At 71.2% G+C, this 48,407-nt stretch carries 45 protein-coding genes (1 of these 45 running past the window's edge); 36 read left to right on the top strand and 9 right to left on the bottom strand.

All coding sequences use genetic code 11. The features are described from left to right. Positions 1-335: 335 nt before the first annotated feature. The 3 genes from ACPA54_RS11400 to ACPA54_RS11390 all read right to left on the bottom strand — a co-directional run bounded on the left by ACPA54_RS11400 (position 336) and on the right by ACPA54_RS11390 (position 4,704). Entirely contained in the window at positions 336-701 is a 366-nt protein-coding gene (locus tag ACPA54_RS11400; protein WP_423528604.1) for a PLD nuclease N-terminal domain-containing protein, read from the bottom strand. Between the two features lie 81 nt (positions 702-782). Further along, entirely contained in the window at positions 783-2,393 is a 1,611-nt protein-coding gene (locus ACPA54_RS11395) for a mucoidy inhibitor MuiA family protein (RefSeq protein WP_423528602.1), read from the bottom strand. Positions 2,394-2,574: 181 nt separating this feature from the next. Next, positions 2,575-4,704: a DUF4139 domain-containing protein gene (locus ACPA54_RS11390; RefSeq protein WP_423528600.1), complete on the bottom strand. Its 2,130-nt coding sequence runs from the start codon at positions 4,702-4,704 to the stop codon at positions 2,575-2,577. Positions 4,705-5,031: 327 nt separating this feature from the next. On the opposite strand from ACPA54_RS11390, the gene ACPA54_RS11385 reads away from it, so the two are divergent. Together ACPA54_RS11385 and mqnP are read left to right on the top strand one after the other, a co-directional pair. Further along, the gene (locus ACPA54_RS11385) at positions 5,032-6,483 is read left to right on the top strand and encodes a menaquinone biosynthesis decarboxylase (protein WP_423528599.1); all 1,452 of its coding nucleotides are present in this window, start codon (positions 5,032-5,034) and stop codon (positions 6,481-6,483) included. Between the two features lie 169 nt (positions 6,484-6,652). After that, positions 6,653-7,558 carry a menaquinone biosynthesis prenyltransferase MqnP gene (gene mqnP / locus ACPA54_RS11380; protein WP_423528597.1) on the top strand — a complete coding sequence of 302 codons (906 nt, stop codon included), beginning with the start codon at positions 6,653-6,655 and terminating at the stop codon, positions 7,556-7,558. Positions 7,559-7,616: 58 nt separating this feature from the next. Here mqnP and ACPA54_RS11375 read toward each other — a convergent pair whose 3' ends face one another. Continuing rightward, on the bottom strand, positions 7,617-8,591 hold the full coding sequence (locus tag ACPA54_RS11375) for a hypothetical protein (protein ID WP_423528595.1): 975 nt from the start codon (positions 8,589-8,591) through the stop codon (positions 7,617-7,619). Between the two features lie 115 nt (positions 8,592-8,706). Then, positions 8,707-9,387, bottom strand: coding sequence for a rhomboid family intramembrane serine protease (locus ACPA54_RS11370; protein ID WP_423528593.1), 681 nt, complete (start codon positions 9,385-9,387; stop codon positions 8,707-8,709). A 174-nt stretch (positions 9,388-9,561) separates the two neighbouring features. On the opposite strand from ACPA54_RS11370, the gene ACPA54_RS11365 reads away from it, so the two are divergent. Continuing rightward, positions 9,562-10,215 (top strand): UbiX family flavin prenyltransferase, encoded by a 654-nt coding sequence (locus ACPA54_RS11365; protein ID WP_423528591.1) that lies wholly within the window; start codon positions 9,562-9,564, stop codon positions 10,213-10,215. Positions 10,216-10,319: 104 nt separating this feature from the next. On the opposite strand, the gene ACPA54_RS11360 is transcribed toward ACPA54_RS11365, so the two are convergent. Next, complete coding sequence (locus ACPA54_RS11360) at positions 10,320-10,454, bottom strand: hypothetical protein (RefSeq protein WP_345681204.1); 135 nt, start codon at positions 10,452-10,454, stop codon at positions 10,320-10,322. A 328-nt stretch (positions 10,455-10,782) separates the two neighbouring features. On the opposite strand from ACPA54_RS11360, the gene ACPA54_RS11355 reads away from it, so the two are divergent. From ACPA54_RS11355 to ACPA54_RS11320, 8 genes are all read left to right on the top strand, one after another. Then, the gene (locus ACPA54_RS11355) at positions 10,783-11,244 is read left to right on the top strand and encodes an Lrp/AsnC family transcriptional regulator (protein WP_345681205.1); all 462 of its coding nucleotides are present in this window, start codon (positions 10,783-10,785) and stop codon (positions 11,242-11,244) included. A 91-nt stretch (positions 11,245-11,335) separates the two neighbouring features. Then, a complete protein-coding gene (gene mqnE / locus ACPA54_RS11350) occupies positions 11,336-12,499 on the top strand; it encodes an aminofutalosine synthase MqnE (RefSeq protein WP_423528589.1) in 1,164 nt (387 codons plus the stop codon). Between the two features lie 176 nt (positions 12,500-12,675). After that, positions 12,676-13,095 (top strand): DUF4229 domain-containing protein, encoded by a 420-nt coding sequence (locus tag ACPA54_RS11345; RefSeq protein ID WP_423528587.1) that lies wholly within the window; start codon positions 12,676-12,678, stop codon positions 13,093-13,095. A gap of 403 nt (positions 13,096-13,498) precedes the next feature. Then, entirely contained in the window at positions 13,499-14,854 is a 1,356-nt protein-coding gene (locus ACPA54_RS11340; RefSeq protein ID WP_423528585.1) for a dicarboxylate/amino acid:cation symporter, read from the top strand. A gap of 555 nt (positions 14,855-15,409) precedes the next feature. Beyond that, complete coding sequence (locus ACPA54_RS11335; protein ID WP_423528583.1) at positions 15,410-15,691, top strand: hypothetical protein; 282 nt, start codon at positions 15,410-15,412, stop codon at positions 15,689-15,691. A 182-nt stretch (positions 15,692-15,873) separates the two neighbouring features. Then, complete coding sequence (locus ACPA54_RS11330; protein WP_423528581.1) at positions 15,874-17,019, top strand: hypothetical protein; 1,146 nt, start codon at positions 15,874-15,876, stop codon at positions 17,017-17,019. A gap of 250 nt (positions 17,020-17,269) precedes the next feature. Continuing rightward, positions 17,270-20,062, top strand: coding sequence for a hypothetical protein (locus ACPA54_RS11325; protein ID WP_423528579.1), 2,793 nt, complete (start codon positions 17,270-17,272; stop codon positions 20,060-20,062). 400 nt (positions 20,063-20,462) lie between these two features. Continuing rightward, positions 20,463-20,996, top strand: coding sequence for a GNAT family N-acetyltransferase (locus tag ACPA54_RS11320; RefSeq protein ID WP_423528577.1), 534 nt, complete (start codon positions 20,463-20,465; stop codon positions 20,994-20,996). Between the two features lie 117 nt (positions 20,997-21,113). On the opposite strand, the gene ACPA54_RS11315 is transcribed toward ACPA54_RS11320, so the two are convergent. Further along, positions 21,114-22,037 carry a hypothetical protein gene (locus ACPA54_RS11315; protein ID WP_423528575.1) on the bottom strand — a complete coding sequence of 308 codons (924 nt, stop codon included), beginning with the start codon at positions 22,035-22,037 and terminating at the stop codon, positions 21,114-21,116. Between the two features lie 693 nt (positions 22,038-22,730). Here ACPA54_RS11315 and ACPA54_RS11310 point away from each other — a divergent pair. From ACPA54_RS11310 to ACPA54_RS11290, 5 genes are all read left to right on the top strand, one after another. Next, on the top strand, positions 22,731-23,543 hold the full coding sequence (locus tag ACPA54_RS11310; protein WP_423528996.1) for a menaquinone biosynthetic enzyme MqnA/MqnD family protein: 813 nt from the start codon (positions 22,731-22,733) through the stop codon (positions 23,541-23,543). A gap of 69 nt (positions 23,544-23,612) precedes the next feature. Further along, complete coding sequence (locus tag ACPA54_RS11305; RefSeq protein WP_423528573.1) at positions 23,613-24,278, top strand: pyridoxamine 5'-phosphate oxidase family protein; 666 nt, start codon at positions 23,613-23,615, stop codon at positions 24,276-24,278. Positions 24,279-24,315: 37 nt separating this feature from the next. Further along, positions 24,316-25,530 (top strand): cyclic dehypoxanthinyl futalosine synthase, encoded by a 1,215-nt coding sequence (gene mqnC, locus ACPA54_RS11300; protein WP_423528571.1) that lies wholly within the window; start codon positions 24,316-24,318, stop codon positions 25,528-25,530. 52 nt (positions 25,531-25,582) lie between these two features. Further along, positions 25,583-26,674, top strand: a complete 1,092-nt coding sequence (locus ACPA54_RS11295; RefSeq protein ID WP_423528569.1) for an amidohydrolase family protein — start codon at positions 25,583-25,585, stop codon at positions 26,672-26,674. Between the two features lie 104 nt (positions 26,675-26,778). Continuing rightward, entirely contained in the window at positions 26,779-27,387 is a 609-nt protein-coding gene (locus ACPA54_RS11290) for a Uma2 family endonuclease (RefSeq protein ID WP_423528567.1), read from the top strand. Here ACPA54_RS11290 and ACPA54_RS11285 read toward each other — a convergent pair whose 3' ends face one another. Further along, positions 27,388-27,615: a hypothetical protein gene (locus tag ACPA54_RS11285; RefSeq protein WP_423528565.1), complete on the bottom strand. Its 228-nt coding sequence runs from the start codon at positions 27,613-27,615 to the stop codon at positions 27,388-27,390. Positions 27,616-27,759: 144 nt separating this feature from the next. Between ACPA54_RS11285 and ACPA54_RS11280 the strand changes: the two genes are divergently transcribed. Continuing rightward, positions 27,760-28,365, top strand: a complete 606-nt coding sequence (locus ACPA54_RS11280; protein ID WP_423528563.1) for a Uma2 family endonuclease — start codon at positions 27,760-27,762, stop codon at positions 28,363-28,365. Here ACPA54_RS11280 and ACPA54_RS11275 read toward each other — a convergent pair whose 3' ends face one another. Beyond that, positions 28,366-29,319 (bottom strand): oxidoreductase, encoded by a 954-nt coding sequence (locus ACPA54_RS11275; RefSeq protein WP_423528561.1) that lies wholly within the window; start codon positions 29,317-29,319, stop codon positions 28,366-28,368. Between the two features lie 159 nt (positions 29,320-29,478). On the opposite strand from ACPA54_RS11275, the gene ACPA54_RS11270 reads away from it, so the two are divergent. The 19 genes from ACPA54_RS11270 to nuoL all read left to right on the top strand — a co-directional run. Then, positions 29,479-30,180, top strand: a complete 702-nt coding sequence (locus ACPA54_RS11270) for a demethylmenaquinone methyltransferase (protein WP_423528559.1) — start codon at positions 29,479-29,481, stop codon at positions 30,178-30,180. Between the two features lie 20 nt (positions 30,181-30,200). Next, positions 30,201-31,766 carry a N,N-dimethylformamidase beta subunit family domain-containing protein gene (locus tag ACPA54_RS11265; RefSeq protein WP_423528558.1) on the top strand — a complete coding sequence of 522 codons (1,566 nt, stop codon included), beginning with the start codon at positions 30,201-30,203 and terminating at the stop codon, positions 31,764-31,766. Positions 31,767-31,834: 68 nt separating this feature from the next. Continuing rightward, on the top strand, positions 31,835-32,488 hold the full coding sequence (locus ACPA54_RS11260) for an MOSC domain-containing protein (protein ID WP_423528556.1): 654 nt from the start codon (positions 31,835-31,837) through the stop codon (positions 32,486-32,488). A 129-nt stretch (positions 32,489-32,617) separates the two neighbouring features. Further along, positions 32,618-33,934: a geranylgeranyl reductase family protein gene (locus ACPA54_RS11255; RefSeq protein WP_423528554.1), complete on the top strand. Its 1,317-nt coding sequence runs from the start codon at positions 32,618-32,620 to the stop codon at positions 33,932-33,934. A gap of 164 nt (positions 33,935-34,098) precedes the next feature. Then, the gene (locus ACPA54_RS11250; RefSeq protein WP_423528552.1) at positions 34,099-34,614 is read left to right on the top strand and encodes a hypothetical protein; all 516 of its coding nucleotides are present in this window, start codon (positions 34,099-34,101) and stop codon (positions 34,612-34,614) included. Then, a complete protein-coding gene (locus tag ACPA54_RS11245) occupies positions 34,611-35,129 on the top strand; it encodes an O-acetyl-ADP-ribose deacetylase (RefSeq protein WP_423528550.1) in 519 nt (172 codons plus the stop codon). Before ACPA54_RS11250 ends, ACPA54_RS11245 begins: the two co-directional genes overlap by 4 nt. A 154-nt stretch (positions 35,130-35,283) precedes the next feature. Further along, complete coding sequence (locus ACPA54_RS11240) at positions 35,284-35,976, top strand: alpha/beta fold hydrolase (RefSeq protein WP_423528548.1); 693 nt, start codon at positions 35,284-35,286, stop codon at positions 35,974-35,976. Positions 35,977-36,469: 493 nt separating this feature from the next. Further along, the gene (locus tag ACPA54_RS11235; RefSeq protein ID WP_345678944.1) at positions 36,470-36,829 is read left to right on the top strand and encodes an NADH-quinone oxidoreductase subunit A; all 360 of its coding nucleotides are present in this window, start codon (positions 36,470-36,472) and stop codon (positions 36,827-36,829) included. A 100-nt stretch (positions 36,830-36,929) separates the two neighbouring features. Continuing rightward, the gene (locus tag ACPA54_RS11230) at positions 36,930-37,484 is read left to right on the top strand and encodes a NuoB/complex I 20 kDa subunit family protein (RefSeq protein ID WP_345678945.1); all 555 of its coding nucleotides are present in this window, start codon (positions 36,930-36,932) and stop codon (positions 37,482-37,484) included. Next, positions 37,481-38,260, top strand: a complete 780-nt coding sequence (locus tag ACPA54_RS11225) for an NADH-quinone oxidoreductase subunit C (protein WP_423528546.1) — start codon at positions 37,481-37,483, stop codon at positions 38,258-38,260. Before ACPA54_RS11230 ends, ACPA54_RS11225 begins: the two co-directional genes overlap by 4 nt. Further along, a complete protein-coding gene (gene nuoD, locus ACPA54_RS11220) occupies positions 38,260-39,636 on the top strand; it encodes an NADH dehydrogenase (quinone) subunit D (RefSeq protein WP_423528544.1) in 1,377 nt (458 codons plus the stop codon). Before ACPA54_RS11225 ends, nuoD begins: the two co-directional genes overlap by 1 nt. An 11-nt stretch (positions 39,637-39,647) precedes the next feature. Then, positions 39,648-40,337 carry an NADH-quinone oxidoreductase subunit NuoE gene (gene nuoE, locus ACPA54_RS11215; RefSeq protein ID WP_423528994.1) on the top strand — a complete coding sequence of 230 codons (690 nt, stop codon included), beginning with the start codon at positions 39,648-39,650 and terminating at the stop codon, positions 40,335-40,337. 5 nt (positions 40,338-40,342) lie between these two features. Further along, positions 40,343-41,692: an NADH-quinone oxidoreductase subunit NuoF gene (gene nuoF, locus ACPA54_RS11210; protein ID WP_423528542.1), complete on the top strand. Its 1,350-nt coding sequence runs from the start codon at positions 40,343-40,345 to the stop codon at positions 41,690-41,692. After that, positions 41,692-44,340: an NADH-quinone oxidoreductase subunit G gene (locus ACPA54_RS11205; RefSeq protein ID WP_423528540.1), complete on the top strand. Its 2,649-nt coding sequence runs from the start codon at positions 41,692-41,694 to the stop codon at positions 44,338-44,340. The genes nuoF and ACPA54_RS11205 overlap by 1 nt, the downstream gene beginning before the upstream one ends. Further along, complete coding sequence (gene nuoH, locus ACPA54_RS11200; RefSeq protein WP_423528539.1) at positions 44,340-45,725, top strand: NADH-quinone oxidoreductase subunit NuoH; 1,386 nt, start codon at positions 44,340-44,342, stop codon at positions 45,723-45,725. Before ACPA54_RS11205 ends, nuoH begins: the two co-directional genes overlap by 1 nt. Then, positions 45,722-46,336 (top strand): NADH-quinone oxidoreductase subunit NuoI, encoded by a 615-nt coding sequence (gene nuoI, locus ACPA54_RS11195; protein WP_345678952.1) that lies wholly within the window; start codon positions 45,722-45,724, stop codon positions 46,334-46,336. The genes nuoH and nuoI overlap by 4 nt, the downstream gene beginning before the upstream one ends. A 2-nt stretch (positions 46,337-46,338) precedes the next feature. Further along, positions 46,339-47,400, top strand: a complete 1,062-nt coding sequence (locus tag ACPA54_RS11190) for an NADH-quinone oxidoreductase subunit J (RefSeq protein WP_423528992.1) — start codon at positions 46,339-46,341, stop codon at positions 47,398-47,400. Further along, positions 47,397-47,696: an NADH-quinone oxidoreductase subunit NuoK gene (gene nuoK, locus ACPA54_RS11185; RefSeq protein ID WP_345678954.1), complete on the top strand. Its 300-nt coding sequence runs from the start codon at positions 47,397-47,399 to the stop codon at positions 47,694-47,696. The genes ACPA54_RS11190 and nuoK overlap by 4 nt, the downstream gene beginning before the upstream one ends. Before the next feature lie 100 nt (positions 47,697-47,796). Further along, a protein-coding gene (nuoL, locus tag ACPA54_RS11180; protein ID WP_423528990.1) for an NADH-quinone oxidoreductase subunit L crosses the window boundary here: on the top strand, positions 47,797-48,407 show its beginning. 1,300 nt of this gene lie beyond the right edge of the window; only the first 611 of its 1,911 coding nucleotides appear in the window; it begins with the start codon at positions 47,797-47,799; the stop codon falls past the right edge of the window.

Here is a 48,407-nt window from a genome sequence, read left to right as displayed (position 1 = left end):
CGCGCTCTCCGCGCTCTCCGCGCTCTCCGCGCTCTCCGCGCTCTCCGCGCTCTCCGCGCTCTCCGCGCTCTCCGCGCTCTCCGCGCTCTCCGCGCTCTCCGCGCGCCTAGAGCCTCTACCCCCCGTGAGTCCCTGCCCCGCGAGCCCCAGATCCCGTGAGCTTCACAAGCCCCCGCGAGCCGCGCCCCCACGCGCGCGCCATTCCCGCCGAGCCCGAGCCGCGACACACGTCGGGGCGGATCCCGCACGGATGCCAGGTCGGCCATCCGTGCCGGGGACCCGCCCCGTCGTCGTCACTGCCGCGGCGCGGCTGCGGTGCTCAGCCCTTCGGGTACTCAGTCCTTCGGGCGCGAGTCCGGTTCCGGATCGTCGCCGCCGCGGAGGTCCTGTTCGGGGTGCTTCAGGTCCTCCTCCCAGCGCTTGAGCATGTCCTCGTGCTCCTGGTTGCTCTTGGACAGCGACGCCAGGAACTCGGGGTCGTCGTCCGGCGCCACGAAGCGCGTCCGGGGCCGCCCCGCCGCGTCCTCCCGCGGGCGGCCGACCGTGAACCAGCCGAGCGCGCCGAGGACCGGGATGAGCAGGGCGACCATCCACGCAGGCTTCGACAGCGTGCGGACCTTGTGCTCATCGGCCGACAGGCAATCGATGAACCCGTACAGGTGGACGGCGAACAGCAGAACCAACGGTGCGAGCCGCAGCATCGGAGACGACTCCCTGAGGTGGGCGGTGGTGCATGTCCAGACTACGGGCCCGCACCCGGCTGAGAAGGGCCACGGCCGCCGTCACAGCCCCTGGACCCTGCCCGACGCCGACAATCCGTAGACCAGCACGATCTCGCGCCGCTCGCCCGGGGTCAGCTCCAGGTCGTACCGGACGATGCCCTCCGCATCGGCCTTCCCCGGCGCCGGAGCGCACGCCGCCGCGTCGATCTCCACCTCGACCGCGGACACCTCGGACACCGGGATGCGTTCCCGCAGCACCACCGGCACCGGCGCGCCCGTCCCGGCCAGGTGCGATATGAACACCCGCACCGTGCGGGTCGTGGTGGTCCGTCCGGTCAGCGCCTTGGTGTCGCGCCGCTCGGAGACGTGCCGGACCACCCGGAAGGTGTCCTCGCTCCCGAACGGCAGCCGCACCTCCTCGCCCTGGCCGCTGAACTTCAGCCTCCCGCGCCCCACGAACCCGCTCTCCCGCACCAGGTCCACCGGCCCGGCAAGCAACACGTGCCCCGCGTCGTTCGGGAAGTACGCGACCCGGGACACCAGCGGCGACAGTTCCGGCGCCGCGGCGTACTCGGTCCGCGCGGCCGCGGTGAAACCGGTGAGGTGCACCCGGTGCGGCCGGCCATCCGACGGCACCGTCACCGGCGTCGGCGCGGCCAGCACCCGGACCTCCCCGCCGTCGTCTACACCCGGCAGCTCGGCCGCGTTCGACGCGACCGCGCCGACCGTGCTGACGTCCTCCTCGCGCAGGTCGACCTCGACCGTGCGCTTCTCCTCGTCGCTCTTGTCCCGCAGCCGGATGTCGTCGTCGACCAGCGCGGGCGGCTTCGCGGCCAGTGTCGGCCGGGCCGTGGACAGCGACAGCCGCACCCCGTTCCAGTCCTCGCCGGTCCGCTGCCACACCACGGCGTCCGCAGCGAGGTGCACCGACGTGCCGTCGGCGGCCAGCGTCGCCCGGTAGGCGGGCCGCCACAGCGCACACGGCACCAGATGCACCACCCGCAATGCGACCCGGCCCGCCTGCTCGGCCTCCACGACGACCTCGACCACCGCGCCGACCTCGGACGGCGCTTCCTCGGTCGCCGCCAACGCGCGGCGTGCCTCGGTCAGCCGCGCGGACACCCGCTCGCGTTCGTAGCGCAGCGTCTGGAGGTCCTCGTGGCGCTGCTCCTCCGCGGCGTCCACCGCCTCCAGCCGGCCCGCCCAGTCGATCGTGTCGAAGTGCACGCCCGACGAGCCGCTGTCCGCTCCGGCGAACTCGGCCAGCGCCCGGTGCAGTTCGGCGCGAGCCTGGCCGGCCACCGCGAGCGCGGACTCGGCCCGCACTTTGCGCCGGTCCAGCTCGTCGACCTCCTGCTCGAGGTCGAACACCCGGGTCCGCAGCCGGGACGCGTCCGCACCCGGCACCGGTGGCGGCACGGTCGCCGCTCGGACCACCCGCGCATCGACCACCGTCACCCCGGCACCGTCCACGACCTCGGCCCGCAGCGACCGGTCCACCGCGAGCGCGGTCACCGGGCCGATCCGCAACCGCTGCGTCCCGGCGGCGAGTTCCACCGTGCCGGAGCGTTCGACCTGGGCGCGGTCCTCCAGACAGGTCACCGCCGTGATGGGCAGCGCGAGCGGCTCCGCGACCGCGTCGTCGTTCCGGTGGTACGTCAGCTCAGCCACGCGGGCACCTCCCCCGATCGGCGCTCCGCCGGACGCGGGGCGCGGTCCACTGCTTGCCGAAATCCTGCCGCTGCTTGCCGAAACCCTGCCGCCCGGCCGCCTCGGCGGCCGAGCGGTGCTGCCTGCCGCGCGTCCGGTGCGCCACCGGACGCGGCGTCCCCTCCCTGTGCGAGCCGCATCGTCACGCCCTCCGGTTTCCGCCGACGACCGCCTTGCCGGTCGGGATCCGGAGCGTGTAGCCGCCGACCAGCGTGCGGGTGGTCGCGGCGGGTATCCGCAGCCGCCACACCCGGGCGCCGCGCACCAGCCGCCCGTCCCGGAGTTCGGTGTCCGGCTCCCACGCGGGCTCGGCGGCGCGCTCGTCGATCCGCACGTCCTTGTCGTCGCTGACCGGGACGCGTTCGAGGACTTCGAGCACGATCTCGCGGCCGAGATGGTTCGCGACGTCGACCTCCACGGTGTGCTCGAGCAGCGTCGTCCCGCCGCGCAACCCCGCCGTGGACTCGCGCATATGGCTGCGGCGGGCGACCTGGATGCTCTCCACGACGCCCACCCCCACCCGCTGCCGCTCGCCCGGCGCCAGCGTCGGCAGCGGCACCGTCATGAGGAACTCGCCCCCCACGCTCACGTCCGCGGGGCCCGCGAGCAGCGCGTGCGCCGACGCGTTGGTGACGTGCACCGTCCCGAACACTGCCTCGTCGACCGACGGGACGCACACGAACTCGGGCTCCAGCGCCACCTCGACGGTGCACACCGGGACGGTGTGCCAGGTGCCGTCCGACGCGACGTCGGCCGGTGCGGCGACGTCGAAGCGGTAGTCGTACGACCCCGCGGACTCACGCACCCGCGCCGCGTGCGCGGGCAGCACCAGCCCGGACACGGCCTCGGCCCGGCGCCGGTACTCGTCCGCCACCAGGTTCGCCCGCACGCCCGGCGCCAACCGGCCGCGCGCCGGATCGTCCGGCCCGGCGAGCGTCAGGCCCGCATAGTCGAGCAGGTCGGCATCCGGGACCGGCGGCCCGGCCGGGACGGGCGCGCTCGGCTCGGGCATCGCGTCGAACATCGGCGCGGCCGCCGCGGGGGCACCGGCGAAGCTGCGGGCCTCCGCGGCCGGCATGGCGCGCCGCCGGGCCCGCGGCGGGGGCGCGCCGCCCGGCGCCTGCGGCACCGGCATCGGGGCGGCCGGGGCAGGCGGCGGAGTCATCGCCGGGAGCGCCATCGTCGGCATCGGCGGGGCGGACCGGTACCAGACTTGGTCCTCGTCGGCTTCCTCGGCGGCGCCGTAGCCGCCCATGCCGCCCGGCCCGGCGACGGCCACCGCGCCCGCGTACCCCTCCTCGCTCGCCAGGCGGGCCTGCCGCCGGGTGTCGTAGCCCGTGAACAGCTCGTCCAGCCCGGACGGCGGCTCGCGCCAGCCGGACGCCGGCGGGACGGCCTGACGGCGGCCGATCCGCAGGGAACGCAGCTCCGGCAGGTCCGTGCGCCGGTCCAGGTCGGCGGTGGAGAGCCCGAGGCGGACCCCGGACCAGTCCTCGCCGGTGCGCTGTGCGACGGCCGCACGCATGACGAGCGAACCGCCGGTCATCGCCGGGTCGAGCCGCAGCTGGTACTGCGGCACCCAGCGGGCGCCCGGCACCTGGTACTCGACGTCGAGCAGCACCTCCCCGGCGACGGACTCGGCGATGTCGAGCGTCAGCACCGCCGCACCGGTGGTCTGCGTATCGGTGGTGCGCAGGGCCCCCGAGGCCTCGTCGAGCCGGTGCTTGGCGACGGTGACGTCGTGGTCGGCCTGACGGCACTCCGCATCGACCGCCCGGTAGGACTCGTGCAGGCTCGTCAGCCGGGTGTCCACGAAGTCCGCGAGCGCCAGCACCGGCTCCACCGACGCCGGTCGCGGATACGGATCCTCCCGGCGCGGCTTGGCCGGCACCGCGCGCAGCGCCGCCGTGGCGTCGATCTCGGTGCGCAGCCGCACCCGGCGCCCGGCCAGCCGCCGGGCCCGCTCGCGGGCTTCGTCCAGGACCCGGCGCAGCCGCGGCAGGTCCTCGGCGGTCACGACCTGGGTCTCGAGGTGCGGCCGGACGTCGGCGACGCGGACCGCGCCGCCCGCGTCGACGACGCTGCCGCGCAGCGACTCGGCGTAGGCGGCCAACGGGATCCCGCCGACCTGGACGCGCAGCTCACCGGTATGCCCGTCGGGCACGGCGACCCGTGCCCGACGGGTGCAGATGGCCCCTTGCGCATAGACAACGACCGATTCGAGCCGGGAATCGACCGCCGACCCGGTGGCGGGTTCGACCGCGACATCCATTGCATCCTCCCCAAGTCCCCGACGGCGTGCGGTGTTCAAAGTATTTGAGGAAGCGGGGGGCGGATGGGTTCCCTTTTTCACTCGCGGGTGTGGTGGCTGGGGGTTATCCACAGGGTTGGGGTGAGGAGGTGGGACACGCCGTGCCGGTTGAAGGAAACTGACGGTGTCGGGGCGACCGCCAGGGGTGATCGCCGGCGGGCCGATGGCGGAGGGGGCGGGGGAGGGGCGTCCGACGCGAGACCGAGTCCCGAAGTGGTGGGAGGAGGGAGGGCCCGACAGGGAGCCCGGTCGGTGGAGCTCGTCCTCCCGTATCCGATACTGGTGCCCATGGCATACGGCACCCTCCGCGCCTTCCTCAAAGCCCTGGAGAAGGACGGCGACCTCCGGCGCATTCGCGTCGAGGTGGATCCGCACCTCGAGGTCGGCGAGATCACCGACCGCGTCAACAAAGCCGGCGGCCCCGCGCTGCTCTTCGAGAACGTGCGCGGCAGCTCGATGCCGCTGGCGATGAACGTGTTCGGCACCGACCGCCGCATGCTCAAGGCGCTCGGCCTTTCTTCGTACGCCGAGATCAGCGACAAGATCGGCGGCCTGCTCAAGCCCGAGTTGCCGCAAGGTTTCTCCGGGCTGCGCGAAGCGTTCGGGAAGCTCGGGTCGGTTGCGCACATCCCGCCGAAGAAGGTGTCGAGCGCGCCCTGCCAGGAGATCGTGCTCAAGGGCGACGAAGTCGACCTGACCGCCATCCCCGCGCTGCACACGTGGCCGGAGGACGGCGGCTCCTTCTACAACTTGGGCCTGACGCACACGAAGGATCCCGACACCGGCGTCCGCAACCTCGGCCTCTACCGGCTCCAGCGGCACGACGAGCGCACCATCGGCATGCACTGGCAGATCCACAAGGACTCGCGCAACCACTACCAGGTCGCGGCGAAGCGCGGGGAGCGGCTGCCGGTGGCGATCGCGTTCGGCTGCCCGCCCGCGGTGACCTATGCCGCGACCGCTCCGCTGCCCGGCGACATCGACGAGTACCTCTTCGCGGGTTTCGTGCAGGGCAAGCGGGTGGAGATGGTCGACTGCCAGACCGTGCCGCTCCAGGTCCCCGCCGAGGCGGAGGTCGTCCTGGAGGGCTGGCTGGAGCCCGGCGTGATGCGCGACGAGGGCCCGTTCGGCGACCACACCGGCTTCTACACGCCGATGGAGCCGTTCCCGGCGCTCACCATCGACTGCGTGACGATGCGCAAGGAGCCGATCCTGCAGTCGATCGTCGTCGGCCGCCCGCCGACCGAGGACGGGCCGCTGGGCAAGGCGACCGAGCGGTTCTTCCTGCCGCTGCTCAAGATCATCGTCCCGGACATCGTGGACTACGACCTGCCCGAGGCCGGCGGCTTCCACAACTGCGCCATCGTCTCGATCGACAAGAAATACCCCAAGCACGCGCAGAAGGTCATGCACGCGATCTGGGGCGCGCACATGATGTCGCTGACCAAGCTGATCGTCGTCGTCGACGCGGATTGCGACGTGCACGACTACGGGGAAGTCGCGTGGCGGGCGTTCGGCAACGTCGACTACGCGCGCGACCTCTGCGTCGTCGAAGGCCCCGTCGACCACCTCGACCACGCCTCCTACCAGCAGTTCTGGGGCGGCAAGGCGGGCATCGACGCGACGCGCAAGCTGCCCGAGGAGGGCTACACGCGCGACGGCGGCTGGCCGGAAATGGTCGCTTCGGACCCCGCCACGGCCGAGTTGGTCACGCGGCGATGGAAGCAGTACGGATTGTGATCGGACCTTTGATCGGACCTGCGAGCGGACCTGTAGGCAGACCAGTGGGCAGACCAATGGGCATCGGGATCGGAGACGCCATGGCTTCAGGCAGAGCGGCGGCCGGGGCGGAGCGGTCCCGGCCGCGCACCCGGCGCGCGGACCGCGCGGACACCCCGGAGCGAACCCGGTGACTTCCGCAGCTTTCCCCGCACCGTCCGAAGAAGGCCGCACCCGGGCGTTCCTGCGTCTGGTGATGATCGAGCACTCGGTCTTCGCGCTGCCTTTCGCCTACATCGCGGCGCTCACCGCGATGTTCGAGGTCAACGGCCACGTCCACTACTGGGAGCTGTTCCTGGTCACGGTGGCGATGGTCGGCCTGCGCACGTTCGCGATGGCGTGCAACCGCATCATCGACCGCGAGATCGACGCGCGGAACCCGCGCACGGCGACCCGCGAGCTGGTCACCGGCAAGGTCTCGGTGCGCACCGCGTGGGCGGGTGCGCTGGTCGCGCTGTTCTTCTACCTGGTCGCGGCCGCGCTGCTGAACCCGCTGTGCTTCGCGCTGGCGCCGCTCGCCGTCGTGCCGATGGTGGTCTATCCGTACGGCAAGCGCTTCACCGACATCCCGCACGCCATCCTCGGGCTCGCGCAGGCGATCGGCCCGATCGGCGCGTGGCTCGCGGTCACCGGCTCGTGGTCGTGGGACGCGGTGGTCCTCGGCCTCGCGGTCGGCTCGTGGATCGGCGGCTTCGACCTGATCTTCGGCTGCCAGGACGTGGCCGCCGACCGCGCGCACGGCGTCAAGAGCGTCCCGGCCCGCTGGGGTATCGCGAACGCGCTGTACGCGTCGCGGATCACGCACGTCTTCACCACGCTGCTGTTCATCTGGTTCGGCGTGCTGACCGGCGCCGGGTTCTTCTGGTGGCTGGGCCTGCTGCTCGTCATGGCCGCGTTCGTCTACGAGCACTCGCTGGTCAAGCCGGACGACCTGTCCAAGCTGAACCGCGCGTTCTTCACCACCAACGGCTTCATCGGCATTGCGCTGTTCGTGTGCGCGCTGCTCGACCTGGTGGTCCGCGGCCTCCGGCTCTGACCGGGCGTCGTCCCGTGGGCCCGTGCGGGCCCACGGGCAGCCCCGCCGCACGGAGCGGTCAGGCGGCGGTGCCGCCGCCCGGGCCCCGGCCCCCGCCGTCGTAGTCGTCGTCCGACCCGCCGGATCCGAAGATCCCGCTCATCACCTTGTCCATGTCGACGGTGTCGTCGTCCTTCGGCGCGGTGACCGTCCCGCCGGAGTCGTGCGTGTACCGGGTGTCCATGGACGCCTCGTTCTTGCCGTCGCCGTCCTCGTCGACGGTGATGCGGACCGGCAGCGGAGTGCCGTGCGTGGGGATGTACAGGGTCTCCGTGATCTTCCCGCCCTCGCCGTCGTCGGAGACGGCCTTCACCGGGATCGTCTCGATGCCGCCGACCGTGGTCGGCGTCCCCAGGCTGTACGCGGGCTCGCCGGGGTAAGCGTCGTCGTAGTACCCCTCGTCGTCCTCGTCGGATCCCGCGTCGGATTCGGTGTCGTCCCCGCCGAACGGGCCGCTGCCCCACAACCCCTCGACGGTGCCGAAGCCCCCGCCGAAGCCCTTGGACGCCTTCTGCTTGAGGTACTTGCCTTCCATGAGCTTCGCGAACTCGCGGAAGTCGCCGTCCGGCTCGTTCCGCTCGGAGTAGCCCGGCGAGGACTTCATGGCGTCGAACAGCACCTCGAAGCTGCCGCGCTCCATCAGCATGTACTGCGAGGACCCCACCCGCAGTTCGTGCATGCGCTTGCCCTTGAGCAGGACTTCCGACTCCTTGTCGCCGGACGCGTTGATCCGCGAGAAGCCGGACAGCGGAATGCCGTACAGGGTGCCGTGGAACTCGGCGCGGACGCTGCGCACATCGCGGTCGGCCTGCGCCACGCGCTTCATCAGGTCTTCGGCGCTGATGCCGGTGTTCGGCGCGCCGGTGTTGCCGACCGGCGCGTCGGCCACGTCGCGGGCCTGGCGGGCCCAGTCGGTCCCGAGTCCGCCGCACGCGGTGGCCAGGAACACCAGCGGTATGAGTGCGGCGGCGCGGCCGATACGGCGGTGGCGCAACGTTTCCCCCCGGGTGGAATGGTGCTCGGACTGGTGTCCGAATCCGCAGTTGTATCGCCGAACCATGACGCCGTCCACCGGGATGTCCGCGGCGGTCCGCGGCCCGCCGCGGCGCCTACAGCAGACCCATGTCCTTCAGCTCGTCGGACAGCGGCCGCGGACCGGAAGCCGCCGCCTGCCCGCGCGGGTTGCGCGCCTCCCGGGCACGCTCGCCGCGCCCCTCCCGTTCGCGCCGCAGCGCGAAGGCCGCGGCCACGCCGCCCGCGAAGCCGAACACGTGGCCCTGCCAGGAGATCGACGGCGACGACGGGAAGACGCCCCACAGCATCGTCCAGCCGTAGACCGAGGTGATCGCGAAGGCGAGCAGGATGTCGAAGATCCGCCGGTCGACGAAGCCGCGGACCAGCAGATAGCCGAAGTAGCCGAAGACCAGGATGCTCGCGCCGACCGTCGAGGTGCCCGACGGCGAGATCAGCCACACGCCGAGGCCGCCCACCGCGCTCACGGTCAGCGTCACCGCCGCGAAGCGCACGAAGCCGCGGGTGGCGCACAGGAATGCGAGCACCGCCAGGGGCACGGTGTTCCCGATGATGTGGCCGAGACTCGCGTGCACGTACGGCGCGGTCAGCACGTCCGGCAGTTCGTCCAGGCGGCGCGGCGTGATGCCGTAGCCGGTCAGCGAGTAGTCGGTCGCGAGGTTGACGATCTCGACGGCCCAGATGACGGCCAGCAGGAGGCCGGTGGTGAGAAGTGCGGTACGCAGGCCCCGGAGCGGGCCGGGCAGGAGCGGGGACACCGAAGCCTCCCTGGACGGCGGGCCGCCCCCCGGCGGCCCCTTCGTCCCCCAGTCCAGCGCCCGGGCAGGCCGCGGTCAACAGATTCGGCGGGTCGGGCGCGGATTCCGGGGACTTCCCGCAACCGTACGGAGGGCCGGGCGAGGGCCGGTCGGGGCGCTGGGACAATGGGCGGTATGCAGGGGAACCAGCGCAGGCCGTGGATCGTCGGGGTGTCCGGAGCGTCCGGGACGCCGTACGCGGCCGCGGTGATGCGCGGCCTGTTGGATGCGGGGGAGGCTGTCGACCTGGTGGTCAGCCGCGCGGCGCGGCTGACGATCCTGGACGAGACGGGCATCGCGTTCCGTGACGCGCACTGGCACGACGACTTGGCGGACTGGCTGAAGTCGGACGCCGGGCTCGACCGGGTGGCGTACTGGCCGGCCGGGGACATGGCGGCGGGCCCGTCGAGCGGCTCGTACCCGGCGAAGGGCATGGCGGTGGTGCCGGCCAGCACGGCCTCGGTGGCGGGGATCGCGCTGGGGCTGTCGAAGGACCTGGTGCAGCGGAGCGCGGACGTGACGCTCAAGGAGCGGCGGCCCCTCGTCGTGGTGCCGCGCGAGACGCCGCTGACCGGGACGACCCTGCGGCACCTGGTGCGTCTCGACGACGCGGGTGCCGTGGTTCTCCCGGCCAGTCCGGCGTTCTACGCGGGAGCGTCGGAGGTCCAGCGGCTGGTCGACTTCGTGGCCGGCAAGGTGCTGGACGTCCTGGGTGTGCCGCACACCCTGTTCCGGCGGTGGGACGGCACGTTGGGCGGCGCCCGGCGGGCGGAGGCCGCCGCGCCGTGAGGACCGGATCGGGAACCTGGGTGCGGTCCGGTGCGGTCCTCGGCCGGAGCTGCGGCCCGCTGTGCCGCGGGCTGTCCGGTGGCGAGCTCGCCGCGCCGCGCCGGTCAGCGGGCGCTGCGGGCGCGGGCGACGAACTTCTTGACGGCTTTCAGGGTCGGGCGCGGGCCGATCGGGCGCGTGCGCTCCGCCTGCTCGTGCAGCTCTTGGATGTGCGCACGGGCCATTTCGAGGGTGTACATGATGGGTCCCTCCCGGTCCGCCAACCGATCGGGTCGGCGGTGTTGTTGAATCGGAGGTTGATGGCCTCCGGTTGCCTTCGATTCTAAGGGATGCGATCGTTAACGTCGAGTGAAACGCAGGCCAACACGGCCTCATTCCTGGTGATAACCGTGTGATGTGCATCCCATGACGCTGTGTTTTAAGCCGCAGTTCATGGCAGGGATGGGCAAAGAAGGCAAGATCGACGGAAGCGCCGAAAGTGTGGGAAATCCCCACGCGCGGCACGAGCACGGCACCAGCCGGGCACGAGCAGAACGCGGAAACGCGGACTGGCAGAGGAGAACGAGCATGGATGCGGTGGACCGCAAGCTCATCCAGGCGCTGCGGATCAACGGCCGCGCGTCGTACGCCGAGCTGGGCCGGCTTGTCGGCCTGTCCGGCCCCAGCGTGACCGACCGCATCAACCGCCTCGAGCAGGCCGGGGTCATCACCGGCTACCGCGCCACCGTCGACCCGGTGACCCTCGGCCTCGGCGTGACCGCGCTCATCGGCCTCCAGCTGTCCGACGCCGCGGACCACGAGGACGTCAGCCGACGGCTGCGCGACGTGGAGGAGATCGAGGACTGCTGGTTCATCTCCGGCGACGACTCCTTCATGCTCAAGGTCCGGGTTCCCGACGTCGCGGGCCTGGAGCAGGTCATCCGGCGGCTGTCCGGCACCCGCGGCGTGGCGCGCACCCGCACCACGGTCGTGCTGTCCACCAAGTGGGAGTACCGCGCCGCCGATCTGCCGGGCGAACCGGAGGCGTAGGCTCGTTCCCCCGGCGCCGCTGTGCACCGGTGGACCCCGGATGGGCACAGTTCGGCAAGGTTCGGCACGGATCGGCAGGGAGAAGCGAACGATGGACTCGGGTCTGCGCAAGGAGATCGAGGACAAGGTCCTCTCCGGCGAGCGGCTCAGCCGCGAGGACGGCATCGCGCTCTACGCGTGCGACGACCTGGCGTGGCTCGGCGGCCTCGCGCACCACGTGCGGACGCGGAAAAACGGCGACGTCGTGCACTTCAACGTCAACCGGCACCTCAACATGACGAACGTGTGCCAGGCGTCCTGCGCCTACTGCTCGTTCCAGCGCAAGCCGGGCGAGAAGGACGCGTACACGATGCGCATCGAGGACGCCGTGCGGCTGGCCAAGGAGATGGAGCCGGACGGCATCACCGAGCTGCACATCGTCAACGGCCTGCACCCCACGCTGCCGTGGCGGTACTACCCCCGGTCGCTGCGCGAGCTGAAGAAGGTGCTGCCGGACGTCTCGCTGAAGGCGTTCACGGCGACCGAGATCCAGCACTTCGAGACGATCTCCGGCCTCACCGCGTCCGAGATCCTCGACGAGCTCATCGACGCGGGCCTGGAGTCGCTCACCGGCGGCGGCGCGGAGATCTTCGACTGGGAGGTCCGCCAGCACATCGTCGACCACGCCACCCACTGGGAGGACTGGTCGCGCATCCACCGGCTGGCGCACGAGAAGGGCCTCAAGACGCCCGCCACCATGCTGTACGGCCACATCGAGGAGCCCCGGCACCGCGTCGACCACGTGCTGCGGCTGCGCGAACTGCAGGACGAGACCGGCGGCTTCCAGGTCTTCATCCCGCTGCGCTACCAGCACGACTTCCACGACAGCCGGGACGGCATCGTCCGCAACCGGCTCCAGGCCCGCACCACGATGGCCACCGGCGCCGAGGCGCTCAAGGTGTTCGCGGTGTCCCGGCTGCTGTTCGACAACGTGCCGCACGTCAAGTGCTTCTGGGTCATGCACGGCCTGGCCACCGCGCAGCTCGCGCTCAACCACGGCGCGGACGACCTGGACGGCTCGGTCGTCGAGTACAAGATCACGCACGACGCGGACGGGTTCGGCACGCCGAACAAGATGACCCGCGACGACCTGCTCGAACTCATCCGCGACGCGGGCTTCCGCCCGGTCGAACGGAACACCCGCTACCAGATCGTGCGGGAGTACGAAGGACCGCAGCCCGGCCGCCGGGACGTCCCCCAGCCGATGAAGTTCTGACCCCCGCCGCAGCCCCGGAGCGACCGCTCCGGGGCTGCGGTGTTCCCGCTCCCGGGCGGCCCCCTCCGAGCCGCTTTTGCGGGGGTGCTGTACTGGATGTCCGGACGGCCCGGCGCCCTGCGCCCCGCCGCCGGGCCCCGCCATCGATGGCAGACGGAACGGCAGAAGGAACCGACGTGTCCGAATCGCACTCCGCGTCCGACAACCCGACCGAGAACCCGGTGCCGGCCGCGGCCGACCAGCCGGGGGCGCTGGAGGCACGCGACCCGGCCGCCCCGCGCGGCGGCCACCCGGCGCTGCGCTACACGCTGCTGCGCATCGGCCTGTTCGCGGTGGTCTCGGGCCTGGTGTGGGTGCTGGCGCGGTACGGGCTGAAGCTCACCGGCGACGGTGCGGGCATCTTCGTCGTGGGCGTGTCGCTGGCGGTGTCCGGCCTGCTCAGCTACTTCCTGCTGAACAGTCAGCGGGACGCGATGTCGGCGGCCCTGGTGGAACGCGTCGAGCGCGCGAAGGCCCGTCTGGACGAAGGCGCGTCGGCCGAGGACGAGCTGATTTCGGACATCACCCACGCAACCCGCCCGAAGAACGCAATGTGAGCATCCGGCTGCCATCGGTAATCATTTTGTCGTTTTACTGATGGACTGTTTACACTCCACCTCATGTTCGGCACAGGCGACTTGTATGCGACGCGCACGGCGGTGGGTTTCCCGCTCGTGGCACGTCTGCATGTCGACCTGGGCCGTTGCGCCACCGCACTGTGTAGCGGCGCCGGCGTCAGCTGAACCGGTACGCGCACCACGCAATTACGCGTACCGCTTCCGCACGCCGCCCCGACCGCTTCGCGGGTCAGCCCCGACGACCGGGCCCCGCACCTGACCGGTGGGCGCACACCTCCTCCGCGGTGCCTCCACATGCCACATCAGGGCCTTGAAGCGGTCGCTCCCCCGTCCCGTTCGCCACGGTGCCCGGCACTCGGCCGGCCGCTTCAGGAGCCCTTCTGTGTCTGCAACTGCCGCAGTCCCCAAGAGAACCCTGCCCAAGATCCCCTTCTGGGCGCAGACCTTCATCGGCCTCGCGGTCGGTGTCGCCCTCGGCTTCATCGCCAAGAACACGAACGCCGACTGGCTGACCACGACCCTCGAGCAGGTCGGCGACATCTTCGTCCGCCTGCTCAAGCTGGCCGTCCCGCCGCTGGTGTTCACCGCGGTGCTGATCTCCGTGGTCAACCTGCGCAAGGTCAACAACGCCGCGAAGCTCGCGCTGCGCACGCTGATGTGGTTCCTGATCACGTCGCTGATCGCGGTCACCATCGGCATCGTCCTCGGCCTGCTGACCGACCCGGGCCAGGGCGTGCACCTCCCCGCCGGCCTGGAGAAGAAGCCCGCCACCAACGGCGACTGGCTCGACTTCCTGACCAGCATCGTCCCGACGAACATCGTCGACGCGTTCGGCCCCAAGCCACAGGTCCTGCAGATCGTCTTCCTCGGCGCGGTCCTCGGCGCGGCGATCCTCTCGGTCGGCAAGAAGGCCGAGCCGCTGATCAACGGCGCGGAGATCGTCCTCGAGGTCGTGCAGAAGGCCCTGTGGTGGGTCATCAAGCTGTCCCCGATCGGCACCGCCGGCCTCATCGGCACCGCCGTCGCCACCTACGGCTGGGACTCGCTGAAGCCGCTCGGCACCTTCACCGCCGACGTCTACATCGGCTGCGCGCTGGTGCTGTTCGTCGTGTACCCGCTGCTGCTCGCGTTCGTGGGGCGCGTCAACCCGGTGAACTTCTTCAAGGGCGCCTGGCCCGCGATCCAGCTCGCGTTCGTCTCCCGCTCCTCGGTCGGCACCATGCCGGTGACCCAGCGCTCCGTCGAGCGCCTCGGCGTCCCCAAGGAGTACGCGTCCTTCGCCGTCCCGTTCGGCGCCACCACCAAGATGGACGGCTGCGCCGCGATCTACCCGTCGCTCGCCGCGATCTTCGTCGCCCAGTACTTCCACATCAGCCTGGACCTGAAGGACTACTTCCTCATCGTCCTGGTCTCGGTCATCGGCTCGGCCGCCACCGCGGGCCTCACCGGCGCGATCGTCATGCTCACGCTGACCCTCGACACCGTCGGCCTCCCGCTCGCCGGCGTCGGCCTGCTCCTCGCCATCGACCCGATCCTCGACATGATGCGCACCGCGACCAACGTAGCGGGCCAAGCTGCAACACCTGTCATCGTTGCCGCACGTCAGGGCATCCTCGACATGGACAAGTACAACAACCCGCGTGACATCGACGCCGCCGACGACACCTCGTCGGACGCCGATGACGCGACCAAGAACGTGCCTTCTCAGCCGGACCGTCGGGAGCCGGTCTCCGTCTGACGGGCACATCGCAAGCGGCCCCGTTTCCCTTCGTGTCGTGGGGGAGTGGGGCCGCTTCGCGAATGGACAACTTCGCTTCGTTGCGCGGCCGGGGCCGCCGACTCCGGCAGCAAGGTGACGGTGTCCGTGTCGCTCTACGGCCACGACCCCATCAACTCCTCCGGCCCGACCGACCGATACCAGGTCACGGCGGGGGCGCTGCCTGAAAGCTAGGCTGCGCGTCAAGAAGTGCCGGCCCCGCAGGCGCGGGGATCGCTCGCCCTCGACATCGCGATCTCGGTACGCGACAGAGCGTGGCCCCGCAGAAGCGGGGACGCCCGTGCACTAGTGCTCGTTGTCGCGGCGGGTAACTCCGTTTGGGTTGGGCGAGCAAAGGGTGCGCCGCATCTCTCCACCCGCGCATCCCGCGGTACTCGTCTGCGGTGGCCCACGCAGCCGAGCCGCTGCGTGCACTGGGGCCGTTGCTTCCGGTTCGTCGTGGACGCTGAGACGTCGTTCTCCGGATAGACCTTGAGCACCGGCCACCCATGACGCCCGCTGGAGTCCGGTGGCGACATGCGCAAGGCGATCATCGGCGTCGGCGGCGTGATGGTCGACCGCCGTGCGGGTGTGGTCACCGTGATCGGCTCCGCGATGACCCAAGCCGGCGACGTGGCCTACCACCGCAAGTACGACCAAGAGACCGGCGAGAGCCCGTGGATGAACCGCACCTGCGGTTGCCGACTCTGCTGTGCGGGGCCGGCCGGCGCGGTGGCGGTGCTCGACGTGCACAGGCTTCGTGTGAGGATCCGACGGCTGCTCGGCGGAACCCGCGCTCGTTGGACGACGGGGCGGTGACCAATCGGGACGCCGAGCCGCCGTCTCCGGCGGAAGTCCAGGTGCAGGTCCAGGAGCAGGCCGAGGCGAAGTAGCCCCCGGCACCCGGCCCTCGACATGGTGGGAAGTCGGCCTTACCATCGGGCGGTTCGGTGGGGTGGGTGGACCGGGTCGGGGGACAAGTGCGCGGCAGAGTTGCGGCGTTGGTGATCGCGTTGGTCACGGTGGGGATGGCGGCGCTGCCGGTCGGCGCGGCGGCGCCGGCCGAGGTGCGGTTGCCGGGGAAGGCCGGGGGCGCCGTGGAACTGGCTTTTGAGGGCGCGCCCGCGCTGATCCTGCCGAAGGGCGGTGTCCAGGAATTCACCGTCAAAGCGCACAACGCCAGTGGCAAGCCGGCTCGACTCGAGGAGTCGCGCCTGTATGAGACCTTCAACGGCAGCATCGCCGACCCGGGTATCGACGTGGAGATTCTGCGCGACGGCGACTGGCAGACCGCGAAGTTCGCCTACGCGTTCGGTGAGGACCACGGGGCTTCGACCCCTCTCGCGGAGCCGCTGGAGCTGGCACCCGGCGAGTCCGCGACGGTTGCCCGACTGCGCCTCAACGCCGGCAGCGTCGACGACGGCTATTTGCGCCACGGCAGCATGACGCTCAACGCCGCGGTGCGCGTCGCCGACACCGGTCCGGATGGCGATCCGGCCGCCGGAACGCAGGGGTTGAACGCCTTCGCTTCCATCGATCTGGTCGCCGCGGTCTACTTCGACGGATTCTCCGAGAACTGGGTCCCCGGTGCGCCCGCGCGAGAGCTGACGGTGCGCGTCGCCGAGAACCTGCCCGAGTCCGCGTCCTTCCGCTGGAACTTCGCCATGCTGCGGAGCCCTGTGGAGAACGAGGAGTGCCTTGTCTCGCTGGAGGCCTTCGACCCCCGCACGTCCCAATGGCGGCGTGAAACCACCCACGAGTTTCCGTTGGCCGCGTACGCCACCGGGCCTCCGGGTGACCAGACGCTGCGTCTGCGGTTGGCGCTGTCCGACCACTTCCCGAGCTACGTCGTCCTGAACTATGGCATTTCGGACCTCGACGAAGCACCGATCAGACTGGCCAATCCCCAGCAGCAGCAGTGGCCTCCGGTGGCCGACTCGCCGGAGAACGGAGGGTGCGCCAGCCCTGCCGGGCACCTCGCGGCATCGCCCCCCGCGACCGCCTCCGGCTCGGACGCGAACGGCCCGGAGGCCCAAGCCGGGTCTGCCGGCCACCCCCGGAGGCCGCTCCGGTACGCCGCCGCCGGTGCCTTGATCCTGGCGCTCGGTGCGGTGGCGTTCGCGCAGCGGCGCAAGAAGCGGGCGTGAGCGCGGTCACGATCATCGGGTGGCCGAGAAATGCTGTCAGAAATGCTGTCCAAGTGGTGCTTCTCCCTGATAATTTGCCCTGCCGCCGTGTGTGCAGCCGGTTTTCGGCCCCGCGGCGGGCGGCAGGTGGGGCATCGGCCGTGTCGAGACGGCCTGATGGGGTTCGGGGAGGACCGTTCTGCACATGTTCAAGCACGCCCGTTTCGGCTTGGGGTCTCGCGCCACACGCCTGAAGATACGTTTCGCTGCGGTGACGGTCCTGGCCACGGCTTTGATCGTGCCGGTGGAGGCGTCGGCCGCGGACCCGAGCGCCCCGACGACGCCCACGGCCGGCGTCTCCGCCACGGACTCGGCCACCCCGCCGACGGCCGCCGCGGACCCGAAGACCGCGCCGGCCACCACCGCGCCGGCCGACACCGCATCGACCCCCGCAGGCGCCGCGTCGATCCCCACCGGCTCACCGGCAACCCCGCCGCAAACGCCAGGCGTTCAAGCCGCCGCGGACGCCGCCGACTGCGCGGTCCTCCCGCTCGCCCCCTACGGCCCCGCAGGTGACGCCCACGCCACCGGCTCTCTGACCTACCGTCAGACTGCCTGCTACCGCGTCACCGCCCCGGCCGGCGTCCTCGTCGTCGCCAACGACGACACCGCCGTGCAGAAGACCGTGACCACGGCCGACGACCAGGTCGTCTGCGCCAAGTCCGCGTACGTCTCGTGCGCGCTCCCGGCCGCGGGCACCTACACACTCGTCCTCGAAGGCAACGCGACCTACGCCGCCGCCTACGACATCGCCGCGCGGTCGTACGCGACCACCGACGGGTGTCTCCCCGCCGTCGCGACCGGGTTCGGTCAGCCGCCGACCGCCGGCCAGTTCGCCACCGAAGACCAGGTGGACTGCCGCCGCCTCGACGCCCAGCCGGGCGCGCGGATCCTGGTGGACACGGCGGACAACGACACCCCCACCGGCGGCTACCGGATCGTCGGCCCGACCGGCGCGGACGCCTGTGCCTCCGACGGGTACCCGTACGGGTGTGTGCTGCAAGGCACCGGCCCTTACCGGGTGATTTCCTCCAGCACCTACCACTACGTCGGCCCGTACGCCCTCCGCGTCCGCCAACTCTCCGACCCCGTCGGCTGCCCGGAGATCGCCCCGCAGGCCTTCGGCGCCGGCGCGTCGCAGGGCGCCGTGCCGTGCCGCACGCTGCAGGTGCCCGCCCCCGGCCCGTACCGGGTCGGCGCACCGGTGCTGCGCGCGGACGGCTCGACGCTGTGCCCTGCCGCGGGCATCTGCGTCTTCGACGCCGCGGGCCGGTACACGGCGTTCGTCGACGGCCACCCGAAGTCGACCACGGTCGCGTTCGTGGACATGAAGTCCACCGCGGGCTGTGTCCCGACGTCCGACCAGGGCGCCGTGGACCCGGTCAACCGGGGCAGCCTCGCGCCGGGCGCGCAGGCCTGTCTGCAACTGCCGTCGCCGACGGGCGCCACGCTGCTCGTGGCGAAGCCGGTGCTCAAGGCCGTCGACGCGGCACTCGCCGACTCGTTCGAGGTCCTGAACGCCGACGGCACCGCCGCATGTGACGGCCCGTTGACGAACTGCCGCCTCACCGGGCCCGCGCCGTACCGTCTCCTGGTCTCGGGCACCGTCGCCCCCTACGCCGTGTCGGTGTTCCGGCTCGACCAGCCTGTCGGCTGCCCGGAATTGGGCCGGGACGGCTTCGGCACCGACACCGGGGCGAGCGCGCGGTTCGACGCGAGCCACCCCCTCCGCTGCTTCGCCGTTCCGGCGAACGCCCACGCCGCGGAAGAGCTGTTCCAGTTCGCGGGGGTGCAAGGCAGCACGCTCGACCTCGGCGCTCTTTCGGTCGTCGGCGGCTGCACGACGGGCGAGGCGCGTTCCGGCGCGGTGTCCTGCAAGCTGGCGCCCGGCGCCGCCACCGTGATCGTGCGGGGCCCGGCTTCGGACGCGGAGTTCCACGTGGTGCGCCGCGACGTGACCGCTGCGGCCGCCGGGTGCGTGCCGACCGCGACCACGGTTGGCGGCAAGCCGACCGCGCTGACGTTCGGTTCCGCGACCGCCGCGGCGTGCGTCCGGGTGACCGGTGCCTCGACCGACGAGTTCCGCGCCGCCGTTCCGTCCGGGTCCCGGGTGACCGCCGCGGTGTTCGGCGCGCCGGGTGCCGCGGGCTCGATGACCGGCTCGGGCTGCATCTTCCCGTGCGCTTTCGGTGGTGCTTCCGACTACCGCGTGGTCACCGTGCCGACGGCGGGCACCGCCCTGCCGGCCGGCCCGGTGCGCCTGAGCGTCTGGCGGACGGCGACCGCGGCAGGTCCGCCGCCCGAGTGCCCGAAGATCGTGTCGCAGCACGGGTTCACCCTGACCGGGACGGTCGGCCCCGACCACCCGGCCGAGTGCGTCGTGGTGCCCGTCAAGGCGCAGGACTCCTTCGACCTGACGTCGGTCGACACCGGGACCGGGCAGTCGCGGCCGTGGCCGACCCTCCTGCTCCGGGGCGACGCGAGGAACGCCTGCACGGGCTCCGGCGAGCAGATCTTCCGCTGCCGCATCGACGGCACGCCGGCCCAGGGCTATGCGCTGCTGATCGTGGAAGGCACGAACGACGCGGTGGTGCCGTACCGGGTCGAGGCCCTGTGCCGCGTCACCCAGTGCGGCAGCGACGTCCTCAAGCTGACCGCCGTGTCTCCCGGCACCGCGCCCCGCAACACCATCCCCACCCTCACCCTCACCGGAACCGTGCTCCAGCGCACCGACACCGTTCGCCTCACCCGCACGGGCAAGGCCGACCTTCCGGTCACCGTCACCGGGGCCGCCTTGGACGGGACTTCGTTGACCGGCACGGTGAACTTGACCGGGGCGGCGTTCGGTTCCTGGAACGTGGTGGTGAAGTCGGCCGACGGCACCGAGCGTGTGCTGGCCAATGCCTTCACCGTGGTGGTCACGTCCCGCGACCAGCTGACGCCCCAGGAGGATGGCTCCAAGTGGGAGGGCACCAAGGGCCGCACGCCCATCAAGCCCGCCTGACGGACACACACGCGGATACAAAGGCCGACACAAAGGCGGACGCCAACCCGAACGCAGACGCGGACGCACAGTCCACCTCATAGTCGGACCACGACGGCCGCCCGGGCCGACCGGGCGGCCGTCTGTGCTGTGCCCGCGGCCCGCCGCGGCCACGTGCGGCGCCTTCCGGCGGCGCATGTCGTGTACCAGCGCCTCCGGGCCCGCGCGTGCCGCCGGCGATCTTGCTCGGGAATCGGCCGACGCAAGCTTCGCGGACTGGCCGTTCCGTGACCTCCGGGGCCGAGGTCCCTACCGTGCCGGGACGGAATCGTTTCGTCGAACCGGCCGTGCGTTCGGCGTCCGCGATGCAAGTTCGGCCGTCCGGAGGGGCGGCCCTGGTGGAATGGGGCGCGTACGGCGTATGGAGATAGAGATCCTGCAAGCCGGCGAAGAGCACCTGACGGACATCGCGGCGCTGGCGAAGTCGCGCAGCCTCGACGGGCTCGACGAGGCGGTCGCACGCCGCGAGGGCTTCCTGGTCTCCGCCTATGACGAAACGGTCTACCGCGCCCGGCTCTCCGCACACGAGTACTTCCAGGTGGCGGTGGAAGACGGCAACGTCGTCGGTTTCGTCCTGGCGTACGCCAACCGCCACTTCGGCGCGGACGAATGGCTCAACCGGCGCGTCGCGGACGAACTCGGCGGCATCCTGGTCGTCAAGCAGGTGTGCGTCGCGCGCGAGGCCGCCGGCCACGGCATCGGATCGCTGCTCTACCGTCATGTCCTCGACGGGTGGACGACGACTCCGGTGGTCGCCGCCGTGGTCGCCGAGCCGCGCAACGAGGCCTCCAACGCGTTCCACGGCAAGCACGGCTTCGGCGTGATGTTCACCCTCAGGCCGCCCGACGGGCGCCTCCGCAACGTGTGGGTCCGGCCCGGGCAGACCGGCCTCTGAGCCACCGCGGACCGACTCGGCACACACAGAGACTTCGGCGCAGACGAAGGCCGCCGCGGGGTATCCCCGGCGACGGCCTTCGTTCATCAGTCCGCTCGTAGTCGTCGGCCGAAGCCGTCAGGCAGTCCTCCGCCGCGTCCGCAGCACCGCGCCCGCGATGCCCGCGCCCGCCAGCGCGACGACCCCGCCGATCAGGACGATCCACGAGTAGCCGACGAGGGTCTCGGTGAAGACGTCGTACACCGCCCCCGTCGCGTCGGTGCCCAGTTCCTTCGTGGTGGCCTCGTCGACCACCGGCGACCGTGCGAGGTTGGCCGCCACCAGCAGGACGCCGGACGCGACCACCACCCCCATCGCGGTAAGCGCCAGCGCCCGCAGCCGCCGCACGGCGACCAGCAGGCCCACCGCGCACAGCGCCGCGGCCAGGCCGGGGATCATCCAGCCCGCGTCGTCGATGCCCTTGAGGGTGTCTTGCGCCTGGCCCGAATGCGGGATGTCGGCGAGCCGCACCGGGATGTCCGCGGGCAGCCGGCTCCGGTCGACGCGCACGCCCGCCCGCGTCAGCTCGGCGATGAGCGGCTCCAGCGGCGTCTCCACGTGCACCGTCAGCTCGGTGCCGTTCTGCCGGTCGGGGTCCGTCGTCGTGACGGCCGTGTCCTTGCCCAGGAGCGAGTCCACCACGATGCTGTGCGCCTGGCGGACGCCCTCGCGCCACACCCGGTGGAACTCGTCGGTGTCCATCACCTTGTTCACCGACGCCAGCACCTGGTTCTTGGCGGTCGGGATGCCGGCCCGGTCGACGATCTCGTTGGTGATCCTGGACGCTATTTCGTCGCGGATGGCCCGCTTCTCGATCAGCTGCGTCGCATTGTCGGTGAACCCGTCGTCCGAGATCACGTCGTTCTTCAGCCATGCCGCGGTGATCGCCGGGATGGTCAGCAGCACCGTCAGCAGCAGGCACAGGAAGGCGACGACGCCGCGCACCGCCGCGTACTGCGGCCGCCCGGTCGGAGGACGGCCGGGCGCGGCGGGCCCGGGCACCGAACCGGGCAGCGTCGACCCCGGCGGCAGCGATCCGGGCGGGACCGAGCCCGGCGGCGGAGAACCCGGCGGCGGAGAACCCGGCGGCGCGGACGCCGGCGGTACGGTCCCCGCGGGCGCGGCATGCGGCGTGGCGGGCCCGTTGCCCGGCCGTCCGACGTCGAAGGGGCCCGGCGCCGGCGGGTAGGCGCCCGGCGCGGGCGGGTACGCGGCCGGAGGCGCCTGCGGCCCCGGCGGCGCCGGGGGATAGCCCCCCGGGTGCGGGTATCCGGGAGGGCCGGGGGGAATGCCGCCTTCGCCCTGCTGGTACCCGGGACCGGGATGCATGTTGGGGCCTCCGTAAATCAGGGGTCACACGGTCCGGGAAGCCACGCGTCCGCGCCCGGCACGCCGTCCGACCGGCCGGCCCGGCCTTCCGGCCGCGGGCACCCCGGCACCGAGAATGCCAGCTCGGCGGTCATGTGTGGGACCGGCGCGGCCAGGTTGTGGCGAGTCGGTGACACTCGTGCGGGTGACCCGCCCCGCGCGCCCGGCCCCGGGACCCGGGCATAGTCTCAGTGGGTGGACACCAAGGACACGGCGCCCCGCGACCCGGACCGCGCCGACGAGCACGCCCCCGCCACCTTCGCCGACGGCGGTGCCGCCGCCCGGAACGGCGACGGATCGCAGCCGCGCCGACCGCGCGTCGGCCACATCCAGTTCCTCAACTGCCTTCCGCTCTACTGGGCGATGGCGCGCACCGGCGCCCTCCTCGACATGGAGCTGACGAAGGACACGCCCGACAACCTCAACGACGCGCTGGTCCGCGGCGACCTCGACGTCGGCCCGATCAGCCTCGTCGAGTTCCTGCGGCACGCCGACGACCTCGTGGTGCTGCCGGACATCGCGGTCGGCAGCGACGGCCCGGTCATGTCGGTGATCATGGTCAGCCAGGTCCCCGCGGAGCAGCTCGACGGCGCGAAAGTGGCGCTCGGTTCGACGTCGCGGACGTCCGTCCGGCTCGCCCGGCTGCTCCTGGAAGAGCGCTTCGGCGTGCGGCCCGAGTTCTACACGTGCCCGCCGGATCTGGCGCTGATGATGCAGGAAGCCGACGCGGGCGTGCTGATCGGCGACGCCGCGCTGCGCGCTTCCCTGCACGACGCGCCGCGGCTCGGCCTGCACGTGGTCGACCTGGGGCAGGCCTGGAAGGAATGGACGGGGTTGCCGTTCGTCTTCGCGGTGTGGGCGGCGCGCCGCGACTTCCTGGCCGCGCATCCGGAGCGGGTGCGCGAGGTGCACCGGGCGTTCCTGGAGTCGCGCGACCTGTCGATGGCCGAGGTGGCCAAGGTCGCCGAGCAGGCGGCGCGCTGGGAGGCGTTCGACGCGTCCACGCTGGAGCGCTACTTCGCCGAGGCCCTGGACTTCTCGCTGGGCGAGCGGCAGCTGACCGGGATCGCCGAGTTTGCCCGGCGGACCGCGCACGACACCGGGTATGCCGCGGATGTGCGGGTCGAACTGCTGCCCTAGCCCGCGCTGCCGTCCCGCATCGTGGAAACCACTTGTCCGCATGATGAACGCCGGAGCAGAGTGGCATTCATGGGCAAAGTTCATGCAGACGGCATCACGGGACGACTGAAGACGTTCATCCTCGAGCAGCCCGTGTACTTCACGGCGACGGCGCCGCTGGACGCCGACGGCCACGTCAACGTGTCCCCCAAGGGGCACGCCGGATCGTTCGCGGTCCTGGACGCGTGGACCGTCGCCTATCTGGACTGGACCGGCAGCGGCGCCGAAACGCACGCGCACCTGCGGGAGAACGGCCGCATCACCCTCATGTGGAGCGCCTTCAGCGGCCCGCCGAACATCGTCCGGCTGCACGGCCGCGGCGAGGTCGTCTACCCCGGCGACCCGCGGTGGGACGAGCTGGCCGCGCACTTCGGCGCGGATGCCGCCGCGCCCGGCGTCCGCGCGATCGTCCGCGTCGACGTGCACCGCGTGTCCGACACCTGCGGCTTCGCGGTGCCGTTCATGGACTACGTGGGGGAGCGCCCGCTGCTGCGCAGCTACTGGGACGGCAAGGACGCCGCCGACGTCGAGGCGTACCACGAGAAGAAGAACCGCACGAGCATCGACGGCCTCCCCGCGATCCCGCCCGGCTCGGCATCCGCGCCCGCCGCCGAGACGGCTGCCGGGACCGCTGTCGAGACCGCTGGGCGGACTTCCGACGTGCCCGCGGCGAACCCGGAGCCCGCCGCAAGTTAGGCTCAGTCGTGGTTCCAAAGTCGCCGTGGAGGGTCCCGTGACCGCTGTCGCCGAGTCCGTACGCTCGTCCGAGCTGCAAGCACTCCTGGACCGGGCCGCCGCGGGTGGGCGCCTCAGCGCCGAAGAAGCCCTCGAACTGTACGTCCACGCACCCCTGCACGCGCTCGGCGCGGCCGCCGACACGGTGCGCCGCCGCCGGTACGCGGGCACCGAGCACATCGCGACGTACATCATCGAGCGGAACATCAACTACACGAACGTGTGCGTCACCGCGTGCAAGTTCTGCGCCTTCTACGCGCCGCCCAAGAGCGAGAAGGGCTGGTCGCGCGAACTCGACGACATCCTGCGCCGGTGCGCGGAGACCGTCGAGCTGGGCGGCACACAGATCATGTTCCAGGGCGGGCACCACCCGGACTACGGCGTCGAGTACTACGAGCGCGCGTTCTCCGCGATCAAGGCGGAGTTCCCGCAGCTGGTCATCCACTCGCTCGGCGCGTCCGAGGTCGAGCACATGTCCAAGGTGTCGGGCGTCACGATCGACGAGGCGATCACCCGCATCAAGCAGGCCGGCCTCGACTCGTTCGCCGGCGCGGGCGCCGAACTCCTGCCGGCCCGCGCCCGGCAGGCGATCGCGCCGCTCAAGGAGTCCGGCGAGCGTTGGCTGGAGATCATGGAGACGGCGCACGGCCTCGGCCTGGAGTCGACCTCCACGATGCTCATGGGCACTGGCGAGACCAACGCCGAGCGCATCGAGCACCTGCGGATGATCCGCGACGTGCAGGACCGCACGGGCGGGTTCCGGGCGTTCATCCCGTACACCTACCAGCCGGAGAACAACCACCTGAAGGGCCGCACGCAGGCGACCATCCTGGAGTACCTGCGGATGATCGCCATCGGCCGGCTGTTCTTCGACAACGTCGCGCACCTGCAGGGCTCGTGGCTGACGGTCGGCAAGGAAGCCGGGCAGCTGTCGCTGCACTACGGCGCCGACGACCTCGGCTCGGTCATGCTGGAGGAGAACGTCGTCTCCTCGGCGGGCGCCAAGCACCGCTCGAACCGCATGGAGCTGATCCACCTGATCCGTGCCGCGGGCCGCGTGCCGGCGCAGCGCGACACCACGTACCACCACCTCGCCGTGCACGAGGACCCGGCGGACGACCCGGTCGACGACCGCGTCGTGTCGCACCTGTCGTCGACCGCGCTGGACGGCGGAACGGCCCACCCCGGACTGAAGATCGTCGAGGCACGCTGATCGCCCACTAGGCCGTCGCGGGGCGGCTCGTCCGACCCGCGACAATGGGCATATGCCGCTCACTTTGCACACCGCCCCCGTCGTGCTCGCCATGCCGGGGGCGGCGCTGCGCGACGGCGCGGTCGCTGTCGACGGGGACCGCATCGCCGCGGTCGGCACGTCGGCCGAGCTCACCGCGCGCTTCCAGGACGCGCGGGTGCGGCGGTGGCGCGGGATCCTCACGCCGGGGCTCGTCAACGCTCACGCGCGCCTGCAGTACACGGACTTCGGGCACCTGGCCGAGTCCGGCCTGCCGCTCGCCGCGTGGTCGGCGGCGGTGGAACGCGAACGCGCGGGCTACACCGAGGCCCGCTGGCAGGAAAGCGCCCGGCGCGGCGTCCACCTGATGCTCAAGTCCGGCACGACGGCGGTGGGCGACGTCGTCACCGAACCGGCGGTCCTGGTGCCGGTGGCCCGGTCGGGGATCGGCGGGATCTCGTACGTCGAACCCTCGGGCGAAGCCGACACCTGGCGCGCACGGCTGACCGGCACTCTCGACGCGGGCTCCAGCCGGACGCTCGGCGTGGCTTCCGGCGCACCGCTGCTCTCCGCGGGCCTCGCCATCGCCCGCGACCGCGGCCTCCGCTTCCAGGCGCTCGCCCCCGAACACGGCGAGCTGGACCTGCTCGGCCCCGACACCCACGCCGTCTTCGCCACCCGACTCGACGACGAGGCACGGGCGTTGCTGCGCCACCGCACGGTCCCCGCGGCGCTGTGCGTCCGCGCCGGCCGCCTGCTCGACGCCGCGGACGCCCCCGTGGGGGCACTCCTGACCGAACACAACCCGCTCGCTCTCGGCACCGGCTCCCTGGCCGAAACCCCGTCCCTCGACCTGTGGGAAGAAGCCGCCGCAGCCCGCGCGTTGGCCCTCGCCCAGGGCTACACGGCCCCCGACCTCGACGAACGCCTCGTCACCGCCGCCACCGTCGGCGGCGCCACCGCCCTCGGCCTCCCCGACGCGGGAACCCTCCGCCCGGACACCCGCGCCGACTTCGCCGTCTTCGATGTCCCGACGGACGGCGACCCGCACACGGCCCTGATCACGCACGGTGCGGGGAACTGCATCGGCACGGTGCTGGCGGGGCGCTTGGTGCACCGGCGCTAGCGCTCCTTCGAACGAGTGATCCCCTGCGATTCCGCCACGCGACAGGCGGATTCTCGCCAAGCTCGGGTCTGCCAACGTTCCCGGCCTACTCTGAAAGGAGTGATATGACCCTGGCATTGGAGAGGGCGGACGCCGTGACCGACGAGCACCGCACCGACGACTTGGAAGCATTCTTCGACAGCTTCGACCCGCCGGAGGGATACCGGGCGGAGCTGATCGGAGGGGCGATCGTCATGTCACCGACGTCTGTCGGCTTGCACCACATTCTGCTGCACCGGCTCACCAAGGAATTCCTGGAAGCACACCTTCCTGAGGGCGCCCTCGCCACCTCGTTCCCGCTGACCGTATGGATTCCCGAAGGAGTCGACGGCGATGCCGAGGGCTATATCCCGGATCTGGTCGTGGCCGACGAGGCGGCGATGCTGGAGCCCGGGCGCTGGAAGTTCGATCCGGACGTCGTCCACCTGGCCGTCGAGGTCGTGTCGAAAGGCTCGCAGAGCCAGCGCGACGACCGCATCCACAAGCCGATCGGCTACGCCGCCGCAGGCGTGCCGCTGTACCTGCTGATCGACCCGCTCCGCAGTGAGGTCACGCTCTTCGCAAAACCGGAAGACAAGGCCTACCTGTCGAAGACGTCCGTCCCGTTCGGCGACAAAATCCCTTTCCCCGAACCCTTCGGCAGCGTTCTCGACACCTCGATCTTCATCACCTGATCAATCCCCCAGCGGCTCCGGCCACCGCACCCCCGTCGCCTCCTCCGAGGCCGTCCACAGCGTGCGGTTGGCCGACTCGTGCTTCACCCACGGCGCGCACGGAGTCGCGGCCGGCGGGCCCCACATCGCGAAGCGCGGGCCGTAGAACGTGCCGTTGTCCACGCCCGGAGCCGTGGCCGCGTACAGCTCCTGCACGGCCCTGATCACCCACGGCGCCGGGAGCTGCATCGGCACGGTCCTGGCGGGCCGCGTGGTGCACCGCCGTTAGCGATCCTTCGAACGAGTGATCCCCTGCGATTCCGCCACGCGATGGGTGGATTCTCGCCAAGCTCGGGTCTGCCAACGTTCCCGGCCTACTCTGAAAGGAGTGATATGACCCTGGCATTGGAGAGGGCGGACGCCGTGACCGACGAGCACCGCACTGACATCGAAGCCGACTTCGACAGCTTCGACCCGCCGGAGGGATTCCGGGCGGAGCTGATCGGAGGGGCGATCGTCATGTCACCGACGTCTGTCGGCCTGCACCACGGCCTGTTGCGCCGACTCACCCGGGAATTCCTGGAGGCTCGGCTTCCCGAGCGCACGGACTGGACTACCTTCCCCCTCACGGTGCGGATCCCTGAAGGAGTCGACGGCGATGCCGAGGGGTACATCCCCGACTTGGTCGTTGTCGACGAAGAGGCGATGTGGGACGGCGAGCACTGGAAGTTCGACCCCGATGTCGTCCATTTGGTCGTCGAGGTCGTGTCGAGGGGGTCGCAGAGTCAGCGCGACGACCGGTTTCACAAGCCGATCGGCTATGCCTCCGCAGGTGTCCCGCTGTACTTGCTGATCGACCCGCTCCGGCGTCAGACCACACTCTTCGCGAAGCCGGACGCCAAGGCCTATACGTCGAAGAACTGTGTGCCATTCGGTGACAAGATCCCCTTCCCCGAACCCTTCGGCGGCGTTCTCGACACCTCGATCTTCATCCGCTGACTAATCCCCCAGCGGCTCCGGCCACCGCACCCCCGTGGCCTCCTCCGAGGCGGTCCACAGTGTGCGGTTGGCCGATTCGTGCTTCACCCACGGCGCCCGCGGAGTCGGCGCCGGCGGCCCCCACATCGCGAAGCGCGGGCCGTAGAACGTGCCGTTGTCCACGCCCGGAGCCGTGGCCGCGTACAGCTGCGGCAGGGCGCCCGCGTCGGCCGACGTGGCGATGAGGCGGTTGGCCGTGGTCATGAGGCGTTCGCGGCGGGAGTCGCCGGTCATTTTGGCCGCGGCGGTCTGCAGGTTGGTGGCGGCGTAGCCGGGGTGGGCGGCCAGGCTGAGGAGGGCGACGCCGGCGGCGTCGGCGCGGCGGGCGAGTTCGGCGGTGAACATCAGGTTCGCGGACTTGGCCGCGCCGTAGGCGCTCCACTTGCGGTAGGTGCCGTGTTCGCCGCGCAGGTCGGCGGGGTTGGGACGGCCGACCGCGTGCATGCCGCTGGAGACGGTGACCACGCGCGCCCCGGGACGGGCCAGCAGCGAAGGCGCCAGTAGGGCCGAAAGAGCGAAATGCCCCAGGTGATTCGTGCCCATCTGCATTTCGAAGCCGTCCGCGGTCCGCCGCTCCGGCAGCGCCATCACGCCCGCGTTGTTGACGAGGATGTCGAGTCCGTCGTGGGTGTCCGCGAACGCCGCCGCGAAAGCCCGTACGGAGTCGAGGTCGGCGAGGTCGAGCGGCAGCACTTCCAGCTGCGCCTTCGCCTCCGGCACCTCGGCCGCGATCGCGTCCACCGCCTCCGCGGCCCGCGCCGCCGACCGGCACGCCAGCACGACGACCGCGCCCTTGCGGGCGAGTTCGCGGGCGGTGACGAACCCGAGGCCGCTGTTCGCACCCGTCACGACGGCCGTCATACCGTCCAGCACCGGCATGTCCGCCGTGCTTCGCCAGGTCTTCCCCGTCCTCATCGCACGCCTCCTCGCGGCCTCCGCCCGGCATGAACGCATGGACCGGGCCCGTGACGACCCTACGCGTCTTCCCCTACCCGTGAGTAGTGGCCCCGTCACCACCCGGCACGCCGGACCCGGCTGTCGGGAGCCGCCCCCCGCACAGGCGAAGATGGTGTCGTGACGCGAGCCTCCCTGGACAAGCAGCCCCGCGACGTCGCCTCGATGTTCGACGGCGTGGCGGAGAAGTACGACGTGACCAACACCGTCCTCTCCCTCGGACAGGACCGGTTCTGGCGCAAAGCGGTCGCCCAGGCCGTCGACGCCCGACCGGGCGAGCGGATCCTCGACCTGGCGGCCGGCACCGGCACCAGCTCGCTGCCGTTCCGCGACGCCGGCGCCACCGTCGTGCCGTGCGACTTCTCGCTCGGCATGCTCCGGGCCGGCAAGCGCCGCCACCCCGAGCTGCCGTTCACCGCGGGCGACGGCATGCGGCTGCCGTTCGCGGACGGCGTGTTCGACGCCGTCACCATCTCCTTCGGGCTGCGCAACATCAACGAGCCGAAGACCGGCCTCGCCGAACTCCTCCGGGTAACCCGCCCCGGCGGCCGGCTCGTGGTGTGCGAATTCAGCCACCCGACGTGGCGGCCGTTCCGCACGGTGTACGACGAGTACCTCATGCGCGCCCTGCCCCCGATCGCCACCCGGGTGAGCAGCAACCCCGACGCCTACGTGTACCTCGCCGAGAGCATCCGGGACTGGCCCGACCAGCCGGCCCTCGCCGCGCTGGTGCGGGACGCCGGCTGGGAGCGGGTCGCCTGGCGCGACCTCACCGGCGGGATCGTCGCCCTGCACCGCGGCTTCAAGCCGCTCGCCGGCTGATCCGACGCGGAGACCCGGCGATGCGGCAAGGAAGCCGTACCGAGCCCCACCTGACGGCGCGTGCCGCGGCGGCCCTCGCCGCGCTGCTGCTCGTCGCGTGCGCGGCCTGCTCGTCGGGCGGCGGCAGCGCGCCGAAGCCCGACGCGACGAAGTCCGGCGGATCGAACTCGGCGTCCCCGCCCGCGGCCGGGTTCGACGTCGCGGCGGAGAACGCCAAACCGGGCACCGACGTCTGGAAGACCGGGCTGAAGACCGGCCCCGCCGGGGCGATGGACGCGTACGCCGACCAGGTCGCCGTGCGCCCCGGCGCGCCGTTCCGGCTGTTCGCCTCCACGACCGCGCCCGGCTTCACGGTCACCGCGTACCGCATGGGCTGGTACGGCGGCGCCCGCGGCCGCGAAGTCTGGAAGTCCGGCCGCGTCACGGGCACCCGCCAAGCCGCCCCGAAGGTCGACCCCGGCGTCAACACCGTGCACGCCGACTGGCAGCCCTCGCTGACCGTCACCCCGACGGACTGGCCGGAGGGCACCTACCTGCTGCTGGTCACCTCCGACGCCGGGTTCGGCACCTACGTGCCGATCACCGTGCACAGCGCGCAGGCCAAGGGCCGGACCGTGCTCGTCAACGCCGTCACCACCTGGCAGGCCTACAACCTGTGGGGCGGCTACAGCCTCTACAACGGCCCGAAGAACTACGGTGACCGGGCCCGCATCGTCAGCTTCGACCGGCCCTACGACGGCACGGGCGCGACGCTCTACCTCAACCAGGAACTCCCCGCCGTGTCCCTGGCCGAGAAGCTCGGTCTGCCGCTGTCCTACGCCACCGACCTCGACCTGGACGCCGACCCCAAGCTGTTCGACGGTGCCACCGCGGTCTTCACGCTCGGCCACGACGAGTACTGGTCGACGGCGATGCGCGACCACGCCACCGCCTTCCGCGACGCGGGCACCAACCTCGCGTTCCTCGGCGCCAACGCGGTCAACCGGCACATCCGCTTCGCAAGCTCCGCACTCGGCGAGCGGCGCCTGGTGGTCTGCTACAAGTCGGCCGCGGAGGATCCGATGCGCGCCGACGACCCGTCCGAGACCACACAGGACTGGCGGCTGCCGCCGATGTCGCGGCCGGAGAACCAGCTCACCGGCACCTACTACCAGTGCTTCCCGGGCAATGCGCCGTTCGTCGTGTGGGACGCGGACGCCTGGGTGTTCGCGGGCACCGGGGCGCGCCGCGGCAGCGCGTACAAGGGCCTGGTCGGGGTCGAGTACGACCGGGTCGTGCGCGATCCGGCGCCGCCCGCGCCGCTGCAGGTGCTCAGCCATTCGCCCGTCACCTGCGAAGGCAAGGCGGACTACGCCAACGCGTCGTACTACACCGTCCCGTCGGGGGCCGGGGTGTTCTCCACGGGCACGATGCGGTGGGTGTGCGCGCTCGGCTCCGGCTGCGGCACGTACCTCGACGACGACGGCCGCCGGTTCGCGACCCAGGTCACCGAGAACGTCTTCCGGGCGTTCAGTGCCGGCCCGGCGGGCAAGGCGCATCCGGTGCGGGCGAACGCGGGGGAGATTCCGGCGGTGGCCTCGCGCTGAGGCGGCGGGCGGCCATGCGTGGGGAAAGCCCCGAGCCGTCGGCCGGGCCCGCTGGGTAGGTTGACCCCATGTCTGTTCTCAAGTCGGTCAATGTCGGTACGGCGGCCCCCACCGAGCACTCCGATGTCCCGCTCACCGGCATCGACAAGCGTGCCGTCGCCGGGCCGGTCCGCCTGGCCGAACCGGCCGAGGGCAGCGGCGTCGCGGGCGACGACGTCTGCGACCTGCGCCACCACGGCGGACCCGACCAGGCGGTCTACGCGTTCGCGTGGGAGGACCTGGAGGCGTGGGACGACCGCATCGGGGCGGACATCCGGCCCGGCCTGTTCGGCGAGAACCTCACCACGGTCGGCGTCGACGTGACCGGCGCGGTGATCGGCGAGCGCTGGCGGGTCGGCACCGCGCTGCTCGAGGTCTCCGTCCCGCGCATCCCGTGCCGGACGTTCGCCGCGTTCCTCGACGAACGCGGCTGGATCAAGCGGTTCACCGAAGAAGCCCGGCCCGGCGCCTACCTGCGCGTCGTCGAGCCCGGCGAGGTCGCCGCGGGCGACACCGTCGAGATCGTGCACCGCCCGGCGCACGGCGTCGACATCGGGACGGTGTTCCGCGCCCTCACCACCGCGCCCGAGCTGCTGCCCAAGCTCGTCGACGTCGAGGAACTCCCGGACGAGACACGGCAGAAGGCCCGCAAGCGCACCGGCGCCGGGACCGCCGCGATCTGACCGCAGGGCCCCGCGGGCGGCGGACCGCCCCGGCCGCGCGTCGGAGACGGGCCCGGGGCCCGCCTAGACTTGCCCCAGCCGGATTCCAGGTCCGGCGCCTGCCCACCGGCGCACCTCAGGAGAGCCGAGTTGACCGAGACCGTGTCCACCGCGCGTGCCGGCGAGGGTCCCGCCGATTCCGCCCACGAAGCGGACGTCATCGTCGTGGGTGCCGGCCCGGCCGGGTCGACGACCGCGTACCACCTGGCCAAGGCCGGGCGCAGCGTGCTGCTGCTGGAGAAGACCGCGTTCCCGCGTGAGAAGGTGTGCGGGGACGGCCTGACGCCGCGCGCCGTCAAGCAGCTGGTGTCGATGGGCATCGACATCTCGCCGGAGGCGGGCTGGCTGCCGAACCGCGGCCTGCGGATCCTCGGCGGCGGCATGAAGCTGGAAATGGACTGGCCGGACCTGGCGTCGTTCCCCAACTACGGCCTGGTCCGCAAGCGCACCGACTTCGACGAGATCCTCGCCCGGCAGGCCGCGTCCGCGGGTGTGAAGGTGCACGAGCGCACCAACGTCGTCGGCCCGGTGCTGGACGACCGCACCGGCCGCGTCGTCGGCGTCCGCGCCAAGGTCGGCGCGGACAAGGAGGAGAAGGTCTTCCGCGCCCCGGTCGTGGTCGCCGCGGACGGCAACTCGACGCGCCTGTCCCTGGCGATGGGGCTGCACCGGCGCGAGGACCGGCCGATGGGCGTGGCCGTGCGCACGTACTTCACGTCCCCCCGCCACGAGGACGACTACCTGGAGTCCTGGCTGGAGCTGTGGGACCGGCGGGACGGGAAGAACGCCCTGCTGCCGGGCTACGGCTGGATCTTCGGCATGGGCGACGGCACGTCGAACGTGGGCCTGGGCCTGCTGAACACGTCCGACTCGTTCAAGGACATCGACTACCGCGAGTTGCTCAAGGCGTGGGTCGCGGGCATGCCCGAAGAGTGGGGCTACACCGACGAGAACCAGGAAGGCCCGATCCGCGGCGCCGCGCTGCCGATGGGCTTCAACCGGCAGCCGCACTACACCAAGGGCCTGCTGCTGGTGGGCGACGCGGGCGGCATGGTCAACCCGTTCAACGGCGAAGGCATCGCCTACGCGATGGAGTCCGGCGAGATCGCCGCGCAGGTGATCGCGCAGGCGCTGGCCCGCAACACCCCCGCGGGGATGGAGCGCGCGCTGCACGACTACCCGCGCATCCTCAAGCAGACCTACGGCGGCTACTACACGCTCGGCCGGCTGTTCGTGAAGCTGATCGGCGAACCGAAGGTCATGGGCTTCGCGACCAAGCACGGGCTGCCGCACCCGCTGATGATGAAGTTCGTCCTCAAGATGCTCGCCAACCTGACCGACCCGCGCGGCGGCGACGCGATGGACCGGATCATCAACGGCATGGCGCGGATCGCCCCCGCGGCATAACCCCCGCGCGCGCAGCGCACACCGGCGCACGGGCCCTGGCTTCGGCCGGGGCTCGCGTGCGTCGGCGGCGCACTCCGGGGCGGAGTGATTCACCCATTCGATCCCTCGGGTGAACCTTCCCCGATCGCCCCGAAAAGAGGGTTGGCGCGCGCCATCGTGTGCGCATGAACGCGCATTCGCCCCAGGGGGATCTCCCGCCCGGCTACGACGAGTTGCTCGGCGACGTCACGGCCGACCGGCAAGAGGAGGACCGGCTGTCGCTGGTCCGTGCGGTGAACGCCGCACTGACCGATTTCCTCGTCGAACGCCGCCGCGGCGCCATGCTCGCCTTGGACGCGGGAGAGCCCAACCGGGAGTTGTTCCGCCACACCCGCCTCAGGCGCCACGTCGCCCTGCACGTGGTGACCGGACGGCGGCAAATGGAAGGCCACCGGCGCTGGTTCGAGGCCTCGCTCGAGTTGGCCGACGAGATGTTCCGGGACACCGACGACGACGGCCGCACGATCGGCATCCTCGTCTGCCTCGACCCGGACGACGTCGTCGTCGACTACTCGGACGGCTTCACCGGTGACCGCCTCGACGACCTGCCCGCTCCCTGGCAGCTCGCCGAGGCGACCCTGCGCGCGATCTCCGCCTGGGAAGCCGAGACAGGGTGCACGGTGCCTACAGTTCTCACATGACCGAGATCACCCTCGTCCAAGGCGACATCACCGACGAGCGCGTCGACGCCGTCGTCAACGCGGCCAACTCCTCGCTGCTCGGCGGCGGGGGAGTGGACGGCGCCATCCACCGCAAGGGCGGGAAGGCGATCCTCGACGCGTGCCGCGATCTGCGGGCCGCCCAGTACGGACGAGGGCTCCCGACCGGCCGGGCGGTGGCCACCACCGCGGGCAACCTGCCCGCGCAGTGGGTCATTCACACCGTCGGGCCGGTCTGGTCCAAGGACGAGGACCGGTCCGCGCTGCTGGCCTCGTGCTACCGCGAATCCCTGCGCGTCGCCGACGAGTTGGGGGCGCGCACCGTCGCCTTCCCCGCGGTGTCCGCGGGGATCTACGGCTGGCCGATGGACGATGCCGCCCGCATCGCGCTCGGCACCGTCCGCGACGCGGGCGCGGCCGTCGAGGAGGCCCGCTTCGTGCTGTTCGGCGGCGAGGCCTTCGCGGTGTTCGAAACGGTCCTCGCCGGGCTGCGGTAGCCCGCGCCGGACGCGCCCCGAGCCCGGCCACTTGCCTCGCCCCGATCGGGTGAGCAGAATCGTGGCACGACCCTGCTTACTCGATTCAGCAGGGGCGGCGGACCGCGCGGGACCGGCTCGGCAGGGCACCGGCCGGCAGATGAAGGAGAAGTCCATGAAGCTCCACGTCCACGAAGAGGGCACCGGCGACCGCACCGCGATCGTCATTCACGGCGGTATGTCCGACCACGGGACCTGGCACGCCGTCACCGCGCGGCTGGTCGCGCAGGGCTACCGGGTGGTCGCCCCGGACCTGCGCGGCCACGGCCGCAGCCCGCGCGGCACGTACACGCCGGAACTGTTGGCCGAGGACCTCGTCGAGAACCTCCCCGAAGGTGCCGACGTCGCCATCGGGCACTCGCTGGGCGGCCTCGCGCTGTCCCTGGCGGTCGAGCGGCTGCGACCGGCCCGCGCGGTCTACTCCGACCCCGGATTCCTGCTCGGCAAGATGGAGTTCGCCACCAAGGACTTCATGGTGCGGATGGTTACCGAGGCCACGCCGGAGAGCATCCGCGCGATGAACCCGCGGTGGTCGGACGAGGACATCGCGGCCGAAGAGGCGGGCTTCGGGCGGTTCGACATCACGTTCTTCGACGCTCTGCAGAACTTCCCGGCGGACTACCTGCCGGTGCCGCCGGTCCGTCCGGCGCTCGTGCAGATCGGCGACCCGAGCCTGACGATCACCCCTCAGGCGGCCGCCGAACTGGAGAAGCGCGGCTTCGAAGTGCGCGTGGTCCCGAACGCCGGGCACTGCATCCACCGCGACGACATCGACGGCTTCATGCGGTCGCTGGACGGCTGGATCTGACGCGGAGCGATCGAAGCCCGCACCCGGCGGTTCTCCGCCACCGCACGCGAACGGCCCGTGGGGCAGCCCGAACAAGGGTGCCCCACGGGCCGTGCGGCGTTTCCGCGGGACTGGTCCGCCGCGGCGTTCCCGCAGGTGAGAGCACTCGGCGCGCCTATCATGCAGAAACGATCTTGATCAAATTTGATCGTCGGACTTCCCTGGTGATATGGCGTTTTCCGGATCCGGCATCCATCGGGTTGCCCTGCTGTCACTGCGTGTCCGAATACGGACGCTGGGTCGAAATCGACGGCCGCGCAATCGTTTCTGATCGATCATCAGGTGGTGAAGATCACACCATGATCGAACTCTGCCCGTGTCGCAGATCACATCCGAAGAGGCGTAGGATCGGCGCCGTTCCGGGTGCTTGTGAACCTGGTCACATGCTCACAAGCGAGCGGATCCGACCAGGCCAAACGGACGGAGAACGGCCGATGGAAGGGAGCAGTGCGGCATGAACCTCTACGCGCCGATCCTCGTGCTCGGGGGCATCGCCGCCGCGTTCGGCGTGGTCTCCCTCGTCGCGGGAGCGCTGACCGGTCCCAAGCGCTACAACCGCGCGAAGCTCGAGGCCTACGAGTGCGGTATCGAGCCGACCCCGCAGCCGACGGGCGGCGGGCGCTTCCCGGTGAAGTACTACCTGACGGCGATGCTCTTCATCATCTTCGACATCGAGATCGTCTTCCTCTACCCGTGGGCCGTCTACTTCGACTCGCTCGGCATCTTCGGCCTGGTCGAGATGGCCCTGTTCGTCCTCACCGTGTTCGTCGCGTACGCCTACCTGTGGCGCCGCGGCGGCCTGGAGTGGGACTGACCACGTGCCGTACCCGAGGTCCGGCTTTCCGTATACCGCACAGACACCGAACTGACGCAGGTGATCCAGGTGATCCCAGTGATCCAGGAGAGGCCATCCGATGGGTATTGAGGAGAAGCTGCCCAGCGGCTTCCTGCTCAGCACGGTCGAGGATCTCGCCGGCTACTTCCGCAAGAGTTCGTTCTGGCCCGCCACCTTCGGCCTCGCATGCTGCGCGATCGAGATGATGGCCACCGGCGCCGGGCGCTACGACCTGGCCCGGTTCGGCATGGAGGTGTTCCGCGCGTCGCCGCGGCAGGCCGACCTGATGATCGTCGCGGGCCGCGTGAGCCAGAAGATGGCGCCCGTCCTCCGGCAGATCTACGACCAGATGGCGGCACCGAAATGGGTGCTGTCGATGGGCGTTTGCGCTTCCTCCGGCGGCATGTTCAACAACTACGCGATCGTCCAGGGCGTCGACCACATCGTGCCCGTGGACATCTACCTCCCCGGCTGTCCGCCGCGTCCCGAGATGCTCATGGACGCCATCCTCAAGCTGCACGAGCAGGTCCAGCACATGCCCCTCGGTGTGAACCGCGTGCAGGCGGCCCGCGCCGCGGAGCAAGCCGCGCTGACCGCGGTGCCCACCATCGAGATGAAGGGGCTCCTGCGGTGACGACCGGCAACAACGGCAACAACGGCACCACCGGGAACGACGCCCCGGGCGGCGGCGCGGTTCCCGTGCCGCGCGAAGACCGCCCGGAGATCCTCGACGTGCGCCACGGCATGTTCGGCGCCAAGGGGTCCGGCGACACCTCCGGCTACGGCAATCTCGTCCGCACCGTCGCCCTGCCCGGGGCGGCGACGCGGCCGTACGGCGGCCCGCACAGCACGCCCGACCAGCGCACCGAAGGCGAATTCGACGTTGTCGCCGACGAGTTGGCCGGCGCGCTGGAGGAAGCCGGGCTGGCCTTCGACGACCTGGTCGACCGCGTCGTCGTCGACCGCGGCGAACTCACCTTCCACGTCCGCCGCGACGGCCTCCGCCAGGTCGCGCAGACGCTCCGCGACGACGCCGCGCTGCGCTTCGAACTGTGCAGCGGCGTCAGCGGTGTGCACTACCCGACCGACGAAGGCCGCGAACTGCACGCGGTGTACCACCTGCGTTCGATCACCCACAACCGCCAGGTCCGCCTGGAGACGGCCGCCCCCGACGCGGACCCGCACATCCCGTCGCTGGTGAAGGTGTATCCGACGCTCGACTGGCACGAGCGCGAGACCTACGACTTCTTCGGGATCGTCTTCGACGGCCACCCGGCGCTCACCCGCATCCTCATGCCGGACGACTGGCCCGGCCACCCGCAGCGGAAGGACTACCCGCTCGGCGGCGTCCCCGTCGAGTACAAGGGCGCCCAGATCCCGCCGCCCGACCAGCGGAGGTCGTACAGCTGATGTCGCACACCGACGAGTTCACCGGCACCCAGGAAGCACCGCAGGCGCAGGCCGCGGACGACACGCAGCAGGCGCCGGCCCGCGACACCACCGAGGGCCGCGTCTACACGGTCACCGGGTCGGACTGGGACGAGGTCGTCCAGGCCGCCGCGGACGCCGACGAGCGCATCGTCGTCAACATGGGTCCGCAGCACCCGTCCACGCACGGCGTGCTCCGGCTCATCCTGGAGATCGACGGCGAGACGGTCACCGAAGCCCGCTGCGGCATCGGCTACCTGCACACCGGCATCGAGAAGAACCTCGAGTACCGCAGCTGGACGCAGGGCGTCACCTTCGTGACGCGCATGGACTACCTGACTCCGCTGTTCAACGAGGCCGCCTACTGCCTCGGCGTGGAGAAGCTGCTCGGCATCACCGACCAGATCCCCGACCGGGCGAACGTCATCCGCGTCATGCTCATGGAGCTGAACCGCATCTCCTCGCACATGGTCTGCCTGGCCACCGGCGGCATGGAGATCGGCGCGCTCACCGTCATGACGTTCGGGTTCCGCGACCGCGAACTCATCCTCGACGTCTTCGAGATGGTCACCGGCCTGCGCATGAACCACGCCTACGTGCGGCCCGGCGGCCTCGCGCAGGACCTGCCGCCCGGCGCGGTCGACAAGATCCGCGAACTGGTCGAGGTGCTGCCCGGCCGGATCCGCGAGTACGAAATGCTCCTCAACGACAACCACATCTTCAAGGGCCGCACCGAGGGCATCGGCTACCTCGACCTGAGCGGGTGCCTGGCCCTCGGCGTCACCGGGCCCTGCCTGCGCAGCACCGGGCTGCCGCACGACCTGCGCAAGACGCAGCCGTACTTCGGCTACCAGGACTACGAGTTCGACGTGGCCACCGCGGACACCTGCGACGCGTACGGGCGCTACCTCGTGCGCATCGAGGAGATGAAGCAGTCCCTGCGGATCGTCGAGCAGTGCCTGGACCGGCTCAAGCCGGGCCCGGTCATGGTCGAGGACAAGAAGGTCGCCTGGCCCGCGCAGCTCGCGCTCGGCCCCGACGGCCTCGGCAACTCCCTCGACCACATCCGCACCATCATGGGCACCTCGATGGAGTCCCTGATCCACCACTTCAAGCTGGTGACCGAGGGCTTCCGGGTCCCCGCCGGCCAGGTGTACGCCGCGATCGAGTCGCCCAAGGGCGAACTCGGCGTGCACATGGTCAGCGACGGCGGCACCCGGCCGTTCCGCGTCCACTACCGCGACCCGTCGTTCACGAACCTCCAGTCCATGGCAGCCATGTGCGAAGGCTCCCAGGTCGCGGACGTGATCGTGGCCGTCGCGAGCATCGACCCCGTCATGGGAGGTGTCGACCGATGACCGACCTGGGCATGCCCCGCCTGCCCGCGCCGGGCTACCCCGCCGACGTCCGCGAGCGGCTCGAAGCCGATGCGCGGGAGATCATCGGCCGCTACCCGCAGTCGCGTTCGGCGCTCCTGCCGCTGCTGCACCTGGTACAGGCGGAGGAAGGGTTCGTCAGCCCGTCCGGCATCGAGTTCTGCGCGGAGATGCTGGACCTGACCACTGCCGACGTCACCGGGGTCGCGACGTTCTACACGATGTACCGGCGCGAGAAAGGCGGCGACTTCCACGTCGGCGTGTGCACCAACACGCTGTGCGCGGTCATGGGCGGCGACGAGATCTTCGCGACGCTCAAGGACCACCTCGGTGTCGGCAACAAGGGCACCACATCCGACGGATCGATCACTCTCGAGCACATCGAGTGCAACGCGGCGTGCGACTACGCGCCCGTGGTGATGGTCAACTGGGAGTTCTTCGACAACGTCACCCCGGCCTCCGCCAAGGACCTCGTCGACGAGATCCGGGCGGGCACCACGGTGACGCCGTCGCGGGGCGCGAAGCTGTGCAGCTTCCGGGAGACCGCGCGGATCCTGGCCGGCTTCCCCGACCCGCGCCCCGGCGCGGTCGACGAAGGCGGCGCGGGCGGTGCGCCGAGCCTCGTGGGGCTGCGCATCGCGAAGGGCCACAACCCCGACGGCGACGCGAAGACGGGGGCGTGACGGCCATGACCGACGCTACGAAATCCCCGGGCTCCCCGAGCTCCTCGATCCTCACCCCGGTGCTGTCCGAGCCGTGGGACGACGACAAGCCCTGGCGGCTGGACACCTACCTCAAGCACGACGGCTACCAGGGCCTCAAGAAGGCACTGGCCAAGCACCCCGACGAGGTCATCCAGACCGTCAAGGACTCCGGCCTGCGCGGCCGCGGCGGCGCGGGCTTCCCGACCGGCATGAAGTGGGGCTTCATCCCGCAGGGCGACGGCAACCCGCACTACCTCGTCGTCAACGCCGACGAGTCCGAGCCGGGGACCTGCAAGGACATCCCGCTCATGTACGCCAACCCGCACGTCCTCATCGAAGGCGTGATCATCGCGGCGTACGCGATCCGCTCCAGCCACGCCTTCATCTACCTGCGCGGCGAAGTCGTCTCGGTGCTGCGCCGGCTGCAGGCCGCCGTGCAGGAAGCCAAGGACGCCGGCTACGTCGGCCAGGACATCCTCGGGTCCGGCTTCGACCTGGAGATCACCGTGCACGCGGGCGCCGGGGCGTACATCTGCGGCGAGGAGACCGCGCTGCTCGATTCGCTGGAAGGGCGCCGCGGCCAGCCGCGGTTGCGGCCGCCGTTCCCCGCGGTGGCCGGCCTGTACGCGTCGCCGACCTGCGTCAACAACGTCGAGTCGATCGCGTCCGTGCCGGCGATCATGAACCGCGGCGTCGAGTGGTTCCGCGGCATGGGCTCGGAGAAGTCGCCCGGGTTCACGCTGTACTCGCTGTCCGGGCACGTCAAGCGGCCCGGCCAGTACGAGGCGCCGCTCGGCGTCACGCTGCGCGAACTCCTCGACCTGGCGGGCGGCGTCCGGGAAGGACACCGGATCAAGTTCTGGACGCCGGGCGGCTCGTCGACGCCGATGTTCACCGACGAGCACCTCGACGTCCCGCTCGACTACGAAGGCGTCGGCGCCGCCGGATCGATGCTCGGCACCAAAGCCCTGCAGATCTTCGACGAGACGGTGTGCGTCGTCCGCGCGGTCCTGCGGTGGACCGAGTTCTACGCGCACGAGTCGTGCGGCAAGTGCACGCCCTGCCGCGAAGGCACCTACTGGCTCGTGCAGATCCTCGAACGGCTGGAGAAGGGCGACGGCACCGAACAGGACCTGGAGACCCTGCTCGACGTCGCCGACAACATCAACGGCAAGTCGTTCTGCGCCCTCGGCGACGGCGCGGCGAGCCCGATCTTCTCCTCGCTCAAGTACTTCCGCGACGAATACGTGGCGCACCTGACGCACCGCAGCTGTCCCTTCGACCCCGCGGCCTCCACCGTGTGGGCCTCGAACCTGACGGGAGCGCAAGCCTGATGACCGTCACGACCAACTCTCCGGCGGGCGGTGCTCCCGCGCCGAAGCCGCAGGAGGACCTCGTCACCATCACGGTGGACGGGATCGAGGTCAGCGTCCCGAAGGGCACGCTGGTCATCCGCGCGGCCGAACTCCTCGGCATCCAGATCCCCCGGTTCTGCGACCACCCGCTGCTCGACCCGGTCGGCGCCTGCCGCCAGTGCCTGGTCGACGTGGAAGGCCAGCGCAAGCCGCTCGCGTCCTGCACCACCACCGTCACCGACGGCATGGTGGTGCGCACCCAGCTGTCCTCGCCGGTCGCCAAGAAGTCGCAGGACGGGGTGATGGAGCTGCTGCTCATCAACCACCCCCTCGACTGCCCGGTGTGCGACAAGGGCGGCGAGTGCCCGCTGCAGAACCAAGCGATGACGTCCGGCCGGACGACATCGCGGTTCGGCGAGGTCAAGCGCACCTACCCGAAGCCGCTGCCGATCTCGTCCGAGGTGCTGCTGGACCGCGAGCGGTGCGTGCTGTGCGCGCGCTGCACCCGGTTCTCCGACCAGATCGCGGGCGACCCGTTCATCGCGCTCATCGAACGCGGCGCGCTCCAGCAGGTCGGGATCTACGAGAAGCAGCCGTTCGAGTCCTACTTCTCCGGCAACACCATCCAGATCTGCCCGGTCGGCGCGCTCACCTCGGCGGCCTACCGGTTCCGCTCCCGCCCGTTCGACCTCGTGTCGTCGCCCACCGCGTGCGAGCACTGCGCCTCCGGATGCTCGCTCCGCGCCGACCACCGGCGCGGCCGCGTGATGCGGCGCCTCGCGGGCGACGAGCCCGAGGTCAACGAAGAGTGGAACTGCGACAAGGGCCGCTTCGCGTTCCGGTACGCGACCCTCGGCGACCGCATCACCACCCCGCTGGTGCGCGACCCGGAGACCGGCGAACTGGAAGCCGCGTCGTGGCCGGAGGCCCTCGCCGCCGCCGCGGAAGGGCTGACCGCGGCCCGCGGGCGCGCGGGTGTGCTGGCCGGCGGTCGGGTCACCGTCGAAGACGCTTACGCGTACGCGAAGTTCGCCCGCGTCGCGCTCGGCACCAACGACATCGACTTCCGGGCCCGGGAGCACAGCACCGAGGAGGCCGACTTCCTGGCCGCCGCCGTCGCCGGCACCGGCATGGGCGTCACCTACGCGGACCTGGAGAAGGCCCCCGCGGTGCTGCTCGCCGGGTTCGAGCCCGAGGACGAGTCGCCGATCGTGTTCCTGCGGCTCCGCAAGGCGGCCCGCAAGCACGGCCTGAGGATCTTCTCGATCGCGCCGTTCGCATCGTCCGGCCTCGTCCGCATGCAGGGCACGCTCCTGCGGGCGGCCCCCGGCCTGGAACCCGCGTGGCTCGACGCGTTGGCGACCGGCAGCGGCCTGGACGACCTCGGCCGGTCGGCCGCGGAACTCCTCGCCGAGAACGGCGCGGTGATCCTGGTCGGCGAACGCCTGGCCGGCATCCCGGGCGCGCTGTCCTCGGCCCTCGCGCTGGCCGAGGCCACGGGCGCCCGCCTCGCGTGGGTGCCGCGCCGCGCCGGGGAACGCGGCGCACTCGAAGCCGGCGCGCTCTACAACCTCCTCCCCGGCGGCCGCCCGGTCAGCGACCCGGCGGCCCGCGCCGAAGTAGCCGCGGCTTGGTCGGTCGCCGACCTCCCCAGCGGCTACGGGCTGGACACGGCGGCCATGCTGCGCGGCGTACGCGACGGCAAACTCGGCGCACTGGTCGTCGGCGGCGTCGAACCGGGCGACCTGCCCGACCCGGCGGCGGCGCTGGCCGCGCTGGACGCCGCACCGTTCGTGGTCAGCCTGGAACTGCGGCACAGCGAGGTCACCGAACGCGCCGACGTGGTGTTCCCGGTGTCCGCGGCCGCGGAGAAGGCCGGCACGTTCGTCGACTGGGAAGGCCGCGAACGGCCTTTCGCCTCGGTCCTCAAGCAGGACCAGGTGCTCCAGGACACCGGCACGGTGATGCCCGACCTGCGGGTCCTCAACTCGATCGCCGACGAAATGGACGTCCACCTCGGACTCCCCGACGTCGCCGCGGCCCGCCGCGAACTGCGCCGCCTCGGCGGCTGGGCGGGCGAACGCGCCGCCGCCCCGGCCGCACCGCTCCGCCGCCCGGCCGCCGAGCCGGGCACCGACGAAGCGGTGCTCGCGTCCTGGCGGCTGCTGCTCGACGAAGGCCGCGCGCAGGACGGCGAGTCCGCGCTGGCGGGCACGCGCCGCCGCCCGGTCGTCCGGCTGAGCGCCGCGACCGCGGCCCGGATCGGCGCGGCCGACGGCGGCGAAGTGACCGTCTCGACCGGCCGCGGCGGCGAGGTCACGCTGCCGCTCGTGGTCACCGAGATGGGCGACGACGTGGTGTGGATCCCGGCGAACTCGCCGGGATCGGCCCTGCACCGCGACCTCGGTGCGGTGCCCGGCGAGACGGTCCGGCTGCGCGCCGCGGTCCTGCCGCAGCAGCGGGCGTCGAACGGCACCGACGGCGCGGCCAACGGCACGGCGCTCGGTCCGCGCGGGCACGGCGCCGACGGGTCGCCGAACGGCACCGGCGTCAACGGCATCGGAGCCAACGGGACCGGCAGCAACGGCGCCGGGGCCGACGGCACGACCGGCGAGGAGGAGAGCTGATGCAACTCGCGGCTGATCCGGTCGGGTTCGCTTCCGATCCGTGGTGGCTGATCCTGTTCAAGGCGGTCCTGGTGTTCGCGTTCTGCGTCGTCATGACGCTGTTCGCGATCTGGTGGGAGCGCAAGGTCGTGGCGTGGATGCAGATGCGCATCGGCCCCAAGCACGTCGGGCCGCAGGGCCTGCTCCAGTCGCTCGCCGACGGCGTGAAGCTGGCGTTCAAGGAAGACATCATCGTCAAGGCCGCCGACAAGCCGGTCTACATCCTCGCGCCGGTCGTCGCGATGGTCCCCGCGTTCATGGCGTTCGCGGTGATCCCGATGGGCGGCGAGGTGTCGATGTTCGGACACCAGACGCACCTGCAGCTGACCGACCTGCCGGTGGGCGTGCTGTACATCCTGGCGACCGCGTCGGTGGGCATCTACGGCATCGTGCTGGCGGGCTGGTCGTCCGGGTCGACGTACCCGCTGCTCGGCTCGCTGCGGTCGACGGCGCAGATGATCTCGTACGAGGTCGCGATGGGCCTGTCGTTCGCCGGCGTGTTCCTCTACTCCGGCTCGATGTCCACCTCGGAGATCGTCCAGTCGCAGCACCAGACCTGGTACGCGGTGCTCCTGCCGGTGTCGTTCGTGATCTACGTGATCGCGATGATCGGCGAGACGAACCGGGCGCCGTTCGACCTTCCCGAGGCGGAAGGCGAACTCGTCGGCGGCTTCCACACCGAGTACTCGTCGCTGAAGTTCGCGCTGTTCTTCCTCGCCGAGTACGTCAACATGGTCGTCGTCTCGTCGCTGGCCACCACGCTGTTCCTCGGCGGGTACCACGCGCCGCCGCCGATCACCGCGGTGTGGGAGGGCGCCAACAGCGGCTGGTGGACGCTGCTCTGGTACTTCCTCAAAGTCCAGCTCTTCCTGTTCCTCTTCATCTGGCTCCGCGGCACGCTGCCCCGCCTGCGCTACGACCAGTTCATGCGCCTGGGATGGAAGGTGCTCATCCCGACGTCGCTGGTGTGGCTCATGCTCGTGGCCACCGTGCGGGCGCTCAAGAACGAGGGCTACGACTACCGCAACATCGTGCTCGGCATCGCCGGCGCGATCATCGTCCTCCTCGTGCTGTCGGTCCTGTGGGACATGGTCCGCGGCGCCGACGAGGACGAGGAGAAGCCCGAGCCGCTGCCCGGCACGCCCGGCGCCGCGGTGCCGTTCGACCCGATGGCCGGCGGATTCCCGGTGCCCCCGCTGCCCGGTCAGGAACTCCCGCCCGTACCGCGCCGCAACATCCGGCGCGCCACCGTGAGCGTCGGCGGCGGCTCGTCCGAGAGCCCGGACGACGGGCAACCCCCTGCCAGTGCACCGTCCCCCGCGAACCCGACGGACAAGGAGGTATGACCGTGGGCAACTTCCTGGGACCCGTCGCGGGCTTCGGCGTCACCTTCGCGACCATGTTCAAGAAGGCGAACACCGAGTTCTACCCCTTCGAGAAAAAGCCCACCGCCCCGCGGTTCCACGGCCGGCACCAGCTCAACCGGCACCCGGACGGGCTGGAGAAGTGCGTCGGCTGCGAACTGTGCGCGTGGGCCTGCCCGGCGGACGCGATCTACGTCGAAGGCGCGGACAACACCGAGGAAGAGCGGTTCTCCCCCGGTGAGCGCTACGGCCGCGTCTACCAGATCAACTACCTGCGCTGCATCTTCTGCGGCCTGTGCATCGAGGCGTGCCCGACCCGGGCGTTGACGATGACGAACCAGTACGAACTCGCGGACACGACCCGGGCGAGCCTGATCTTCACCAAGGAGCAGCTCCTCGCCCCGCTGCACGAAGGCATGGTCGCCCCGCCGCACGCCATGTACCCGGAGATGGAAGAACGGGACTACTACCTCGGCAAGGTCACCGAGGCGGCCCCGGGCACGGTCACCCAGGGACAGGCGGGCGAGCCGGGCGAGGCCGCCGAGGACGCGTCCGCGGACGTCCACGACGACCACGAAGCGGGTGTCCGATGACCATGGCTGCGGACGGGCTGTCCGGGGGCGTCGTCCTCGCGGAACAGCTCACCAGAACGTCGACCGGCGAGGCGGTGCAGTTCTGGATCCTCGCCACCGTCGCGCTGCTCGGCGCGCTCGGCACGGTCGCCATGAAGAAAGCCGTGCACAGCGCGCTGTGCCTGGCCGCCACCATGCTGTGCCTGGCGGTCTTCTACATGGCGCAGGGCGCGGTCTTCCTCGGCGTCGTGCAGATCGTCGTCTACACCGGCGCGATCATGATGCTGTTCCTGTTCGTGCTCATGCTGGTCGGCGTCTCCTCGGCGGACTCGCTCAAGGAGACGCTGCGCGGCCAGCGCGTCGCGGCGATCCTCGCGGGCCTCGGTTTCGGCATCCTGCTGGTGGCGGGCATCGCCAACGCGTCGCTCGGCAACTTCGCCGGGTACGGCGGCGGGACGTCGCCGGCCGGTGCGCAGGAGACCGACCCGCAGGTGGTCGCCGCGATGCGCGAGGGCAGGAACGTGGAAGGCCTCGCGCACCTGATCTTCACCCGCTATGTGTGGGCGTTCGAGATCACCAGCGCCCTGCTGATCACCGCGGCGCTCGGCGCGATGGTGCTGGCGCACCGCGAGCGCCTCAAGCCGCGCAAGACGCAGCGGGAGCTGTCCGAGGCGCGCGTGCGAGAGAACATCAACCTCGCGCCGCTGCCCGCGCCGGGCGTCTACGCCCGGCACAACGCGGTCGACATCCCCGCGCTGCTGCCCGACGGCACGATCTCCGAGCTGTCGGTCAACGCCACGCTGCGGGCCCGCGGCCAGGTGCGCGACGTCAGCCGCGAACCGGTGCACCGGGTCGCCGAGCTGGAGGAGAGCGCCGAGGTGTGGATGGAGCAGCGCGGCGACGTGCCGACGGCCCGCCACGAGGGCGAGGAAGGCCCGGACGGCGGCACCGAACCGCAGGAGCCCGAGGCCGGCGACGGCACCGGCTCCGGCTCGGGTCCGGCCGCCGGGGACCCTGACGCGGCCGGGACCGCCCACGGCGACTCGGTCGCGGCCGGCGCAGGATCGAAGGAGTCGCGCTCATGAACCCGGCCAACTACCTGTACTTGGCGGCGCTGCTGTTCACCGTCGGCGCGGCCGGCGTGCTGATGCGCCGGAACGCGATCGTCGTGTTCATGTGCATCGAACTGATGCTCAACGCGACGAACCTGGCGTTCGTGACGTTCGCGCGGATGCACGGCAACTACGACGGCCAGGTCATCGCGTTCTTCACGATGGTCGTCGCGGCCGCCGAAGTCGTGGTCGGCCTGTCGATCATCATCGCCATCTTCCGCAGCCGCCGGTCGGCCTCGGTCGACGACGCCAACCTGATGAAGTGGTAGGGGACTGGTGACGCAAACCTTGGCAACCGGCGTGCTGCTCGCCACCTCGGGTGAGGGGGCGGAAGGCGGCGGTGGAGTGCACTCGGTCGCGGCGAGCGGCGTGTTCGACGCGACCTGGCTGGTGATCGCGCTGCCGCTGCTCGGCGCGGCGGTCCTGCTGCTCGGCGGCAGGCGTACCAACAAGTTCGGGCACTGGCTCGGAACGGCGCTCGCGCTCGGATCGTTCGCGGTCGGGCTCGTGCTGTTCGCGGGCATGCTCGACAAGAGCGGCGCCGACCGGTCGGTGAACCAGCACCTGTGGGACTGGATCCAGGTCGGCGGCTTCCAGGCCGAAGTCGGGCTGCACTTGGACCAGCTGTCGATGGTCTTCGTGCTGCTGATCACGGGTGTCGGGTCGCTGATCCACATCTACTCGATCGGCTACATGGCGGAAGACCCCAACCGGCGACGGTTCTTCGCCTACCTGAACCTGTTCGTCGCCTCGATGCTGCTGCTGGTCCTGGCGAACAACTACCTGCTGCTGTACGTCGGCTGGGAAGGCGTCGGCCTGGCGTCCTACCTGCTGATCGGGTTCTGGCAGCACAAGCCGTCGGCGGCGACCGCGGCGAAGAAGGCGTTCATCATGAACCGCGTCGGCGACCTCGGTCTGGCCGTCGCGATCTTCCTGATGTTCACCACGTTCGGCACGTTCTCCTTCGACCAGGTGCTGAG

This window comes from Uniformispora flossi, from assembly GCF_049534875.1.
In the GTDB taxonomy this organism is placed as follows: domain Bacteria; phylum Actinomycetota; class Actinomycetes; order Streptomycetales; family Streptomycetaceae; genus Yinghuangia; species Yinghuangia aomiensis.
Note: the sequence above shows the minus strand (reverse complement) of the source record. Positions and strands in the feature narration are given on the sequence as shown.

Coding starts and splice junctions, on each gene's coding strand:
- ACPA54_RS11400 (WP_423528604.1), bottom strand. CDS start 701: ATGCTGCGGCTCGCACCGTTGGTTCTGCTGTTCGCCGTCCACCTGTAC.
- ACPA54_RS11390 (WP_423528600.1), bottom strand. CDS start 4,704: ATGGATGTCGCGGTCGAACCCGCCACCGGGTCGGCGGTCGATTCCCGG.
- ACPA54_RS11385 (WP_423528599.1), top strand. CDS start 5,032: ATGGCATACGGCACCCTCCGCGCCTTCCTCAAAGCCCTGGAGAAGGAC.
- ACPA54_RS11365 (WP_423528591.1), top strand. CDS start 9,562: ATGCAGGGGAACCAGCGCAGGCCGTGGATCGTCGGGGTGTCCGGAGCG.
- ACPA54_RS11360 (WP_345681204.1), bottom strand. CDS start 10,454: ATGTACACCCTCGAAATGGCCCGTGCGCACATCCAAGAGCTGCACGAG.
- ACPA54_RS11355 (WP_345681205.1), top strand. CDS start 10,783: ATGGATGCGGTGGACCGCAAGCTCATCCAGGCGCTGCGGATCAACGGC.
- mqnE (WP_423528589.1), top strand. CDS start 11,336: ATGGACTCGGGTCTGCGCAAGGAGATCGAGGACAAGGTCCTCTCCGGC.
- ACPA54_RS11335 (WP_423528583.1), top strand. CDS start 15,410: ATGCGCAAGGCGATCATCGGCGTCGGCGGCGTGATGGTCGACCGCCGT.
- ACPA54_RS11320 (WP_423528577.1), top strand. CDS start 20,463: ATGGAGATAGAGATCCTGCAAGCCGGCGAAGAGCACCTGACGGACATC.
- ACPA54_RS11305 (WP_423528573.1), top strand. CDS start 23,613: ATGGGCAAAGTTCATGCAGACGGCATCACGGGACGACTGAAGACGTTC.
- ACPA54_RS11295 (WP_423528569.1), top strand. CDS start 25,583: ATGCCGCTCACTTTGCACACCGCCCCCGTCGTGCTCGCCATGCCGGGG.
- ACPA54_RS11290 (WP_423528567.1), top strand. CDS start 26,779: ATGACCCTGGCATTGGAGAGGGCGGACGCCGTGACCGACGAGCACCGC.
- ACPA54_RS11285 (WP_423528565.1), bottom strand. CDS start 27,615: ATGCAGCTCCCGGCGCCGTGGGTGATCAGGGCCGTGCAGGAGCTGTAC.
- ACPA54_RS11280 (WP_423528563.1), top strand. CDS start 27,760: ATGACCCTGGCATTGGAGAGGGCGGACGCCGTGACCGACGAGCACCGC.
- ACPA54_RS11275 (WP_423528561.1), bottom strand. CDS start 29,319: ATGAGGACGGGGAAGACCTGGCGAAGCACGGCGGACATGCCGGTGCTG.
- ACPA54_RS11265 (WP_423528558.1), top strand. CDS start 30,201: ATGCGGCAAGGAAGCCGTACCGAGCCCCACCTGACGGCGCGTGCCGCG.
- ACPA54_RS11260 (WP_423528556.1), top strand. CDS start 31,835: ATGTCTGTTCTCAAGTCGGTCAATGTCGGTACGGCGGCCCCCACCGAG.
- ACPA54_RS11250 (WP_423528552.1), top strand. CDS start 34,099: ATGAACGCGCATTCGCCCCAGGGGGATCTCCCGCCCGGCTACGACGAG.
- ACPA54_RS11245 (WP_423528550.1), top strand. CDS start 34,611: ATGACCGAGATCACCCTCGTCCAAGGCGACATCACCGACGAGCGCGTC.
- ACPA54_RS11240 (WP_423528548.1), top strand. CDS start 35,284: ATGAAGCTCCACGTCCACGAAGAGGGCACCGGCGACCGCACCGCGATC.
- ACPA54_RS11235 (WP_345678944.1), top strand. CDS start 36,470: ATGAACCTCTACGCGCCGATCCTCGTGCTCGGGGGCATCGCCGCCGCG.
- ACPA54_RS11230 (WP_345678945.1), top strand. CDS start 36,930: ATGGGTATTGAGGAGAAGCTGCCCAGCGGCTTCCTGCTCAGCACGGTC.
- nuoD (WP_423528544.1), top strand. CDS start 38,260: ATGTCGCACACCGACGAGTTCACCGGCACCCAGGAAGCACCGCAGGCG.
- nuoE (WP_423528994.1), top strand. CDS start 39,648: ATGCCCCGCCTGCCCGCGCCGGGCTACCCCGCCGACGTCCGCGAGCGG.
- nuoF (WP_423528542.1), top strand. CDS start 40,343: ATGACCGACGCTACGAAATCCCCGGGCTCCCCGAGCTCCTCGATCCTC.
- ACPA54_RS11205 (WP_423528540.1), top strand. CDS start 41,692: ATGACCGTCACGACCAACTCTCCGGCGGGCGGTGCTCCCGCGCCGAAG.
- nuoH (WP_423528539.1), top strand. CDS start 44,340: ATGCAACTCGCGGCTGATCCGGTCGGGTTCGCTTCCGATCCGTGGTGG.
- nuoI (WP_345678952.1), top strand. CDS start 45,722: ATGACCGTGGGCAACTTCCTGGGACCCGTCGCGGGCTTCGGCGTCACC.
- ACPA54_RS11190 (WP_423528992.1), top strand. CDS start 46,339: ATGGCTGCGGACGGGCTGTCCGGGGGCGTCGTCCTCGCGGAACAGCTC.
- nuoK (WP_345678954.1), top strand. CDS start 47,397: ATGAACCCGGCCAACTACCTGTACTTGGCGGCGCTGCTGTTCACCGTC.